This window comes from Janthinobacterium sp. EB271-G4-3-2 (genome assembly GCF_020858035.1).
Lineage (GTDB): Bacteria > Pseudomonadota > Gammaproteobacteria > Burkholderiales > Burkholderiaceae_D > Janthinobacterium > Janthinobacterium aestuarii.
Window position 1 is genome coordinate 344808 of record NZ_JACYMG010000003.1, and the last position, 57671, is coordinate 402478.

52 protein-coding genes (2 of these 52 cut by a window edge) are annotated in these 57671 nt (G+C 63.4%); 20 read left to right on the forward strand and 32 right to left on the reverse strand.

The window, feature by feature from the left end:
• From flgL to flgB, 11 genes are all read right to left on the reverse strand, one after another.
• Positions 1-694, reverse strand: partial view of a flagellar hook-associated protein FlgL gene (gene flgL, locus IGS55_RS09385; protein ID WP_230517240.1) — the 5' portion only. Its footprint begins 548 nt before the window's first position; the window shows 694 of its 1242 coding nt (coding positions 1-694); its start codon is at positions 692-694; its stop codon lies off the left edge, out of view.
• 51 nt (positions 695-745) lie between these two features.
• Positions 746-2713: a flagellar hook-associated protein FlgK gene (flgK, locus tag IGS55_RS09390; protein ID WP_230517239.1), complete on the reverse strand. Its 1968-nt coding sequence runs from the start codon at positions 2711-2713 to the stop codon at positions 746-748.
• Positions 2714-2801: 88 nt separating this feature from the next.
• Positions 2802-3728, reverse strand: a complete 927-nt coding sequence (gene flgJ / locus IGS55_RS09395; RefSeq protein WP_230517238.1) for a flagellar assembly peptidoglycan hydrolase FlgJ — start codon at positions 3726-3728, stop codon at positions 2802-2804.
• Positions 3729-3738: 10 nt separating this feature from the next.
• Entirely contained in the window at positions 3739-4854 is a 1116-nt protein-coding gene (locus tag IGS55_RS09400) for a flagellar basal body P-ring protein FlgI (protein WP_230517237.1), read from the reverse strand.
• Positions 4855-4856: 2 nt separating this feature from the next.
• Positions 4857-5507, reverse strand: a complete 651-nt coding sequence (locus tag IGS55_RS09405; RefSeq protein WP_072455384.1) for a flagellar basal body L-ring protein FlgH — start codon at positions 5505-5507, stop codon at positions 4857-4859.
• Positions 5508-5557: 50 nt separating this feature from the next.
• On the reverse strand, positions 5558-6340 hold the full coding sequence (flgG, locus tag IGS55_RS09410; RefSeq protein ID WP_034754070.1) for a flagellar basal-body rod protein FlgG: 783 nt from the start codon (positions 6338-6340) through the stop codon (positions 5558-5560).
• A 72-nt stretch (positions 6341-6412) separates the two neighbouring features.
• Complete coding sequence (locus IGS55_RS09415) at positions 6413-7156, reverse strand: flagellar basal body rod protein FlgF (RefSeq protein WP_034787153.1); 744 nt, start codon at positions 7154-7156, stop codon at positions 6413-6415.
• A gap of 75 nt (positions 7157-7231) precedes the next feature.
• Positions 7232-8779 (reverse strand): flagellar hook protein FlgE, encoded by a 1548-nt coding sequence (locus tag IGS55_RS09420; protein ID WP_034754076.1) that lies wholly within the window; start codon positions 8777-8779, stop codon positions 7232-7234.
• Between the two features lie 54 nt (positions 8780-8833).
• On the reverse strand, positions 8834-9532 hold the full coding sequence (locus IGS55_RS09425) for a flagellar hook assembly protein FlgD (protein WP_230517236.1): 699 nt from the start codon (positions 9530-9532) through the stop codon (positions 8834-8836).
• A gap of 15 nt (positions 9533-9547) precedes the next feature.
• Positions 9548-9949, reverse strand: coding sequence for a flagellar basal body rod protein FlgC (gene flgC, locus IGS55_RS09430; protein ID WP_034754081.1), 402 nt, complete (start codon positions 9947-9949; stop codon positions 9548-9550).
• A gap of 2 nt (positions 9950-9951) precedes the next feature.
• On the reverse strand, positions 9952-10404 hold the full coding sequence (flgB, locus tag IGS55_RS09435) for a flagellar basal body rod protein FlgB (protein WP_034754084.1): 453 nt from the start codon (positions 10402-10404) through the stop codon (positions 9952-9954).
• A 191-nt stretch (positions 10405-10595) separates the two neighbouring features.
• On the opposite strand from flgB, the gene flgA reads away from it, so the two are divergent.
• The 4 genes from flgA to IGS55_RS09455 all read left to right on the forward strand — a co-directional run bounded on the left by flgA (position 10596) and on the right by IGS55_RS09455 (position 13151).
• A complete protein-coding gene (gene flgA / locus IGS55_RS09440) occupies positions 10596-11291 on the forward strand; it encodes a flagellar basal body P-ring formation chaperone FlgA (protein ID WP_230517235.1) in 696 nt (231 codons plus the stop codon).
• A gap of 111 nt (positions 11292-11402) precedes the next feature.
• On the forward strand, positions 11403-11711 hold the full coding sequence (flgM, locus tag IGS55_RS09445; protein ID WP_034787161.1) for a flagellar biosynthesis anti-sigma factor FlgM: 309 nt from the start codon (positions 11403-11405) through the stop codon (positions 11709-11711).
• 8 nt (positions 11712-11719) lie between these two features.
• Entirely contained in the window at positions 11720-12187 is a 468-nt protein-coding gene (locus IGS55_RS09450) for a flagella synthesis protein FlgN (RefSeq protein WP_128142199.1), read from the forward strand.
• Between the two features lie 400 nt (positions 12188-12587).
• The gene (locus IGS55_RS09455) at positions 12588-13151 is read left to right on the forward strand and encodes an FxDxF family PEP-CTERM protein (protein WP_230517234.1); all 564 of its coding nucleotides are present in this window, start codon (positions 12588-12590) and stop codon (positions 13149-13151) included.
• Between the two features lie 114 nt (positions 13152-13265).
• Here the strand turns inward: IGS55_RS09455 and IGS55_RS09460 are convergent, their stop codons facing one another.
• From IGS55_RS09460 to IGS55_RS09515, 12 genes are all read right to left on the reverse strand, one after another.
• Complete coding sequence (locus tag IGS55_RS09460; protein WP_230517233.1) at positions 13266-14141, reverse strand: hypothetical protein; 876 nt, start codon at positions 14139-14141, stop codon at positions 13266-13268.
• A gap of 82 nt (positions 14142-14223) precedes the next feature.
• Positions 14224-14586 carry a translation initiation factor Sui1 gene (locus tag IGS55_RS09465; RefSeq protein ID WP_230517232.1) on the reverse strand — a complete coding sequence of 121 codons (363 nt, stop codon included), beginning with the start codon at positions 14584-14586 and terminating at the stop codon, positions 14224-14226.
• 105 nt (positions 14587-14691) lie between these two features.
• On the reverse strand, positions 14692-16302 hold the full coding sequence (locus tag IGS55_RS09470; RefSeq protein ID WP_230517231.1) for an S-layer protein: 1611 nt from the start codon (positions 16300-16302) through the stop codon (positions 14692-14694).
• A gap of 109 nt (positions 16303-16411) precedes the next feature.
• Positions 16412-17182, reverse strand: coding sequence for a flagellar motor protein MotD (gene motD / locus IGS55_RS09475; protein WP_230517278.1), 771 nt, complete (start codon positions 17180-17182; stop codon positions 16412-16414).
• A 5-nt stretch (positions 17183-17187) separates the two neighbouring features.
• A complete protein-coding gene (locus tag IGS55_RS09480) occupies positions 17188-17934 on the reverse strand; it encodes a flagellar motor protein (protein WP_034754098.1) in 747 nt (248 codons plus the stop codon).
• A complete protein-coding gene (locus IGS55_RS09485) occupies positions 17916-18647 on the reverse strand; it encodes an RNA polymerase sigma factor FliA (RefSeq protein WP_010400804.1) in 732 nt (243 codons plus the stop codon). The genes IGS55_RS09480 and IGS55_RS09485 overlap by 19 nt, the downstream gene beginning before the upstream one ends.
• A 45-nt stretch (positions 18648-18692) precedes the next feature.
• A complete protein-coding gene (locus IGS55_RS09490) occupies positions 18693-19556 on the reverse strand; it encodes a MinD/ParA family ATP-binding protein (RefSeq protein WP_230517230.1) in 864 nt (287 codons plus the stop codon).
• Positions 19549-20877, reverse strand: coding sequence for a flagellar biosynthesis protein FlhF (gene flhF / locus IGS55_RS09495; protein ID WP_230517229.1), 1329 nt, complete (start codon positions 20875-20877; stop codon positions 19549-19551). The genes IGS55_RS09490 and flhF overlap by 8 nt, the downstream gene beginning before the upstream one ends.
• Positions 20878-21234: 357 nt before the next feature.
• Positions 21235-23331, reverse strand: coding sequence for a flagellar biosynthesis protein FlhA (gene flhA / locus IGS55_RS09500; protein ID WP_329958136.1), 2097 nt, complete (start codon positions 23329-23331; stop codon positions 21235-21237).
• A complete protein-coding gene (gene flhB, locus IGS55_RS09505) occupies positions 23328-24521 on the reverse strand; it encodes a flagellar biosynthesis protein FlhB (protein ID WP_230517228.1) in 1194 nt (397 codons plus the stop codon). Before flhB ends, flhA begins: the two co-directional genes overlap by 4 nt.
• Before the next feature lie 259 nt (positions 24522-24780).
• On the reverse strand, positions 24781-25779 hold the full coding sequence (locus tag IGS55_RS09510; RefSeq protein WP_230517227.1) for a fumarylacetoacetate hydrolase family protein: 999 nt from the start codon (positions 25777-25779) through the stop codon (positions 24781-24783).
• Between the two features lie 88 nt (positions 25780-25867).
• Positions 25868-26578: a pseudouridine synthase gene (locus IGS55_RS09515; RefSeq protein WP_128142190.1), complete on the reverse strand. Its 711-nt coding sequence runs from the start codon at positions 26576-26578 to the stop codon at positions 25868-25870.
• A 256-nt stretch (positions 26579-26834) separates the two neighbouring features.
• Here IGS55_RS09515 and IGS55_RS09520 point away from each other — a divergent pair, with 256 nt between their 5' ends.
• A complete protein-coding gene (locus IGS55_RS09520) occupies positions 26835-27224 on the forward strand; it encodes a hypothetical protein (RefSeq protein ID WP_230517226.1) in 390 nt (129 codons plus the stop codon).
• Positions 27225-27601: 377 nt separating this feature from the next.
• On the opposite strand, the gene IGS55_RS09525 is transcribed toward IGS55_RS09520, so the two are convergent.
• The 4 genes from IGS55_RS09525 to IGS55_RS09540 all read right to left on the reverse strand — a co-directional run bounded on the left by IGS55_RS09525 (position 27602) and on the right by IGS55_RS09540 (position 30763).
• On the reverse strand, positions 27602-28603 hold the full coding sequence (locus IGS55_RS09525) for a S49 family peptidase (protein WP_230517225.1): 1002 nt from the start codon (positions 28601-28603) through the stop codon (positions 27602-27604).
• 40 nt (positions 28604-28643) lie between these two features.
• On the reverse strand, positions 28644-29021 hold the full coding sequence (locus IGS55_RS09530) for a Rieske (2Fe-2S) protein (protein ID WP_181878030.1): 378 nt from the start codon (positions 29019-29021) through the stop codon (positions 28644-28646).
• Complete coding sequence (locus IGS55_RS09535; RefSeq protein ID WP_034754241.1) at positions 29018-29677, reverse strand: HAD-IIIA family hydrolase; 660 nt, start codon at positions 29675-29677, stop codon at positions 29018-29020. Before IGS55_RS09535 ends, IGS55_RS09530 begins: the two co-directional genes overlap by 4 nt.
• Positions 29678-29767: 90 nt before the next feature.
• Entirely contained in the window at positions 29768-30763 is a 996-nt protein-coding gene (locus IGS55_RS09540; protein ID WP_034754116.1) for an RluA family pseudouridine synthase, read from the reverse strand.
• 696 nt (positions 30764-31459) lie between these two features.
• On the opposite strand from IGS55_RS09540, the gene IGS55_RS09545 reads away from it, so the two are divergent.
• The 7 genes from IGS55_RS09545 (at position 31460) to IGS55_RS09575 (ending at position 41140) form a co-directional block, all read left to right on the forward strand.
• Positions 31460-34642 (forward strand): Rne/Rng family ribonuclease, encoded by a 3183-nt coding sequence (locus IGS55_RS09545; protein ID WP_230517224.1) that lies wholly within the window; start codon positions 31460-31462, stop codon positions 34640-34642.
• A 91-nt stretch (positions 34643-34733) separates the two neighbouring features.
• On the forward strand, positions 34734-36071 hold the full coding sequence (gene chrA, locus IGS55_RS09550) for a chromate efflux transporter (protein WP_230517223.1): 1338 nt from the start codon (positions 34734-34736) through the stop codon (positions 36069-36071).
• A gap of 29 nt (positions 36072-36100) precedes the next feature.
• Positions 36101-37222, forward strand: a complete 1122-nt coding sequence (gene moaA / locus IGS55_RS09555) for a GTP 3',8-cyclase MoaA (protein ID WP_230517222.1) — start codon at positions 36101-36103, stop codon at positions 37220-37222.
• A gap of 62 nt (positions 37223-37284) precedes the next feature.
• Positions 37285-39132 carry a molybdopterin molybdotransferase MoeA gene (moeA, locus tag IGS55_RS09560; protein ID WP_230517221.1) on the forward strand — a complete coding sequence of 616 codons (1848 nt, stop codon included), beginning with the start codon at positions 37285-37287 and terminating at the stop codon, positions 39130-39132.
• Positions 39129-39308, forward strand: coding sequence for a hypothetical protein (locus tag IGS55_RS09565; RefSeq protein WP_230517220.1), 180 nt, complete (start codon positions 39129-39131; stop codon positions 39306-39308). Before moeA ends, IGS55_RS09565 begins: the two co-directional genes overlap by 4 nt.
• A 45-nt stretch (positions 39309-39353) precedes the next feature.
• Entirely contained in the window at positions 39354-39911 is a 558-nt protein-coding gene (locus IGS55_RS09570) for a hypothetical protein (protein WP_230517219.1), read from the forward strand.
• Positions 39912-40210: 299 nt separating this feature from the next.
• The gene (locus tag IGS55_RS09575) at positions 40211-41140 is read left to right on the forward strand and encodes an MHFG family PEP-CTERM protein (RefSeq protein ID WP_230517218.1); all 930 of its coding nucleotides are present in this window, start codon (positions 40211-40213) and stop codon (positions 41138-41140) included.
• A gap of 9 nt (positions 41141-41149) precedes the next feature.
• Here the strand turns inward: IGS55_RS09575 and rmuC are convergent, their stop codons facing one another.
• Positions 41150-42520, reverse strand: coding sequence for a DNA recombination protein RmuC (gene rmuC / locus IGS55_RS09580; protein ID WP_230517217.1), 1371 nt, complete (start codon positions 42518-42520; stop codon positions 41150-41152).
• A gap of 5 nt (positions 42521-42525) precedes the next feature.
• Entirely contained in the window at positions 42526-42921 is a 396-nt protein-coding gene (locus IGS55_RS09585; RefSeq protein WP_230517216.1) for a group II truncated hemoglobin, read from the reverse strand.
• Positions 42922-43052: 131 nt separating this feature from the next.
• Between IGS55_RS09585 and IGS55_RS09590 the strand changes: the two genes are divergently transcribed.
• From IGS55_RS09590 to IGS55_RS09600, 3 genes are read left to right on the forward strand one after another with little or no spacing between them, the layout of a single operon-like run.
• On the forward strand, positions 43053-44318 hold the full coding sequence (locus tag IGS55_RS09590) for an MFS transporter (RefSeq protein WP_230517215.1): 1266 nt from the start codon (positions 43053-43055) through the stop codon (positions 44316-44318).
• A 12-nt stretch (positions 44319-44330) separates the two neighbouring features.
• Complete coding sequence (locus IGS55_RS09595; protein ID WP_230517214.1) at positions 44331-44678, forward strand: GIY-YIG nuclease family protein; 348 nt, start codon at positions 44331-44333, stop codon at positions 44676-44678.
• Positions 44679-44735: 57 nt separating this feature from the next.
• Positions 44736-45203 carry a MarR family winged helix-turn-helix transcriptional regulator gene (locus tag IGS55_RS09600; RefSeq protein ID WP_230517213.1) on the forward strand — a complete coding sequence of 156 codons (468 nt, stop codon included), beginning with the start codon at positions 44736-44738 and terminating at the stop codon, positions 45201-45203.
• A gap of 3 nt (positions 45204-45206) precedes the next feature.
• Here the strand turns inward: IGS55_RS09600 and cqsA are convergent, their stop codons facing one another.
• Positions 45207-46451 carry an alpha-hydroxyketone-type quorum-sensing autoinducer synthase gene (gene cqsA, locus IGS55_RS09605; protein ID WP_230517212.1) on the reverse strand — a complete coding sequence of 415 codons (1245 nt, stop codon included), beginning with the start codon at positions 46449-46451 and terminating at the stop codon, positions 45207-45209.
• A 163-nt stretch (positions 46452-46614) separates the two neighbouring features.
• On the opposite strand from cqsA, the gene IGS55_RS09610 reads away from it, so the two are divergent.
• Entirely contained in the window at positions 46615-47934 is a 1320-nt protein-coding gene (locus tag IGS55_RS09610; protein WP_230517211.1) for a sensor histidine kinase, read from the forward strand.
• A gap of 3 nt (positions 47935-47937) precedes the next feature.
• The gene (locus IGS55_RS09615) at positions 47938-48945 is read left to right on the forward strand and encodes a response regulator (RefSeq protein WP_230517210.1); all 1008 of its coding nucleotides are present in this window, start codon (positions 47938-47940) and stop codon (positions 48943-48945) included.
• Positions 48946-48953: 8 nt separating this feature from the next.
• Here the strand turns inward: IGS55_RS09615 and IGS55_RS09620 are convergent, their stop codons facing one another.
• Positions 48954-51485, reverse strand: a complete 2532-nt coding sequence (locus IGS55_RS09620; RefSeq protein ID WP_230517209.1) for an ABC transporter permease — start codon at positions 51483-51485, stop codon at positions 48954-48956.
• Positions 51486-51521: 36 nt separating this feature from the next.
• Positions 51522-52553 (reverse strand): adenosine deaminase, encoded by a 1032-nt coding sequence (locus IGS55_RS09625; RefSeq protein WP_230517208.1) that lies wholly within the window; start codon positions 52551-52553, stop codon positions 51522-51524.
• A 578-nt stretch (positions 52554-53131) separates the two neighbouring features.
• Here IGS55_RS09625 and IGS55_RS09630 point away from each other — a divergent pair.
• The 3 genes from IGS55_RS09630 to IGS55_RS09640 all read left to right on the forward strand — a co-directional run.
• Positions 53132-55054 carry a PrkA family serine protein kinase gene (locus IGS55_RS09630; RefSeq protein WP_034754154.1) on the forward strand — a complete coding sequence of 641 codons (1923 nt, stop codon included), beginning with the start codon at positions 53132-53134 and terminating at the stop codon, positions 55052-55054.
• A gap of 72 nt (positions 55055-55126) precedes the next feature.
• Positions 55127-56395, forward strand: coding sequence for a YeaH/YhbH family protein (locus tag IGS55_RS09635; protein WP_219327646.1), 1269 nt, complete (start codon positions 55127-55129; stop codon positions 56393-56395).
• A protein-coding gene (locus tag IGS55_RS09640; RefSeq protein ID WP_046686270.1) for a SpoVR family protein crosses the window boundary here: on the forward strand, positions 56395-57671 show its 5' portion. It continues 325 nt past the right edge of the window; 1277 of the gene's 1602 nt are visible here — the first part of the coding sequence; its start codon is at positions 56395-56397; its stop codon lies off the right edge, out of view. Before IGS55_RS09635 ends, IGS55_RS09640 begins: the two co-directional genes overlap by 1 nt.

Here is a 57671-nt window from a genome sequence, read left to right on the forward strand (position 1 = left end):
TCACCTGGAAGTCGATCGAGTACTTGTGCCCCGTCAACTTGGTGGGGTCGGTGACGGTGCCGCCGGAAATGATGCCGGCGCCGCCGCGCGTAAAGTTGCCCGGATCGGCCGCCGTGGTGAACTTGCCGTTGCCCGTCAAATTGTTCTCGAACACGGCCGCGCCCGAGTCGCTGGTGGCCAGGTAGCGCGCCGAGCCCACCTGCAGCTCGCGCTGGCCCTGGTCGCCCACGTAGGTGGCGCCGCCCGGCGTCTGGCTGAACGGCTGGGTCGTCGACTTGTAGCCGGAAAACAGGTAGCCGCCCGCGTTGTCGGACGTGTTGGCGATGCCCATCAGGTCCGTCAGGCGGCCCTTCAGCTCCGTGGCCAGGCTCTGGCGGTCGATATCCTTCAATGCCGGATTACCGGCCTTCAGCACCAGTTGCTGCACGTCGGCGATCAGCGAGGCGGTGCTGCCCAGCGCCAGCTCTTCCTGCGAGAGGAAATTCTTGGCGTTCGAACGGTTCGTCACGAATTGCGTGTTGATCGATTGCGACTGCGTCACTTCCAGCGCGCGCGACGAGGCGATCGGGTCGTCGGCCGGCGTCAGGTTGCGGCGGTTCGCCGACAGCTGCATTTGCGTACGGTTCAAGGCGCCCTGCAGATTGTTCAGCTGCGAGCTGCCCTGGTCATAAATCATTCGTGTGCTGATGCGCATGATGCTGCCCTTCCAGAAAGCCGCCGCGCGCTACGTCGCGGCAAAAATTGATTAACGTCCCAGGCCGATCACCACGTCGAACAGGGTGCTGGCAATCTGCATGACCTTGCCGCACGCCTGGTAGGACTGCTGGTAACGCAGCAGGTTGGCTGCCTCTTCGTCGAGGTTGACGCCGGAGACGGCCTGCTGCTGGGTGCTAACCTGCTGCAGCAAGGCAAGACTGGCCAGGCCGCTGACCTGCACTTCGCGCGTCTTGTTGCCCACGAAGCTGACGGTTTGCGCATACGACCCCTGGAACGTGGCATTGCCGCCATCGAGGATATTCTTCGTCTGCAAGCCCGCCAGCAGCGCGGCGTTGCGGTTGTCGCCCACGCCGCCCGCATTGGGCTTGATGGTAAAGGTGTCGCCCTGCGCCGGCGCGCCCGTCATGCTGACATTGATGCCGCCAAAGCTGAAGTTGTCGCCTTCCGTATACGGGATGTTCGCCGTACCGGCCGGATACGTCGTGGTGGCCCCGTTCAAGCCCTTGACCGTCACCGCCTGGCCCGCCGGGAAACCCGTCAGCGAGGTGGTCGCCTTATCGTAGGTCAAGGTCACGGGACCCGTCAGGGCATTGCCCGGGGTCAGGTAGGCCTTGTCGACGGAGCCGGCGCTGAGCTTGCCCGAGCCCGTATTGGCCACAGTCGCCGACGTGACGATCGGCGCAGCGGCGGCGATCTTGTTGCGGTCGGTGATCAGCACGTTCAAGCCGGCCGCGCCATTCGCCGTCGGCCTGATGACGTAGTTGTCGCCCTGGGCAGCCGTGCCCGAGATCGAAAAGTCGACGCCGTCGATGGTTTGCGGCCCCGTTTGCGGATACGGATTGATGATGGTGTGCGCGCCGTCGGACTCGCGCGTCACCACATAGTTGCTGCCGTCGTATTTCAAGCTGTAATCGCTGGCCGTCAGCTTGGTCGGATCGCTGACCTTGGCCGACAGCACGGTGGTGCTGCTGGTGTTGTTGCCGCGGTCGGCGCCGATCACGGGATCGGGGATCTTGAAAAAGTCGCCGCCCATGGCGCCATTCAAATCCTGGCCCAGCTTGTGCTGGTCGTTGAAGGTGCTGGCCAGCGCGATGGCCACCTTGCCCAGCGAATTCTGGACATTGTCCAGGGTGCCGCTACGGAATTCCAGCAAGCCGCCCAGCGAGCCGCCGGTCAGGGAGTTGTCCGGCAGCACGGTCACGGTATTGCCCGTGACATAGCCCACCTCGATGCGGTTCGGGTCCGTGCGCGAAGGCGTGGCCGCCAGCTCGAAGCTGCGGTCGGCCACCACCAGGGGCTGCCCCGCGCCGATGGAAATGGTAACGGTATTGTTGGCAGCGGGCTGCACCGTCGCCTTCACGTATTTGTTCAATTCCGTGATCAGCTGGTCGCGCTGATCCAGCAGATCGTTGGGCTGGTTGCTGGCGTCGACCGACAACTGGGAAATCGATTTATTCAACTCGGCGAGCTGCTTGGCGTAGGTATTGATGACCGTCACATTCGACGTGATCTGCGAATTGACGCCGTCGCCGATCTCCGTCAGGCGCGCGCTCAGGCCCTGGAAGCGGGAAGCGAGCGAGCCCGCGCTCGACAGCAGCGCCTGGCGCGATGCGACCGACGAGGGATTGGAACTGAAATCCTGCACGCCCTTGAAGAAATCCTGCAAAGCGGGCGACAGGCCCGCCGTGGGATCGGCCAGCAAGTTATCGATCTGGCTGATCTGCGTGTAATAGGCGTCGAGTGCGCTGGTCGCGCTTTGCGCGGTGTTGACCTGGGTGGCCATGAAGCTGTCGTACTGGCGCTTGATCTGCGACACTTCCGTGCCCGTGCCAACGAAGCCATAGCCCGCATAGTTGGACTGCGAAGTCTGCTGCAGCACCACCTGGCGGTTGTAGCCGGCCACGTTGGCATTGGTGATGTTATGCCCGGTCGTCGACAGGCCCACCTGCGCTGCAAGCAAACCGCTCTTACCGATGCTGAGTAGATTCGAAGTCATGGTGTCTTATTGGTTACTGTCATGAGTATTTACGGCAGCCGCGGCGAAAACTTGAAGCGCGCGGCCTGCAAGGGAGCACGGCGGGTTGCTAACCGACCAGCGAATTCTTGATGATCTTTGTCAATTTGGCAGCGTAATTCGGGTCCGTCGCGTAGCCGGCCTTTTGCAAGCCCTGGGCGAACGTGCTGGCGTCGCCCGCGCTGGCCAGCACTTTCTCGTAGCGCTTGTTGTTGGTAATCAACTGCGCATAATCCTTGAAGCTGTCCGCATAGCTGTCATAGGCGCGGAATTTTTCCACCTTGCGCTGCGCCTTGCCATTCACATATTCCGTGGTGACGGCTTCCGTGACCTTGCCCTTCCAGTCGCCCGTGGCCTTGATGCCGAACAGGTTGTGGCTGCTGCTGCCGTCGCGGCTGATGATTTCACGCTTGCCCCAGCCCGTTTCCAGCGCCGCCTGGCCCAGCATGAACTTGGCCGGGATGCCGGTGGCGCGGCTCGCTTCTTCCGCATGCACGCCGAGCTTTTCCTGGAAGGCGCGCACGTGCGGCGCCTGCGTGGCGTTGGCCTTGTCGCTCAGGGTCTTGCCGGTACCGGTGGCGCTGGCTGCGCCCTCGGTGAGGGCGCCCTGCTGCTGGCGGAACGCGGCCAGCGCCTGCGCCATGCTCGACGAGCGCGGCGACGGCGCTTCGGCGCCATCGGCGGCCAGCGCCTGGTTCGACGACGACAGCTGGCGGATCAGCACGTCCGCCAGGCCCGTGCCGCGCTTGGCCAGGTTCTGGCTCGTCTGCTGGTCCAGCATCGAGGTGTACATCTTGCTTTGCTGGCTATCCATGATGCCGTCCTGCGGCGTCGCTTCGCGCATGCTTTTCATCATCATATTGATGAACATGGCTTCGAATTGCGTGGCCGCCTCTTTCAGGGCGGCGGGGTCCTTCGCCTTGGCGGACTGGCGCAAGCCATCCATGCCCTTGACGTCGTAGGCGGCGGTATTGCTGAGGTCGGTTTGGCTGATCATGGCGTATCCATCAAATGATTTCAAGTTCGGCGCGCAGCGAACCGGCCGCCTTCATCGCCTGCAGGATGGCCAGCAAGTCTTGCGGCGAGGCGCCGATGGCGTTCAGGGCTTTCACCACCTCGGACAGCGAGGCGCCGCCCTTGACCAGCATGACCTTGCCCGGTTCCTTCTTGATATCGATCTGCGCCGTCTGCGTGACCACCGTGCGCCCGCCCGACAAGGGAGCCGGCTGGCTCACTTGCGGCTCGACATTGATGGTGACGGACAGGTTGCCGTGCGAAATGGCGCACGTTTCCAGGGTCACGGACTGGTTCATCACGACGGAACCGGTACGCGCATTCATGATGACCTTGGCCGCCAGGCGCGCCGGATTGACTTCGATGCTTTCCAGCTGGCCCAGGAAGGACACGCGCTGGTCGCTGCCGCCCGGCGACTGCACCTGGATCACGCGGCCATCGAGCGCGGCGGCCGTGCCGGCGCCGTAGCGGCTGTTGATGGCATCGACCACGCGGCTGGCGGTGGCGAAATCGGTGGCGTTCAATTCCAGGCGTATCGTGTTGTTGGCGCCCAGCGCCGAAGGCACGGTGCGCTCGACGGTCGCGCCGCCCGAGATGCGTCCCACGCTCAGGTGATTGATGACAACGGAGCTGCCGGCCGCCTGCGCGCCCACGCCGCCCACCAGCACGTTCCCCTGCGCCATGCCGTACACCTGGCCATCGGCGCCCTTCAATGGGGTCATCAATAAAGTGCCGCCGCGCAAGCTTTTCGCATTGCCCATCGACGATACCGTCACGTCGAGCAGCTGGCCCGGCTGGGCAAACGCGGGCAAGGCCGTCGTCACCATCACGGCGGCCACGTTTTTCAGCTGCAAACTGGTGCCTTGCGGCAAGTTGATGCCTTGCTGCTGCAGCATCGCCGCCACGCTCTGGATGGTAAATGGAGTTTGCGTGGTCTGGTCGCCGCTGCCGTCAAGGCCGACGACGAGACCATAGCCCATCAGCTGATTCTGGCGCACGCCGGCGATGCTGGCCAGGTCCTTGATACGCTCGGCCTGCGCCACGGGCGCCAGCAGGGAAGCGGCCAGGCCGCAGATGACTAAAAAGCGGGGGAAAGTAAACGTGACCATGATCAGAACGGCAGCAGGCTGAGGAAGAAGCGCGACGCCATCGACGCCATTTCAGCACGGTCGATCTGGCTGTTGGTGCGGTATTCGACACGCGCGTCGGCCACCTGGGTCGATGGCACGACGTTGCCCGTGCCGATGGTGTCCGGATTGACCATGCCCGAGAAGCGGATGAATTCCGTGCCCTTGTTCATCGCGATCTGTTTTTCGCCGGCGACGATCAGATTGCCGTTCGGCAGCACTTCAATCACCGTCACACCGATCACGCCGGAAAACGTGTTGCTGGCGGACTGGTTGTCGCCATCGGCAAATTTCGTCGCGCCATTCGCCGAGACGGTGCCGCCCAGGCGGCCCTGCAGCATGCCCGGCGTGCTGAAGCCCACGCTGCCCGACTTGTTGCCGGAACTGGCGCCCGCCTTGACGGCATTCGTGCGCTCGGTGATGGCGATCGTCATGGTATCGCCCACGTGGCGCGCGCGGCGGTCTTCGAAGGCGGGACGGTAGGTCGACGGCTGGTAGATGGAGCCATTGTTGACGACCACGGGTTCCGGCATCGGCGCGCGCGTGGTGGTCGGATATTGCACGATGGACGTGGGCGTGATGGCGCAGCCGGACAGCAGGACTGCGGACAACAAAGCGATGATGGGGTATTGCATGGCGAACCTCCGCTGCCATCCGGCGGCGGATGGCATGACGACTATGAAAATTAAAGTTGCGACAATTTCTGCAGCATTTGATCGGATGTGGTGATGGCCTTGCTGTTGATCTCGTAGGCGCGCTGCGTCTGGATCATGTTGACCATTTCCTCGGCCACGTTGACGTTCGACGTCTCGATATAGCCCTGCATCAGCACGCCGGCGCCGTTGGTGCCCGGGGTATTGGTTTGCGCCACGCCCGAGGCGCCCGTTTCCATGTACAGGTTCTCGCCCTTCGATTCCAGGCCGGCCGGATTGACGAAGGTGGTCAGTTGCAGCGAGCCGATCTGCGATGGCGCCACGGTGTCGGGCAAGGTGACGGAAACGGTGCCGTCGCGCGCCACGGTCAGGCTCAGCGCATTGGTCGGCACGGTGATGGCGGGCTGGATGACGAAACCTTCGGAAGTGACGAGCTGGCCATTGGCGTCTGTCTGGAACGAGCCGTCGCGCGTGTAGGCGGTGGCGCCGTCCGGCATCAGCACCTGGAAAAAGCCCGTGCCGTTGACCATCACGTCGCGCGAATTGCCCGATGCCTGGGGATTGCCCTGCGTATGGATGCGTTCGGTAGCCACGGTGCGTACGCCCGTGCCGATCTGCAAACCCGATGGCAGCTGGGTCTGCTGCGACGATTGCGCGCCCGGCTGGCGCACATTTTGATACAGCAAGTCTTCAAACACGGCGCGCGACTTCTTGAAGCCCGTGGTGCTGACGTTGGCCAGGTTATTGGCGATCACGTCCATCTGCGTCTGCTGCGCTTCCAGGCCGGTTTTGGCAATCCAAAGGGAACGAATCATGATTTTTCTCCAATAACAGCGCCAGTCAGCTCTGTAGACTATTTCTATGTGACCATTATGCGGTGGCCCCCATCAATTCAAAGCGAGGATCTGGGTGGCTTTCGCCGCGTTATTCTCGGCATTCTTCAACAAGCTCATTTGCGTTTCGAACTGGCGCGCCAGGGCAATCATGCTGACCATGGAGTCGACGGGGCTGACATTGCTGCCCTCGAGCGCGCCGGTGGTCAGCTTGACGGCCTGGTCGGCCTGCGCCACCGTGCCATCCTTCAGGCGGAACAGGCCGTCGTCGCCGCGCACCAGTTGCTGCTCGGGCGGGTTGACCAGCTTGATGCGCCCCAGCACCGTCGACGGCCCGGGCGGCACGTCCGTGGAAATCGTGCCCACCGTACCGTCGCTGGCAATGGCCACCGTCACGCCGGGCGGAATGGCCATGGGCCCCGTATCGCCCTGCACCATCAGGCCCGACTGCGTTTGCAGCATGCCGTTTTCATTGAGCTTCAAGGCGCCGTTGCGCGTGTAGGCTTCGGAACCGTCGGCCGACTGCACCGCGATCCAGCCGCCGTTTTCCACGGCCACGTCGAGCGCGCGGCCCGTGTGCTGCATGGGACCTTGCGTGAAATCGGAACCGACCGTCGAATCGACGACAAAGGCGCGCGTCGGCATCATGCCGTCGGCCACCACGGGCACGGCGCGGAACGAGTCGAGCTGGGCACGGAAACCCGTGCTGGTAGCGTTCGCCAGGTTATTCGCCGTGGTCGCCTGCTTGTCGAGGATATGCTTGGCGCCCGAGCCGGCGGTGTAGATGAGACGGTCCATTTTTTATTTCTCCTGTTGCCTTCAACCCAAGGCAGAAAGCTGGGGTCAGACCCGGCGGGTCTGACCCCGGTACTATTAACGCAGGTTGACGAGGGTCTGCAGGACCGAGTCCTGCGTCTTGATGGTCTGCGCATTCGCCTGGTAGGCGCGCTGGGCCGTGATCATGTTGACCAGTTCCGCCGTCAAGTCCACGTTCGACACTTCCACGGCCGAGGCGCGCAAGTCGCCCAGGTTGCCCGAGCTCGGCTCGCCCGTCATGGGGCTGCCCGAGGTCGAGCTTTCCGCCCAGGCATTGTTACCCAGCGGTTCGAGGCCATTCGGATTGGAAAAGTTGGTCAGCACCACCTGGCCCAGGTCGCGCGTCTTGCCATTGTTGTACTGGCCCTGGATCACGCCATCGGAACCCACGACGAAACGGCTCAGCTGGCCGGCAGCGTAGCCATCGGCCACGGTGCGCTTTTCGCTGGTGGACGAGCTGAGCTGGGTGGAATTGGTGAAGTCGACCTTGATCGCCAGGTTCGCGTTCGCGCCCGTGGCGGGGAAGACGGGCAGATTCACCGTCACCGGCAAGGTTTGCGGCGGCGTCAGGCCCAGCATGGCGGCCTTGTCCAGGCTGCCGACGCTGTTGAACACCAGCGAAGCCGACTTCACGGCGGGCACCTCCGTCACCGAGGAGATATTGGTATCGATCTGGTCTGGCGTCAGGCTGGAATTGACACCATTGGGCACGGCGCTGCCAAACGTGGCGCTGATGGCGGCCAGCTGGGCGGGGCTGGCGCCGGCCGCCGCGGCGGCGGTGCGCACGGCGGCGCCGGCCGCGTTGCCGTAGGCGACGGCGGCGGCCGTGATATTGGCCGGTACCAGCGGCACGGCCGTGACGGCGGCCTGGTAGGCGGCGCGCGCAGCCAGCGAGGCGGCATCGGTCTGCGCCGCGGACGCCACTTTCGCGCTGGTGATTTCCTTGCCGTCAGTGGCCGTGTAGACATCCCACGTATTGGTGCCCGTCTTGACGTAGAAATTGGACATGGTGTGCGCATTGCCCAGCGAATCGAAGACGGGCACGGGGAATTGCTTGGTCCACGATTTTTGCTCGCCCACGCTGAACGGCACCACGGTCGGCATGGCCGAGTTGGAATCGAGGTTGACCTGGGTATCGACCTTGGTGGTCGCCTGCGGCGCCATGTCGGACGGGTCGATCTGCAGCGGCACGGTGGCGCCGGCCAGGATCTTGCCGTTCGCATCGGCCGGATAGCCGGTCAGCTGGGCTTTCTGCGCATTGATGATGAAGCCGCTTTTGTCGACCTGGAACTGGCCGTTGCGCGAATACTGGATGGCGCCGTTCACGCTGGTGCGGAAGAAACCGCCGCCATTGATGGCGATGTCGAGCGGATTGGACGAGCTCTCCAGGTTACCCTGGTTGAACAGCTGCGCCACTTGCGACACGGATACGCCGATACCGGGCTGGTTGCCGCCAACGCCATACAGCGAGTTGGCATAGATGTCGGCGAACTGCGCCTGCGATTGCTTGAAACCCACGGTGGCCGAGTTGGCGATATTGTTGCCGATGACGTCCAGCGATTTGGCGGCGCCATTCAAGCCGCTCAGGCCTTGTTGGAAAGACATTGTGTTCTCCTGGTAGAAATTAGGGGTAGAGGGTCTACGCTACAAATGAGCGGCTTACAAAATCTGCTTCACATCGGCCATGGTGATACTGCCCACGCCTGGCACGTTCAATTTCACGCCGCCCGCGCCCGTCGACACGCTGGCGACCGAGCCGAACATCAGCGCCGCCGCGTCGGTCAGCTTGGCGCCGCCCCGCTTGGCTTCCACCGAGAAGGTGTAGGCGCCGTCAGGCAGCACGATGTTCTTGCCGTCCTTGTCGAGCTCGGCCGTGGAGCCGTTCCAGCCCAGCGGCAAGGTACCGGCGTCCTGCGGGCCCAGGTCGATGGAATGGACTTCCTTGCCGGTACTGTTGTAGATGATGACCTTGACGCTGTCGGCCGGCGTCGCCAGGTCCACGCCCAGCAGGGCCGCGCTCTTGCTCAAGGTGATGTTCTTGCCTGCCGTCAACACGCCGTGGCCGATGATATTGGCCGCCTGCATGGATTCGGCTTGCTGGTAGCTGGTCTTGAGCGTTTCCAGGGTGGTATTGAGCTTGTTGACGCCCGTCACCGTGGACAGCTGGGCCAGCTGGCTGGTCAGCTGCGCATTGTCCAGCGGGTTCATCGGATCCTGGTTTTGCAGCTGGGTCACCAGCAGGGTGAGGAATTTGTTCGTTTCTTCCTCGACGCTGCCTTTCGCGGCCGTGTTCTTCTTCGGATTCATTGTCGCCATCAGGTCGGTGACGGTGGCGGTGCTGGTATCGATGGTTGCCATAATGGTCAGTCAGCCTTATTGGCCGATGGTGAGGGTTTTCAGGAGCAGCGACTTGGCCGCGTTCATGGTTTCCACGTTGGTCTGGTACGAACGCGAAGCCGACAGCATGTTGACCATCTCGTCGACCGTATTCACGTTGGGCATGGTGACGTAGCCCTTCTCGTCGGCCAGCGGGTTCTTCGGGTCGTAGACCAGCTTCATCGGCGACGGGTCTTCGATCACCTTCTGCACCTTGACGGCCGTGGCGCCGTTGGCCATGGGCACGGCTTCGAACACGACCTGCTTGGCGCGGTAGGCTTCGCCCGTGGCGCTGGTGGCGCTGTCGGCATTGGCCAGGTTGCTGGCCACCGTGTTCAGGCGCTGCGCCTGGGCGCTCATGGCCGAACCGGAAACATTGAAGATATTAAATAGCGACATGATTATTGTCCTCCCTGGATGGCCGTCAGCATGCCCTTGATCTGCGAGTTGAGGAACGTCACGGCCGCCTCGTAGCGGATGGCGTTGTCGGCAAAGGCATTGCGCTCGAGGTCCATGTCGACCGTATTGCCATCGACGGCACCCTGGGCAGGCGCGCGGTACAGCAGCGGCGTGCCGTCGGCCAGGGTCTCGACCTTGCCGCCACCGGCCGCGCCCGCAGCCGCGGCCACGCCCTTGCCCGGCATATGCTGCGGCGCCGTGCCCTTCAGGGCCGGCGGCACGCCATCCTTGCGCGCCATCGCGCCCTTCAGGGCGGCGGCGAAATCGACATCGCGCGCCTTGTAGTTGGGCGTGTCGGCATTGGCGATATTCGAGGCGAGCAATTCCTGGCGCGTCGAGCGCAGGCTCAGCGCCGTCTCGTTGAAGCGCATGTAATCGTCGAGTTTCCCTATCATGTCAGGCTCCGGAAAGATCTGCCACTGGCGCCCGAGATGGCGGAAGGATGGCGGTATAGTAATGACAGGAAACATAGTACGGTGCTCACCAGCAAGACCATCGCCGGATCAGACCGTACTTTTACCCCCTAATCGTCGCTTCGAACGGGGCGGCGCGCACTATCATGGCAGTATTCCAGAGGCCTATCACCATGAAAACACCGCTTGCTCTCCTCTTCGCTCTCGCCGCTCTGCCCCTGCTGGCGCAGGCGCAAAACGCCGGCCGGCAGACGCCGGAAGCGCTGCGCAACAGCGTGGAACAGTTCCTGCAAGTGCAAAGCAATGGCTTGCCGGGCAAGGTGACGGTCACCGTCGGCGCCGTCGATCCGCGCCTGAACCTGGCCGCCTGCCCCGCGCCGCAAGCGTTCATGGCGCCGGGCGCCCGCGCCTGGGGCAAGACCACCGTCGGCGTGCGCTGCACGGCGCCCTCCAGCTGGACTATCTATCTGCAGGCGAACGTGGCCGTCGTCGGCGACTACGTGGCCAGCGCCGTGCCGCTGGCGCAAGGACAAGCCATCGACGCCAGCCAGCTGGTGACGATGCAGGGCGATCTGGCCGCATTGCCGGCAGGTATCGCCACGGACATGGCCCAGGTGGTGGGCGCCAGCACGAATATTTCCTTGCCGCCAGGCACACCGATGCGCCTCGACACCCTGCGCCGCAAGCCGGTGGTGATGCAGGGCCAGCTGGTACGTGTCGTTTCCAGTGGCAACGGTTTCCAAGTAGCATCAGATGGACGCGCCATCGGCAGCGCCGGCGATGGCCAGACGGTGCAGGTGCGCACGCAGAGCGGCCAGCAGATCAGCGGCGTGGCGCGCGCGGGCGGCTTGGTGGAGGTCGCCTTTTAAACCCGGATGGACAGCGATATTGTGGTCTGGCGCACTAAAGTTTCGGAAGAAGGTGCCGATAATGACACATATCCCGGAGTTTTTTGACTTCGACCAGACGAGGATCACGCTGTGAAAATTACCGATAACACCATTAAAAGCAATCCCGGCCTGCCGGTGGCGCCCGCGAGTACCTCCGGCGCCCGGAATGCCGAGAAAGCCCAGGCAACACCGACAACGTCGGACAATGTACGCCTGTCGCCGCAAGGACAGGCATTAGCGGCCAGTGCGACTGCCGGCAGCGGCGCCGTGTTCGACACGAAAAAAGTCGAACGCATCAAGCTGGCGATCGCCGACGGCCAGTTCCAGGTCAACTCTGAAAAAGTGGCGGACGGTCTCCTCGACACAGTCAAGGACTTGCTGCACTCACGAAATAGATAGGTTCCCTCATGCAATCAGTGACTCCGTTTTCCAGCCTGCGCGACGAGCAACAGCTCATGACCACATTGCTGGCATTGATGAAAGAAGAACAGCGGCATCTGGTTGCGGCTGACATCGATGCGATCACGGAGCTCACGGTGCGCAAGACGGCACTCGTAGGACAATTGAGCCAATTGGCGGCGCAACGCCACCAGGCGCTGGCGGCAGCAGGTTTTACAGCCGCCGAAGCGGGCATGGAAGACTGGCTGGTCGGCGCCAGCGAAGCCGAGGCGGCGCCCCTGTGGAAAGCCCTGCTCGAGACGACGCGCGAAGCGAAGGAACAGAACCGGCTGAACAGCCTGCTGGTCAACAAGCACATGCTGCACACGCAAGGCGCCCTGAACGCCATGCGCCCCACGGCCCAAAGCGGCAATTTCTACGGCCCCAGCGGTCAACCGATGACGAACCCGGCCAGCCGGCGCGTCGTGATCGGCTAAGCGTCTTCCCGTTTCACCCCAGCAAGAAGCCATTGCTGCACGCCTGACGCCGTCTCAAGCAGCGGCACCCATACGACCGCCATCGAAAACATCATCGCCGTGCCGCTCCCTCCAGGGAGACTGCGGCGGTGCCAGCGCGTCCGCATTCCCTCCACAACAGCGCACGCAGAAACAACACAACGCCTTTTCGACGCCGCACGTTTGAGCATGCTCAAACTTGAGACAGGTGATGACTATATGCTAATTCCTGGCGTACGCCGTACATCTCCAGGTGGGACTTTCCTCGCCGACACGAACATCGTTCCCGCAGGCATAGCTGATCCATTTCACGCCCCAGCCTGCGCTTTTGCGCTGCGCCATGACGCACACCACCTCAATCGCAAGTACATAGGAGCATGATATGAACTCTCTCTCAGTAAGCAAGGCTGGCGCGGCGCTGCTGCTCGGCTGCACCCTGCTGGCACCGGTCGCGCAGGCCGAAACGCAATCCGTGTTCTACAACCACCTCGTATCGACCGCCGTGGTGGCCACGCCGCTGCTGGCGCAAGACACCTTGTTCGTCGACACCTTCACGACGGAGCACGGCTCGCTGCTGCAAACGACCACGTTTACGGTCGGCGCCGGCGTGCAATCGTTCACGGGCAACGCGGCTTGGCTGGTCACGGGCGCCAACGATTTCGGTCCCCGCCTGACTGGCGTCAACATTGACTTGTTCGACTCCAGCAATAACCTGGTGCAATCGGATACCTTCACCGGCGTGCTGGGTTCGTTTGCCCATTCGACTTTCGACGGCCTGCTGGGACCAGGCACCTACACCCTGGTGGCAAGCGGCACCGGCGTGCGTGATTCCGTGCTGGACATTTCCATCACCACGGCCGTGCCGGAACCGGAAACCTATGGCATGCTGCTGGCGGGACTGGGCCTGATCGGGTATAGCATACGGCGCCGCAAAACGGCTGCCTGACCGGCATCGGGCGCCTGCAAGCGCTGCCGTCGCCGGCAGACACGCGGCAGGCGCGGTGGTTCCATGCACGGACTGGCTTATGCACGGGCCAGATGCCGGGGCTGGTCTACGCACTCAACCGTGCGCGGGCCGGCCCGTATGCTGGCGGAATTTCGCGGCGATGCCATTCGCCTTGGTGAGGGCGGCGGCCTGCTGCTCGGGCGTCAGCTCGTTACGCAGCCAGTGCCAGTATTCATCCTGGTAAGGATTCGTCGTGCCTGGCGTGAGGATGTCGTCGTAGACCATGCGCAGGGCCAGCAGGTAGCCATACGCTTGCGGCGCGTCCTTCCGCACCACGTCGCCATCGCGCAGGTAAGCCATCATCAGGGTCGACACGCTGGTCAGTTCCGCCGCGTCCGCCTGTGCCGTCAGCTGGGCGATCGCTTGCCGCTTCCAGGCCTGCACCAACGGATCGTCGGGACGGTTGCGCAGCGCGCTGCGGTCACCGAACGGGCCTTCCGACAGGAACAGGGTAGCCGCGCCCGGCACGCCGCCTTGCGCGGCAGTGGCCAAGTAGCCGAGGCGATCCTCGCGCTGGCGCTGCGTCATGCCCGCGCACAACTGCTGCTGGGCGGCTTTTTCTTCCGCCGTCATCTCGCGTCCCAACTCGAATTCCATGCCCGGCAAGCGGCTTTCGCGCTGGAAGACGATGCAGTCGTCGATCAGGTTATAGGCCGCATACGCGTCTTCCGGCTTGCCGCTGGAACTCAGGCGTTCGAGCCGCTGCGCCAGGGACACGACAACGGGCGCGGCATCGGCGGCCGGGGTGGCATCGATATTCAAATACGATGCCAGGCTGCGCCCCGGCGGCGCGCTGGCGGCGGCAGTGGCGGCAGTGGCGGCAGTGGCGGCAGCGTCCGGTGCGCCGCCGTCGGGCGCGGGCCAGTATACGACCGCCAGCACCGCCGCGATGGCAGCGGCGATGGCGACGCCGGTCAGTTTGTTATTCATAGGAGGTGGCGCATAAAAGGAAATGCACGTTACCACAGGCGCGCGGCAGCGGGCCGCACGCCTCCGCAGGCACGCGCCCCGGCTAGCCGCCGGCCTTTTTCGGCTGGTGGCCCAGCCTGGCCAGCGCGGCAACGATGGTGTCGACATGGTCGCCCTGCACTTCGATCACGCCATCCTTGACCGTACCGCCCGAGCCGCACTGCGTGCGCAGCTGCTTGCCCAGCAGGGCCAGCGCGATGGCGTCCAGCGCCAAGCCCTTCACGACGGTGACGCTCTTGCCGCCGCGGCCCTTGGTCTGGCGCGAGACGCGCACCACGCCATCGCCAGCGGGCGCCGCCTTCGCTTGTGCCTTGCACGCGCATTGCGCCAGCGGCTGGCGGCAGGCGGGACACATGCGGCCCGTTTCGGTGGAATAGACGAGACCGCCCTGGGAGCTGCTTTTCATGATGGAAAAAATAAAAGAAAGAAGGCCGCGATTGTACCAAGCGGGAACGGGTGCTGGATCAAGCGGGATCCCGCACCGTCCGGCGACGCGCGGCCGACTACGCTATTAACGCAAAGTAACGAACACAGGATTCGAATAGAACCACAGGCTGCGGTAATTGCGGTCGTTGATGTCATTGAAACGCTGGGTACTGTCCGTCGTGCCCGTGCGCTGGTCGGCCAGCGGTTCGCCACCCAGCGTCAGGCCGGCAACATCGGTCCCCAGATTGGTGCCGCGCAGACGGAAATACTGGTTCTTCGCCGCTGTGGTCCGGTAGCTCACGCTGTAGTAACCGTCAGCCCCGAGTTTCCAATCCGCGCTGGTGAAGCGCTTGAGTACCCGCGTGCTGGCATTGCTGGCAACGTTGTAGGCTGGCGTGCCTGCCGCCGCCTTCGCGCCGACATCGCCGACGATCAGGTCGACATGATCGACAACGGGCTTGACGCTGGCGGCCAAGCCGCTGTCGACAGGCTTTTCGTAGTTGTTTTTGGCCGGGCTCTTGAAGCGGATGGTAATGGTGACGGTGTCGCCGTTACCGACTTTCAGCTCCCCGCCCATCTCCTTGCGGTCATCCTTGCTGGCCAGGTTGAAGTCCAGCGCGTTGATCAGGTCGCCATAGGTGGAAAACATCTTGCCCGAACGTAAGCCCGCCAGCAAGTCCTTCGCCAGCGGCGCGCCCTGCGCACCGTTGAACACATAGTTCTTCGCATACTCGCCCGGGAAATAGCCGCTGCTGTTGCCGCCGACGATCTTGAAGTGGGTATCCGAATCCGTCAGGTTCCAGATGCGGCGCCCCTCGCCGAGCAGCGCATCCCATGGTCCGCCCAGCTTGGCCACCACGTAGTCGACGCCCCCATATACGCGCAGCAACGCATTGTCGTCCGTATAGGCTGCCGTGTAGCCGCCGCGGTCCGGCTCCATCTGGTTGCCGACCATGCCTTCGATGGCGAACATGATGTTGGGAGCCGCATCGTTAAAGGCGCGCAAGTCGGCGATGCTGTAACTGCCCTTGTTGCGCGACGGATGGTTGATGACGGCGTAGCTGGTCTCGGGATAATTCTGCTTGAGCCAGTTGATGGCTTGCAAGGCATCGGCAGCCGTCTTGTTGTAGCGGGTATCGCCGTATTTTGCTTTCCATGCAACTACATCGGCAGCGTCGAACATGGCCGCGTCGCGCGTGGTGAACAGGTATTCGAACTCTTTCATGCCCCGGGTGCTGGCGCTGAGCTTGTCCACGCCCTCGAACAGGCCGATGCCGACGTGATCGTGGGTCGGCATGTCCCACTCGAAGCCGGAAAAGATCAGTTTGTCGGCGTAGGTGCCACCCGCCTGCAGCGCCTGCACGCGTGGCACCTCGTAACGCTCGGCGCCGATGGACATGGGAATGGGCGTCGCCAGCGGCGCGCCCAGTGCATCGCGCGTGGAGACGCGCAAATGGTTGGACAGCGCCATCCAGTCGAGGCCATACGTGGTAAAGGCCTTGGCCAGCACCTTGTCCAAGGTCTGGCTGACGTCGGCGTCGGCCGATTGCGTGGTATGGGTGTGCAGGTCGCCGGCGATCCAGCGGCCGGCGGGAAGCGGTGGCGCGCTGCCGCCCGGGTTGCTGTCGCCGCCGCACGCGGCGACACTCAACACGATGGCGATGGCCGAAGCAGGCAACGTTCTGGAATAAGACATGGGATGGACCTGGAAGCTGAAAAGAAGGGCGACAGCCTAGCATTCCAGTATGACCAGCGAATGACATGCCCGATGCCCTGCCGGGCTGGCGCCGGCGCGACAGCCCGTCCTAGCTGGCCGGCGGCGCCGTCGGCACTTCCGTCACCGTTTCCGGGATGCCCGAGAGGATCGTCACGGCGACCCGGCGGTTGCGCGCGCGCCCTTCCGCCGTTTCGTTGGGTGCCACGGGGATGTTGTCAGCGTGGCCGACGGCCGTCAGGCGCGACGCCTTGACGCCGCTGGCGATGAACAGGCGCACCACGGCGCTGGCGCGCGCGGCCGACAATTCCCAGTTCGAGGCAAAGGTCGAATTGCTGATCGGCTGCACGTCCGTATGCCCTTCCACCTGCACGTCGTGCGTATCGTCCTTGAGCAGCACGGCGACGGCGCGCAGGGCCTGGTCCGACTCCACCGTCAGGCGCGCCGCGCCCGGGTCGAACAGCACGCTGGCATTGATTTCCACGCTCACGCCGCGGCTCGTCTGCGTGACCCGCACCTTGCCTTCCTTGACCAGCGGCGCCAGGGTCGACGTCAAGTCCTGCGCCAGGCGCGTCATGTGTTCGCGCTCGCGGCGGATGGCTTCCGTGCGGCGTTTCAGGGCGGGGTTCGGCAAAGGAATGGCTTGCGGCGCTTCCATGATGATGGGCGGCGCGCCCTTTTCCAGGCTGAAGGCCTGGCCGATGGCGTTCTGGAAGACGCGGTATTTACCCTCGTTGACCTGCGAAATGGCGTACATCACGACAAAGAAGGCGAACAGCAGGGTGATGAAGTCGGCGTACGAGATCAGCCAGCGGTCCTGGTTGTCCGGTTCCTCGTCATACTTCCTGCGCGCGCGCCGCATCATGGTCAGTGCTCGTGCAGCAGGCTGGACACGCGCTCTTCGATGATGCGCGTATGGTCGCCCGTGGCGATGTCGTACAGCACGGCGGCCGTGATTTCGTACTGCAGCACGCGGCGCGAGACGATGGCCTTGAGTTTATTCGCCACCGGCAGGAACAGCAGGTTGGCCAGGCCCACGCCGTAGATGGTGGAGACGAAGGCCACGGCGATGCCGCTGCCTAATTTACTTGGATCGGTGAGGTTTTCCATCACGTGTATCAGGCCCAGCACGGCGCCCAGGATGCCGATGGTGGGCGAATAGCCGGCCGCCGACTCCCATACCTTGACGGCCTGGCGCTCGGCCATTTCGTAGGCGGAGATTTCCACGTCGAGCAGCTGGCGCAGCTTGTCGGGCGCGATGCCGTCGACAATCATCCGCAAGCCCTTGGCGTTGAAGCGGTCGGCCGTGTTTTCCATCAGGCGCTCGAGTGCCAGCGGGCCGTCGCGGCGCGCCGTCAAACTCCATTGCCCGATATCGCGCGCCAGCGCGGCGCGCGTATCGGCTGGCGGCAGGAAGACCCAGCGCAGCATTTCCAGACCGCGCACGAAAGTGCGCAGCCGCGTTTGCAGCAGCACGGCGCCGAAGGTGCCGATGACCACGATGGCAAAGGCGGCCGGCTGCAGCAGGGAGGCCATCTTGCCGCCTTCCAGTGCCTGGCCGACCAACAGGCCCGCCAGCGCCAGCGCCAGCCCGATTACGCTGGACCAGTCCACGCCTGCTCCCTCAAGGTTGCGCGCAGGCGCGCGACGGCCTGGGTATGCAGCTGCGAGACGCGCGATTCGGATACGCCCATCACCGCGCCGATCTCCTTCAGGTTCAGCTCTTCTTCGTAATACAGGCCCATGAGTATTTTCTCGCGTGGTGGCAGCGCGTCGATGGCATCGATCACGGATTGCCGGAAATCGGTATCGAGCAGGGAACGCAAGGGGTCGCTGTCCTCGTCCACGCAATGGCGGTCGAGGAAGCTGTCATTGCCGTCCGGGTCATGAAAGTCTTCGTAGTACACGAGCTGGTGGCCGCCGCCGTCGCCCAGCATTTCCTGGTAGTCGGCCAGCGACATCTTGAGCAGTTTCGCCACTTCCGACTCCGTCGGCGGATGGCCGAGGCGCTGCTGCAAGGTGCTCATCGCCTCTTCGATCTTGCGCATGTTCTGGCGCATGCTGCGCGGCAGCCAGTCGCTGGTGCGCAATTCGTCGAGCATGGCGCCGCGGATGCGCAGCACGGCATACGTCTCGAACTGCGCGCCATGCGTTTCTTCATAGCGGCTAATGGCATCGAGCAGGCCGATCATGCCGGCCTGGATCAGGTCATCGACCTCGACCGAAGGCGGCAATTTCGCCTTCATATGGTGCGCCAGACGCTTTACCAGCGGAATGTGCTCCGTCAGCAAATAGTCCTTGTTCGATTTCCCTTTGACCGTGTACATAGGCTGCTTATTGTTTTCTCATCTTATCTGGTGCTACCGTTGGCTTCAGGCGCTGAACTGGTGCGGGCTCCCCGTCTGGTACAAGGTGCCGCCGAGCACCGGCGCCGCCGAACGGGCCAGCCGCTCGGCCAGTCCGCGAAACGCCACCGAGGCGCCGGCCAGCGGAAACGCATCGACCACGCTGCGGCCCAGGCGCGCCGCGCGGTGCAGATACTCATCGGCAGGCACCGAGCCCATCGACGTCAGCTTCACGGCCAGGTAACGGCTCGCCGCCTGTGCCATATTATCGTATACCACTTTTGCCTCGGATTCGGAAGCGCCGGTGACGAGAATGCCGAAGGGACGGCGTCCCAGTTCCTGGCTCAGGCGCTTGATCAGGCAGTACGCCGCCTTGATCGAGGTGGCGCTGGTCGACACTTGCACGACGATATCGGACGACGCCATCAAGGGCACGGGGAAGCAGGCGCCCTCGTCTGCCACGACGCCGTCGACCAGCACGATGCCGCTCCGGCGCGCCAGCACCTCGAACGTCTTGCCCAGGCGGCGCAGCTCGTCCTCGCCCGCATAGTCCATGCTGTCCATCAAGTGGTTGCGCGCACCCAGGCTGGCCACGCCGAAGCCTTGCGGCACCTGGTGGATGACCTGGTTCAAGCCGCACTGCTGGCGCGCCACGTCGCGCAGGCTGGCGCCGTGCGCCAGTCCCAGGCGCGCAGCGACGCCATCGCCGCCGCCGCTGGCGTCGAGCAGCAGCACGTCATTGCCGCCGTAAACAAGCGAAGCGCCCAGGTTGACCAGCATGGCGCCCTTGTCGTCCTGCGGCGTGGCCGACAGGAACGTCATGACGCGCGGCTGCGGGCCGGCCAGCATGCGGCGCAGGCCTTCGGCCTGGTCGAAATCGAAATTAGCCAAGGCGCACCCCGCGCGCTTCATTGTTGCGGGCGGCCGCCTGCGCCATCAGCAGCGGCAGTTCGGCATCGGAAAACTGCGTGGCCGCCGCATCGCGCTTGAGCTTGAAGGCGCGATCGATCAGGTAGCCGCGGTCGGCCAGGTATAGGTCTTCCGGCACGCGCTGGCCGTTCGACACATAGAACAGGTTCAGCTTCTGGCGGATCACCACGTCGAGCACGTTGCCGATCGAGGCCGCTTCATCGAGCTTGGTCATGATGCAGCCGGCCAGGCCGCTGCCCTGATAGGCGCGCACCACTTCGTTGAGGGTTTCCTGGGTTGCCGTGGAATTGAGGCACAGCAGGCGTTTCACGTCGGCGCCGGCGCCCGACAGCATGGCCACCTGCTCCGTCACCATCTGGTCGCGCTGGCTCACGCCCACCGTATCGATCAGCACCGTGTGCTTGTTCTTCAATTCTTTCAGCGCGATGCGCAAGTCCGCTTCATCCTTCACGGAATGCACCATCACGCCGAGGATCTTGCCGTAGATGCGCAGCTGTTCGTGCGCGCCGATACGGTAGGCGTCCGTGGTGATCAGGGCCAGCTTTTCCGGGCCGTGGCGCATCACGCAGCGGGCCGCCAGCTTGGCCGTGCTGGTGGTCTTGCCGACACCGGTCGGGCCCACCAGGGCGAACACGCCGCCCTGCTCGAGCATGGCGTCTTCATTGGCCACCGTGTTCAGGTTGCGGCTGAGGACAGTCTTGATCCAGCGCATGCTTTGCGCACCGTCGAGGCCGGCGGGAAGCTTGTCGATCAGGTAGCGCGCCAGGCTGGCGGAAAAGCCGGCGGCCAGCATTTCGCGCAGCACGACGGCTTTTTGCGGCTCGCGCTGCTGCGTCGACCCCCACGAAATTTCCGCCAGCTGAGTTTCCATCATGCCGCGCATGGCGCGGATTTCATTCATCATGCCGCTCATCTCGGCGGCGGCATTTTCTTTGACGTGCGCCAGCGCGCTGGCCATCATCTGCTGCATGCGGGCCATGTCCACTGGCTCGGAAGCAGCCTGGCGCGGTGCGGCAGGACGTGGCGCGGCCGGGCGCTGGGCCGGAGCGGCCGGACGCTGCGGCGTGGCGAACTGGGTCTGCAACTGGGGACGGGGCTGAGCCATTTCGGACGCTGCCGGCGGCGAGGCGAGCGAAGCGGCATCGTCATTGGCCAGCGCGAGGATTTCCACCACGCCATCGGCCTGGCGGTTCGACAGGATCACGGCGTCGGGGCCCAGCGCTTCGCGCACCTTGCGCAGCGCATCGCGCGACGAGGCGCCCGTAAATTTCTTCACATTCATGACCGGCCTCCCAAGACGGGGGTGGCGCAATATTGGCTGAACTGTGTGACCATCATCGACTCCTGTTGCTTGAGTGCTGTCTTCCACATGGACACAGATCACTCGGACAGTTTCCATTATTAGCGATGCTTGGAGGAAATGATCGAAGGAACAGGACGGGAAAGTACCCGTTATTCAGTTTGCCGGGAGGAAATTGATGTTTATTTGACCAAAAGCAAGGGCTGGGGTCAGCCCCCCCCCCCCACTAACGCTAACGACATCTGGGGTCAGACGGGGACGCCGAGTCCCCCTCGCACGTTGGCGATGACCTTCATGTTGGCGGTGTTGAGGGTCTGACCCCGGCATTAACTATGCCCACTACTGCGCACCCACCAGCGCCGTGACGCGGATCGTCTTGGTTTCCGGCACTTCCGCATGCGACAGCACTTTGAGTTGCGGCAAGGCGCGGCGCAGGAAGCGCGACAGCAGGGCGCGCAGCGGCGCCGGCACCAGCAGCACCGGCGTCAGGCCCAGCGCTTCCTGCTGCTGGGCAGCCAGGCCCGCCTGGTGGGCGATGGTGTCGGCCAGGCCCGGCTCGATGCCGGCGCCGTCACCGCCATTGCCCATCGCCTGCATCAGCAGGCGCTCCAGGCGGCTGTCGAGCGTCATCACGGACAGCTCGGCCGCACCGGGGAACAGTTGCTGCACGATGGCGCGGCCCAGGGACACGCGCACCAGCGCCGTCAGCTCATTCGGGTCTTGCGTGCTGACCGTGTACTCGGCCAAGGTTTCGATGATGGTGCGCATGTCGCGGATGTGCACACCCTCGGCCAGCAGGTTCTGCAGCACTTTTTGCAGGGCCGACAGCGACAGCATCTTCGGCACCAGGTCTTCCACCAGGCGCGGCGCATCCTTGCCCAGGTGGTCGAGCAGCGACTGCACTTCCGCGCGGCCCAGCAGCTCGGACGCATGCGAGGTGATCAGATGATTCAAGTGCGTGGCCACCACGGTGCCCGCATCGACGACCGTGTAGCCCATCGATTGCGCCTGGTCGCGCAGGCTGGCGTCGATCCACGTGGCGGGCAGGCCGAACGCGGGGTCGCTCGTGGCCAGGCCCGGCAAGGTGCCGCTGGCCATGCCGGGATTGATGGCCAGGAACTGGCCGTTGAACGCTTCGCCCACGCCCACTTCCACGCCCTTCAAGGTGATGCGGTAGGCGGACGGCTTCAATTCCAGATTGTCGCGGATATGCACGGGCGGCGCCAGGAAACCCACTTCCTGGGCAAATTTCTTGCGGATGCCCTTGATGCGCTTGAGCAATTCGCCGCCCTGCGTCTTGTCGACCAGGGGAATCAAGCGGTAGCCGACTTCCAGGCCCAGGGTGTCGACGGGCATGATGTCTTGCCAGCTGGCTTCTTCCTGCTCGGGCGCCACCGTGGCTGGCGGCGCTTCGGCCGGCTTTTCGGCCGCTTCTCTTTCCTGCGTGCGCTTCTTGCTGATCAAATAGGCGGAACCGGCCAGCAGCGCGGCCAGCAGCAGGAAAACCATGTTCGGCATGCCGGGGATCAGGCCCATGCCGCCGATGATGCCGGCGGTAATGTACAGCACTTGCGGTTTGGCAAACAGCTGGCCCACCAGCTGGGTGCCGATGTCCTGTTCGCTGGCCACGCGCGAGACGACGATACCGGCCGCCGTGGAAATGATCAGCGAAGGAATCTGCGCCACCAGGCCGTCACCGATGGCCAGCAAGGTGTAGTTCTTGAGCGCGTCGGCAAAACCCATGTCATGCTGCAGCAAGCCCACCAGCAAGCCGCCGACGATATTGATGACGGTCACCAAGATGCCGGCGATGGCGTCGCCGCGCACGTATTTGCTGGCACCGTCCATGGCGCCATAGAATTCCGCTTCCTGCGCCACTTCCGTGCGGCGGCGGCGCGCTTCGTCTTCGCCGATCAGGCCGGCGTTCAGGTCGGCGTCGATGGCCATCTGTTTACCAGGCATGGCATCCAGCGCGAAGCGGGCGCCCACCTCGGCGATACGGCCCGCGCCCTTGGTCACGACGGTAAAGTTGATGATCGTCAAAATAATGAAGACCACGATACCGACCGTGTAGTTGCCGCCGATCAGGAAGTGACCGAACGCCTCAATCACCTTGCCGGCCGCGTCGGCGCCCGTATGGCCTTCCGTCAGCACCACGCGCGTGGACGCCACGTTCAGCGACAGGCGCAGCATGGTCGACACGAGCAGGATGGTCGGGAACGCCATGAAGTCGAGCGGCTTGACCGTGTACAGCGCCGTCAGCAGCACGATGATCGATAGCGCGATATTGAAGCTGAAAAAGATGTCGAGGATGAAGGCGGGCAGCGGCAGCACCATCATCGCCAGCAGCATGATGATGATGATCGGCGCGGCGAGGCCCTTGCTGGCGTTGCCTTTCAATCCGCTGAGCCAGGCTGGCATGGTCAGGCCGTTCATGGTGTGCTTCCTTTATTCTTGTCTGCCGCGTCTGCCGCGGGTCTGGTCTGCGACGCGGGGTCGAGAGGGTCGAGCTCGGGCGGCACATCGAGTTTTTTCGGCTTGTCGGGGCGCTCGCCATGGCCGCTGCCGTAACTGCGCAGCTGGAACACATAGGCCAGCACTTCGGCCACGGCGCCATACAGCGCCTCGGGAATCTCGTCGCCGATGTCCGTGTGCTTGTACAGCGCGCGCGCCAGGGCCGGCGCTTCCAGGATGGCGACCTTGTGTTCTCCGGCCAGTTCGCGGATCTTCGCCGCCACCTCATCGATGCCCTTGGCCACCACCTGCGGCGCGCCGCGCGAATTCTCGCCATACTTCAATGCCACCGCGTAATGGGTAGGATTGGTTACCACCACGTCGGCCGTCGGCACGTCGGCCATCATGCGGCGGCGCGACATTTCATGCTGCATCTGGCGGATCTTCGCCTTGATCTGCGGATTGCCGTCCGACTCCTTCGCCTCTTGCTTGACTTCCTGCAAGGACATTTTCATCTTGTTGGCGTAGTGCCACATCTGGTACGGACCGTCGATGGCGGCGATCAGGCCGAGCGCGCCGACGATCAGCAAAAAGGCCGTGATCAGCAAGCTGATCAGATGGGCCGAACCGGCGCGCAGCGATTCCACCGACAGGCCCAGCACGGCGTCCTTTTGATGCTGCATCACCATCCAGGCGACGACGCCGACGACGAGAGTCTTGGCGATGGCCTTGAGCAACTCCACCAGCGCATTCTTCGAAAACATATTGCCCAGGCCGCGAATCGGGTTGAGCTTGCCAAAATTGGGGGTAAACGCCTTGGAGCTGAACAGCCAGCCGCCCACCAGCACGGGCGAGGCCAGGGCGACGAGCATGATGGCCGCGGCGTACGGCAGGCAGGTCAGCAAGACCGAGCCCACGTCGTAGCCGATGCGCAACATCATCGCGTCGGGATTGAGTATCTGCTCCCGGTCCAGGGTCAGCCCGGAAACCATGACGGCCGTCAGCCGCCGCACGATGGCGTCGCCGGCAAACCACAGGCAGCAGCCGGACGCCATCAACACCGTAAACGTGGCCACTTCACGCGATCGCGGAACGTCGCCTTCCTCACGCGCCTGCTCGAGGCGCTTCGGTGACGCGGCTTCGGTCTTTTCTGCGTCGCTGTCTTCCGACATCAATCAACTCCGGTGAAGTCCTGCGGCCTGGCTAGGCGCAATACGGACTGGGCATGGAGCATTATCGGTTCAATCAACACAACGCCATCAAGGGAAAAGGGGGGCAATTGCCCTCCTTTTCCCTTGCCTATACTAAAGGCGCCGCAGGCGCCCATTTCAGAGGGGACCGAAAAATGGTCAGGACAAGGCGCAGCCCCGAAGACAGTACGAATGGCACGGCGAGGGGCTGCAACGCAGTCATGGGCATTTTCTCGGGTCACTAACGATTTTTTCGCGCCTCGGCCTGCTTCACCGTCTGTTCGATGGCGCCAAACAAGGATTTACCGTCGTCGCCCAGCATTTCCAGTCGAACAACATCGCCGAACAGCAGATACGGCGTACTGGCGACGCCATCGGCGATCATCTCCTGGTTACGTCGCTCAACGATGCTGGAAAACCCCTTCTTGACTTCCTTGTTGGCGACGCCGCCCGCGCTGACCACGCTGCCGGCGCGCGCGTTGCGCGTCTGGCACAGGTGCGCCAGCAGTTGCGGATAATTGAAGGCCATGTCGGCGCCTGCGTGGGGCTGGCCCGTCAACTTGCCGTTCAGGCTGCAGCGCAAGGCGTAATGCACCTTGCCGCCGCGCCAGGCGTCGCCCAGCTCGTCGGGCGTGATGGCGACAGGCGAGCAAGCCATGGCCGGCTTCGCCTGCAGGAAGCCGTAGCCGCCGGCTTGCTCGTCGGACGCCAGGTTGCGCAGCGTGATGTCGTTGACCAGCATCAACAGCTTGATGTTCAGGTGCGCCTGGTCCGGCGTCGAGCCCATGGCTACGTCGTCCGTGATGGCGGCGATGCCTGCCTCGTAATCGATGCCCCACTGCTCGTGCGCCAGGGTGATGGCATCGTGGGCGCCGAGGAAATCGTCGCTGGCGCCCTGGTACATCCTTGGAGCATCGCGCAGATTGGCGGGCGCTTCAAGTCCCGCCGCCTTGCAGGCCCGCTCGATCTGCTGCAGGTAGGACGCGCCCGCCACGCGCAGGCTGCTGCGCGGCAAGGGCGCCATGCAGTTAGCCGGGTCGAACTCGAAGGCGCGATGGCCGCGGCCGCTATTGATGGTCTGGTACAGCAAGTCCAGCTGGGGCGCGATGAAGCTCCAGTCGTCGAGCGCCTTTTGCAGGGTCGAGGCGATGCCATCGGCCAGGTGGGCCGTTTTCAGGTCGCGCGAGACGACAGCCAGCTGGCCATCGCGCGTGCCATCGTTCAGGGTAGCTAATTTCATGTGCGGAAAACTTCGTCAAAAGCAGGCAATAGGAGGCTAAAGACGCCAAAAAGCCGGGATATCCCCGGCTTTGACGATCAGAAGAGATTTACGCCAGCAGCGCCAGTTGCTCTGGAGTGAGATAGCACCACTCTCCTTCGGCAATACCCAGCGATTCCAGGGTCAGGCTGCCGATGGCGGAACGGTGCAGCGCGCTGCAATGGTTGCCGGCGGCAGCCAGCATGCGCTTGACCTGGTGGTATTTGCCTTGCTCGAGCACAATTTCCAGCTGGTGCTCTCCGCGCTTGACGCAGACGAGGGCTGCCAGCGGAGCCGGCTCATCGTGCAATTGCACGCCGGCCAATAACAGGGCCACCAGTTCATCCGTCACGGGCTCCTGCGTGGTGGCCTGGTAAATCTTGGGAACGTGGCGCTTCGGCGACGATTGTGCATGGATAAACGGCCCATCGTCGGACATCAACAGCATGCCGGTCGTATCGTGATCGAGCCGGCCGACGGGCTGGACTTCGCGCCAGGTGAACTGTTCCGGCAGCAGGGTCAGCACGCCAGGGTGATGGCTGGGCTTGCGCGAGCATTCGAAGTTGGCGGGCTTGTTCAGCGCCAGGTACAGATGCGCGCGGTAGACCCACTCTTCTTCGAACACGTGCAGCACCAGGCCTTCGGTCTCGACGGTGGTGCGGTAATTGGTCTGGGTGACGCCATCGATGACGACATCGCCATCTTCGATGAGGGAACGACAATATTTACGGGTGCCAAAACCCTGCGATTGCAGGATGCGGTCTAGGGATAATTTACTCATGGGCGTGACTTTACCAGAAGCGGCTGGCAGCGTGAAGCGGCCGCGCGCGCGGCCTGCGCAAGGCCGCCGAGGGCGCACCAGCCTTGCGCATGCACAGATGAGCTGAAGTACAAGGTGAGATTTCGATATAAATGGCCAATTCCTTTGAGCAATATCAAGCGCTCGGAATATCGCATTGATAGACTGAAACTTCGTTAGGAATCCGCCTAACGAGCTTTAGGAATAATAACCAAGCAACGACACACAAGGACATTGTATGAAGCATACCGATACCATCGCCTTACAAGGCAGCATCGCCGACATGCGCCTGCGCATCGCTACGGAACAGGCGGCCATGCACAAGGTCAGACTCGGCGTGGCGCGCTGGAGCAGCGCCCTGGCGCCGCAGGATGAGGACGCAACATCATCACCAGCGAGCCAGACGCATTGGCATGCCGAAGCGCAATGCCATTTCATGTGCTGGCTGGAACTGGGCGGTTTTGCCCACCCGGATGCGGATGCGGTCGCGGAAACCGGCAACGTGACGGCGCCCGTCATGGTGGACACAGCGCCCGAGATCAGTTCCGGCGCCAACGCCAGTGCCGGCGCAGCGCCGGCCCGGCAGGCAGACGCCCTGCCCGCGCACTGCAACGGCTGCGTCGTCTGAGCGCGCCCCATCCAACCGGCCATGCCCTGCCCTCGCATGCCTGCCTTGCCAGCACGCCCAACTCCAACATCGAACCACACTTGCCCATTCGGCACGAACGACGCACAAAAGGAAACGGCGGCATTGCGCCGCCGTTCCCAAGCCCCATCGGGACTTTAGTGAGGAATGTAAATTCACTCAAAACCACATCTGCGATGCGGCGAGTAGTTCCAGGACCTGCCAATCAAGTTAGTACTGACAACATAGTTGATATATCGCCCCTCCTTGAAAAGAACTACGGTTTCACTATAGCCCAAGCAGCCCCATTTTCAAGCCAATTTACCACCTTATTGAAAATCATTCTCGATTGGCTTGCTTGCCAGCCAAGAGTGATGTCCTCAGCGCAACGCCGGTTGTGACTGCTGCACGGCCGCCTTCATCGCGCCCGCGCCCATGGCGGCGCCAAACTTTTTGAGCACCCGTTCCGGCAAGCCTTCATGCTGCGTATAGTCGACGATGTCTTCCGCCTTGACGACGTCGCGCGCCACGCTGTCGACCGTGCCGAAATCGTCGGCCAGACCCATTTCCACGGCTTTCGCTCCCGTCCAGTACAAGCCGGAGAAGGTATCGGCCGTTTCTTTCAGGCGCTTGCCCCGCCCCGCCCGCACCACTTCGATGAATTGCTGGTGGATTTCATTGAGCATGCCTTGCGCATATGCCTTGTGCTTGTCCGTCAGGGGGCTGAACGGGTCCATGAAACCCTTGTTCTCGCCCGCCGTCAGCAAACGGCGCTCGACGCCGACCTTTTCCATCACGCCCGTAAAGCCGAAGCCATCCATCAGCACGCCGATGGAGCCGACCACGCTGGCCTTGTTGACGTAGATGCGGTCGGCGGCGGCCGCGATGTAATAGCCGCCCGAAGCGCACATTTCATCGACCACCACATATAAAGGCTTGTCCGGATAGCCCTTGCGCAGGCGCTGCATCTCGTCGACGATCATGCCGGCCTGCACGGGGCTGCCGCCCGGACTATTAATATGCAGCACCACGGCCACGGAGCCGGCATCGGAAAACGCCTTGTCCAGCGCGGGGATGACGACGGCGGCCGAGCCGCTGCCTTCGGACTCGATGGCGCCATTGATGTCGATCAGGGCCGTGTGGCGGCCCAGGGTTTCGCTGTCGTCGGCCGTGTTGTAGTCATAAAACACCCACAGGGCGAACAGCACGATCAGCAGGCCGAAGATCTTGAAAAAGATGCTCCAGCGGCGGTGCGCGCGTTGCTCTTGCAAAGTGGCAAATACCAGCTTTTCCAGCACGTCGCGCTCCCAGTTCCCCGCAGGGACGCCGTGGCTGGCGGCTGGCGCGCTGCTGTCCAGCTTGTCATTCGTGTTATCGCTCATGATTCACTTTGTTTAAATTGCAATAAGGCCTGCCCCGGCCTCAGGCCGGCAGCGGCTGTACATACTCGTCGGGTTGCCAGTACAGCTGGCCATCGCGCTCGGCCACGGCGATCGGACGCAAACGTCCGCCCTTGCAGGGACCGCCCGCGCACAAGCCGCTTTCCGGCACATAGATGGCGCCATGCGTCGAACACATCAGGTACAAGCCGCTGGACTCGAAAAACTCGCCTTCGGCCCAGTCCAGTTCAATCGGCACGTGGGCACAGCGGTTCAGGTAGCCATACGCCTTGCCGCCATGGCGCACGACAAAGCCCGTGGTCGCTTCGCCACCGGCCGAAACGGGAAAGCGCACGCCCTTGCCGCCATCGGCCACGGCGTCGGCCGCACAAATCAACACTTCCGCAACATCAGTCATCATGCGTGCTCGCTCAGCCATTGATGCAGGTCGGCCACCGTGGCGGCCGAATACAGTGGATTGCAGGCTTGCAACTGCGCCACCGGATGCGCTCCATACTCTACGGCAATACCCGCCGCGCCGGCATTGCTTGCCATCAATAAATCATGGCTGGTGTCGCCAATCATCACGGTACGCCGCATATCCTGCCCCAGTTCGCGCGTCAGTTCCTGTAGCATGGCCGGATGGGGCTTGGAAAACGTTTCATCGGCGCAGCGCGTCGCATCGAACAGGGACAGCAGCTTGACGGCATTCAAGGAGCGGTTCAGGCCGACACGGCTCTTGCCCGTGGCGACGGCGAGAAAGTACGCTTGCTGCGACAGTTCCTGCAGCATCTCGTGTACGCCGGGAAACAGGGTCAGCTCATGGTCGCGCGACAGATAGTGATAGCGGTAGCGCTCGGCCATGCGCGCATGGTATTTCGGCTCCACGTCCGGCATCACCAGCTGCATGGCTTCCTGCAAGCCCAGGCCGATCACGTGCGAAGCGAGCAACTCGGTGGGAATGGGCAAGCCAAGGTCTTTGGCCGATGCCTGGATGCACTTGACGATGGTCGAGGTACTGTCTATCAGGGTACCGTCCCAATCGAAGACGATCAGATCAAATTGCTTTCTTGCCATGTTTCCCGACAGCATAGCCGCCGGCTCCTTGAGAATGAATGATGGCGACTGACTACCTTGTGAGTAGTGTCGCGCGCACGCGCTGCATACTTATCGTGCGGCAACGGCCAATGGTTTGCCCAAGCTTACCAAGAAACGCTCGCATTCGGCAGCCAGCGGCGCGTTCAGGGTCATCGTCTTGCCCGTTTCCGGATGCGTAAACGTGATCTGGTGCGCATGCAGGAACATGCGTTTCAGGGCGCCGCGCGTGCTGTCGGCCTTCAACAGGGCACGGTTGAGGGCAAAGTCGCCATATTTATCGTCGCCGGCGATGGGGAAACCGGACGAGGACAGGTGCACGCGGATCTGGTGCGTGCGTCCCGTCTTCAATTCCGCCTCCAGCAAGGCGAAGTTGTGATATTTATGCAACAGTGAAAACACCGTGTGCGACGCCAGGCCATCGGCCTGCACGGCCACCCGGCGCTCGCCTTCGGCCGTCGTATATTTATGCAGCGGCAACTTGATATGCTGGCGCGCATTCTTCCAGTCGCCGGCCACCAGCACCAGGTAGCGCTTGTCGGTGACGCCGTCGCGCATCTGCTCGTGCAGATTGGTCAGCGCCGTGCGTTTCTTTGCCAGCAACAGCAGGCCGGACGTGTCGCGGTCCAGGCGGTGCACCAGTTCCAAAAACTTGGCGTCGGGGCGCGAAGCGCGCAATTGCTCGATCACGCCGAACGACACGCCCGAGCCGCCATGCACGGCCACGCCGGCCGGCTTGTCGATGACGAGCAGCTGCGCATCTTCGAAGATGATCTTGAATTCGGCGGCTGGCGCGCCCGTAGGGGCCTTTTCGGCCACGCGCACGGGTGGAATGCGCACCACGTCGCCGGCGGCGAGACGGTACAACTGATCGATACGGCCTTTATTGACCCGCACTTCTCCCGATCGCAAGATCCGGTAGATGTGGCTTTTAGGCACTCCCTTGCACACTCTTAATAAGTAGTTGTCGATGCGCTGGCCTGCTTCTTCCTCGGCGATCGTTACGAATTGGGCTTGCGGCTGAACCGGGGGTGTTGAAGGGGGAACAACATCATTTTGACTCTTCATTTACTATGTCTTCCCAGAAATCTCTCTAAGTCCTTCATTTTGAATATATAATTGTTTTTGCTGCGGCCCTGGCTGCTGCGAGTGTAAGAATAAAAGCACATTTTACACAGGGGCGTCTCCACCGGCCTCGCCAAATTGCAAATTCGGTGGAAAAAAATGTATATGCACCATCCCTGCGCGAATCAAGGTTGCACCGTAGTTGTAATCGGATAACGCGTGGAGATGCTGAAGTGAGTGTGGGATTATAAGGATAAGTACCCGTTAGCGCGACTTATCGAGTCGGGCTCGCGGGTTGATGAAGTTGATAACGCTTGCCGTTTTCGCCAAACCCCGTATGTGGCCAAATACTGAGGGTTGTCGATGATAGGCTGAGGCCAAGCCTCGCCATCGCGATCCCTGTAATGAGCCGGCTAACGATTTTGGCTCTGAATTTGCTGACCACTTGCATTCTCTGCCCCCGATGCAGTTCATTCTCATCCGGGCTGTTTCAGATGAGTTGCAAGTGTCCTGTGCACTCGGCATGACGATCGACCTCACCGCGCCTGTTGCGGCCGTAACGTATACCTCGTACGCGTTGTTGCTCCGCACGCCTGGGCATTTCCCCCGCCAGCACTCCCGTTCTCGCATATATCCCTGTACTTCGCCGCTTCCCCGGAAGCGGCTTTGAGATGGCCTACGGGTCGCGGAGTTATAAAAATGAAACGCATGTTGTTTAATGCCACGCAGCAAGAAGAACTGCGCGTAGCGATTGTCGACGGACAAAAACTGATCGACATCGATATCGAGACAGCCGGGCGCGAACAGCGCAAATCCAACATCTACAAGGGCGTGATCACGCGCATCGAGCCATCGCTCGAAGCGTGCTTCGTCAGCTATGGCGAAGACCGCCACGGCTTCCTGCCTTTCAAGGAAGTTGCCCGCACGTATTTCCGCGAAGGCGTCGACGTGCGTAACGCTTCCGTCAAGGAAGCGCTGCGCGAAGGCCAGGAAATCATGGTGCAAGTGGAGAAGGAAGAGCGCGGCAACAAGGGCGCCGCCCTGACCTCGTTCGTCTCGCTGGCCGGCCGCTACCTGGTCCTGATGCCGAACAACCCGCGTGGCGGTGGCGTATCGCGCCGCGTGGAAGGTGAAGAGCGCCAGGAATTGCGCGAAACCATGGATAAACTGGACTTGCCAGCTGGCATGTCCGTGATTGCCCGCACGGCAGGCATCGGCCGCAACGTCGATGAACTGCAGTGGGATTTGAATTACCTGATGCAACTGTGGCGCGCCATCGAAGGCGCCGGCAAGTCGGCCAACGGCGCTTTCCTGATCTACCAGGAATCGTCGCTCGTCATCCGCGCCATCCGCGACTACTTCCAGCCCGACATCGGCGAGATCCTGATCGACACCGACGAGATCTACGACCAGGCGCACCAGTTCATGAGCCACGTGATGCCCGACATGGTGCACCGCGTAAAACGCTACAGCGACGACGTGCCGCTGTTCTCGCGCTTCCAGATCGAACACCAGATCGAAACGGCGTACAGCCGCACCGTGCCGCTGCCATCGGGCGGCGCCATCGTGATCGACCATACCGAAGCGCTGGTCTCCGTCGACGTCAACTCGGCCCGCGCCACGCGCGGCTCGGACATCGAGACGACCGCCTTCAACACCAACTGCGAAGCGGCCGAAGAAGTGGCCCGCCAGCTGCGTTTGCGCGACTTGGGCGGCTTGATCGTCATCGACTTCATCGACATGGAAGTGGCGAAAAATCAGCGCGAAGTGGAACAGCGTCTGAAAGATGCGCTGCACCATGACCGTGCCCGTGTACAAATGGGCAAGATCTCGCGCTTCGGCCTGATGGAACTGTCGCGCCAGCGCCTGCGTCCTTCGCTGTCCGAAGGCTCGCACGTGACGTGCCCGCGCTGCTCCGGCACCGGCCACATCCGCGATACGGAATCGTCCGCCCTGCAGGTGCTGCGCATCATCCAGGAAGAGGCGATGAAGGAAAACTCGGCCACCATCCACGTGCAAGTGCCCGTGGACGTGGGCGCCTTCCTGCTCAACGAAAAGCGCGGCGAAGTACTGAAAATCGAGAACCGCCACCGCATCGCCGTGATTCTGATCCCGAACAAGCATCTGGAAACGCCGCATTACAAGCTGGAACGCATCAAGCACGACGACCCGCGTCTGGAAGACAGCCAGGCCAGCTACAACCTGGCGGAAAGCGCTGAAACCGACATGGCGTACAGCAAGCGCCAGAAGGAAGAAGCCAAGCCGCGCCAGGAAGCCGTCGTCAAGACGATCACGCCTGACCAGCCGGCACCGCTGGTCGAGCGCAAGCCCGTCGAAGCGAAACCGGCTCCAGTGGCCGCGCCTGCCGCACCACAGGGCCTGATCGCCAAGATCATCAGCTTCTTCACCGGCGCCCCGGCACCGGTGGCGCCCGCGCCCGCTCCTGTCGCACCAGCCAAGCCGGCCGGCGCCGACCGTGGCGACCGCAACAGCCGTGGCCCGCGTGGCCGTGGCCGCAACGGCAAGCCTGGCCGCGAAGAACGCGAACCAGGCCAGGGCCGTCCAGCCCAGGACGATGCAGCGAAAGAAGCGGAAGCACTGGAAAAAGCGGCCCGTCCGCCACGTCCACCGCGTCCGCCACGCGAACCGCGTGAAGCGCGCGAGAACGGCGATACGGCGGCAGCACCGCGCGAACGCGGCGAACGCCCTGAACGCGCCGAGCGTCCGGAACGCGCGGAACGTCCTGAGCGCGCCGAGCGTCCGCCACGCCAGCCACGCGAAGCGCGCGAACCACGCGCCGACAAGGCTGTTGTTGCTGAAGTGAAAGCTGAAGAGCTGGCACTGGTTGGCGCCACCGCCAGCGCAGTGAATGTCGTCGTGCCGTCAAACGGTCCTGAATCCGACGCCGCACCGGCGAATCTGCTGAAAGCGCCGGCGAATGCCGGTCCTGAAGGCGAAGAGACGGAAAACGACGTGGAAGGCGAAGAACCGCGCCGCCGCCGTCGTCGTGGTGGCCGCAACCGCAACCGCCGCGACCGCGAAACGGGCGAGCTGATCGAATCGGCAAACGGTGACAACGAAGGCCAGGACGCACCAGTGATCAGCTTTACGGTCGCTCCGGCGCCGGAAGCTGCCGCTGATGCCGCTGATGCCGCTCCAGTCGCCGTCGTGGCCGCCGCCGCTGTCGTCGCCATTGCCGCACCAGTGGAAGCCGCATTGGATGCCGCTCCTGCCGTCGTGGCTGAAGTCGTGGAAGTGGTCGAAGTGGTCGAAGTGGTGGAAGTGGCCAAGGCTGAGGAAGCCGCACCAGCGGCTGAAGTGATCGTGCCGCCGGCCCCTGTGGAAGCCGTCGTTGCTGCAGCGCAAGCTGAACCAGCCGCTGCCGAACCAGCACCAGCTGCCGAGTACAGCTTTGCCGAGAAAGCGCAAGCTGCACCGGCGCCAGCGCCTGCTCCAGCGGAAGTCATCGCCGAAGCGGCCCCAGTCGTGGAAACGGCAGCTGCCGTGGAAACCGTCGCCGTGGCTGAAGAAGTTCCAGCAGCAGCGCCAGTCGCCGAAGCGGCGCCAGCCGTGGTGGAAGCTGCCCCGGTGGTAGCCGAAGCGGCTCCCGCTCCAGCTCCCGTCCCTGCTCCGGCACCAGCACCAGCACCAGCGCCTGTCGCTGCTCCCGCTCCTGCTCCTGCTCCTGCCGCACCGCTGGACTTGAGCGCGGTGCTCGGTTCGGCCGGCCTGACCCTGGCTGCCACCGATCCGGAAAAACTGCGCCTGGCGCAGGAAGCGGCCGCGAAGGCAGTCGCTCCGGTCCGCAAGCCACGCGAACGCAAGCCATTGCCGCCGCAATCGGATGAGCCGTTGATCCAGGTCAACACGCAACGTCCATAAGCGTGCCGGGTTCGCCCAGCCGCCAATGATGAAAGGGGGAGCTCAGGCTTCCCCTTTTTTATGTCCACTTTTTTGCTGCCCTCCACCCGCCATGCACGAGAACGCCAATCTGCCTCCCGCCCCCGTCAGCCTGCGCAGCGCCTTCCGGTACTGGCTCAAGCTGGGCTGCGTCAGCTTTGGCGGCCCCGCCGGGCAAATCGCCATGATGCATGCGGAACTGGTGGAAAAGCGGCGCTGGATTTCCGAGCAGCGCTTCCTGCACGCTCTCAATTACTGCATGCTGCTGCCGGGGCCGGAAGCGACCCAGCTGGCCATCTACATCGGCTGGCTGATGCACCGCACGCGCGGCGCCCTCGTGGCGGGCCTGCTGTTTTTGCTGCCCTCGCTGCTGGTGCTGATCGCCCTGTCCTGGCTGTACATGGCGTATGGCCACGTGGGCGCCATCGCCGGCGTCCTGTACGGCATCAAGCCGGCCGTCGTCGCCATCGTGCTGGCGGCCGCGTGGCGCCTGGGCCGGCGCACCTTGCGCAGCCCCGCCCTGATCGCCATCGCGGCGGCCGCATTTGTCGCCATCGCCGCGCTACAGCTGCCATTTCCACTGATCGTGCTCAGCGCCGCCCTGCTGGGCATGGCGGGCGGGCGCTGGCTGCCGGGCCACTTTCATGCCAACGGCGCGTCGCATGGCGGCGCGGCCCGCTACGGCGCCGCCCTGATCGATGACGACACGCCGACGCCGGACCACGCGCGCTTCCGCTGGCCGCGCCTGCTTGGCACGGCCGCCGTGGGCCTGGCGCTGGCCTTCTTCGTCTGGCTGGGCCTGGCGCTGGCGGGTGGGGCGGACCAGCCGCTGGCGCAGATGGGCGTGTTTTTCAGCAAGGCGGCCCTGCTCACGTTCGGCGGCGCGTATGCCGTGCTGCCCTACCTGGTGCAGGGCGCCGCCGACCACTACCACTGGATCACGAGCGCGCAAATGATGGATGGCCTGGCGCTGGGCGAAACGACGCCCGGCCCGCTGATCATGATCGTCGCCTTCATCGGTTTTGTCGGCGGCTGGAGCCATGCCGTAACGGGTGAGCAGCTGTGGCTGGCGGGCGTGTGCGGCGCGCTCGTCGCCAGCTGGTTTACTTTCCTGCCCTCGTTCATCTTCATCCTGGCCGGCGCCCCCCTCGTGGAAGCGTCGCGCGGCAATCTGCGCCTGAGCGCGCCCCTGACGGCCATCTCGGCTGCCGTGGTGGGCGTCATCGCCAGCCTGGCCCTGTTCTTTGGCCGCCATGTCTTCTGGCAAACAAACCCGCTGCCGCACTGGGACTGGGTAGCGATTGCCATCGCGCTGGCGGCCGGCGTGGCGCTGATCAAGTACCAAGTGGGCACCATCAAATTGCTGCTCGCCTGTGCCATCTTCGGCCTCGTGCTATCGTATCTGCCTTGACCGATTTTACGTAAGTGGCATGACCTTTCATGGCTGACAAGATTATCTACCTCGCCGAAGCCCGCAATGGGGCACCGGCGATCCCCGCGACGCTGGAAAATCCCAGCGGCAGCGTGGCCGACAGCCTGGGCCGGTCCCTGCACGACTTGCGCATCTCGATTACCGACCGCTGCAATTTCCGTTGCGTGTATTGCATGCCAAAAGACGTGTTCGACAAGAACCACGTGTATCTGCCGCATACGGATTTGCTGTCGTTCGAGGAAATCACGCGCATCGCGCGCCTGTTCGTTGAACACGGCGTGGAAAAGATCCGCCTGACGGGCGGCGAGCCGCTGCTGCGCAAGAATATCGAAAAGCTCATCGCCATGCTGGCCGCCCTGCGCACGCCGTCGGGACAGCCGCTGGACCTGACCCTGACGACCAACGGTTCCTTGCTGGCCAGAAAAGCGCAAGCCTTGAAGGATGCGGGCCTGAACCGCGTGACCGTATCGCTCGACTCGCTCGACGACGCCACCTTCAAGCGCATGAACGACGTCGATTTCGCCGTCGCCGACGTGCTGCACGGCATTGATGCGGCGCACGCCGCCGGCCTGGGGCCCATCAAGATCAACATGGTCGTCAAGGCCGGCATGAACGAACAGGAAATCGTGCCCATGGCGCGCCACTTCAAGGGCACGCCGTACATCCTGCGTTTCATCGAATACATGGACGTGGGCGCGTCGAATGGCTGGAACTTGCAGGAAGTCATCCCGTCCGCCGAAGTCGTGCGCCGCATCGCCTTACACATGCCCTTGCTGCCCATTAACCCGAACTACACGGGCGAGACGGCGGCGCGCTGGCGCTATGCCGATGGCGGCGGCGAGATCGGCCTCATTTCCAGCGTCACGCAAGCGTTCTGCGCCGACTGCAGCCGCGCCCGCCTCTCGACCGAGGGCAAGCTGTACACGTGCCTGTTCGCCAGCAGCGGCCACGACTTGCGCAGCCTGCTGCGCGGCGGCCGCAGCGACGCGGAAATATCCTCGGCCGTGGCGCAGCTGTGGCGCGGCCGCGGCGACCGCTATTCGCAATTGCGCACCAGCCAGACGGATTTGACGGGCGGCACACTTGAGCACGGTAAAAAGAAAGTGGAAATGTCGTACATCGGCGGCTGAATCCGGCGCGGCGCCCGCCCCGCGCTGCTACCATGGCGCATGCACCAATTTCCCTACCTGACATGATCAACAAACACGACATTACCGGCCTGATCCTGGCCGGCGGCCTCGGCACGCGCATGGGCCAGCGCGACAAGGGCATGCTGTGCCTGCATGGACAGCCCCTGGCCCGCCACGTGCTGCAGCGCCTGGCGCCGCAAGTGGGCCAGCTGGCCATCAGTGTCCACGCGGATGCCGGCGATTACGCGCGCTTCGGCCTGCCCGTGTGGCCCGACGCGCTGCCGGGCCAGCTGGGTCCCCTGGCCGGCCTGCACAGCGGCATGCGGCACGCCGGCACGCCCTACCTGCTCACCGTGCCGTGCGATTCGCCCCTGCTGCCGCCCGATCTGGCAGCGCGCCTGGCGGCCGGTTTGACGCAGGACAATGCCGACCTGGCCATCGCCGTCACCGAAGAGCTTGATCCGGCGACGGGATCGACGGTGCGCCGCCCCCATCCCGTCTTTTGCCTGGTGAAAACATCGGCCCTGCCCCAGTTAGACTCGTATCTGCGCGGCGGCGAGCGCCGCATGCGTACCTGGCATGGCCCATTGAGACTGGCCGAAGTGCTTTTCGAGAACAATGGCGCATTCGGCAACATCAATACCCCGGACGAGCTGGCCGCCCTGCAGGCGCAGGGATTGAGCGTGCCGATGGCGCAAGCCATCCTGGCCGACACCGCCGCCCCCGTCGCCGAGATCGAGGAACTGCCGCTGCCGCAAGCGTTCGAGCGCATCCTGGCGGCCGACATCATTTCGCCCATCAGCGTGCCCGCGCACGACAATTCCGCCATGGATGGCTATGCGCTGCACGGCGGCGACCTCGGTGGCGACACGCCAGTGACTTTGGCCGTGGTCGACACCATCCTGGCCGGGCGTCCCGGTACGGTCAAAGTTGAGCGCGGGCAATGCGCGCGCATCATGACGGGCGCCGTCATGCCCGACGGCTGCGACAGCGTGGTGCCGCAGGAACTCGTGCTGCAAGCCAATGAAACCAGCATCACCATGGCGCCGGACTGCATCCGCCCCGGCGACAACCGCCGTTTCAAGGGCGAAGACTTGATGCAGGGCCAGCCTGCGCTGCTGCAGGGCAAACTACTCGGACCGGCCGAACTGGGGCTGCTGGCCTCGCTGGGCATCGCCACGGTGCCCGTGCGCCGGCGCCTGCGCGTGGCCTTCTTTTCCACGGGCGACGAATTGCGCTCGATCGGCGAGCGGCTCGACGCGGGCTGCATTTACGACAGCAACCGCTACACCCTGCTGGGCATGCTGACCCGTTTGGGCTGCGAAGTGCTCGACATGGGCATCGTCAAGGACAATCCGCAAGCGCTGGAAGCGGCCCTGCGCGGCGCCTGCGCCAAGGCCGACGTCATCGTCACCTCGGGCGGCGTGTCCAGCGGCGCGGCCGATTTTACGCGCGAGATCCTCGCCCGCCTCGGTGACGTGGCCTTCTGGCAAATCAACATGCGCCCGGGCCGCCCCATGGCCTTTGGCCGGATTGCCAGCGAGGGCGACACGGCCTTGCTGCTGGGTCTGCCCGGCAACCCCGTGGCCGTGATGGCGGCGTTTTATTTCCTCGCCCGCCCCACCCTGCTGCGCCTGATGGGCGCCGATGCGGACACATCCACCCCGCCGCTGCTGCAGGTGGCGGCGCAAGCGCCCATCCGCAAGAAACGGGGCCGCACGGAATACCAGCGCGGCATCGTCGAACGCGACGCCGATGGGCGCCAGCACGTGCGCGTGACGGGTGCGCAAGGCTCGGGCATCCTGCGTTCGATGACGCAAGCCAATTGCATGATCGTGCTGCATGAAGCGCAAGGCCACGTGGCGGCCGGCGACCTCGTCGATATTGTGCTGTTCCATGGGCTGATATGAAGCTGATACTGGTAATGGCCCTGCTGCAGGGCATGACGGCATATGCAGGCGAAGTCCGCAGCAATGGCTACGCGGCGCGCTTCGACGAGCGCATCGAAACGGCGCCAGGCGACTTGCACGGCGAAACCGCGGGCGGCATCCGCCTTGTGCGCACCAGCGACCAGGCGCTCATGTGACAGGAAAACACGCCCTTGCGCCCCGGCTGCGGCAACGTTGCGGCCGTGACCGCCATCAATGATCGCTACATGGCCCTGTGCGGCCACCTGGGCGGGCGCCATTACACGCAGAAGATCATCTTCACGCAAGGCAACTCACTCTCCATGGCCAGCATCGACCAGTACGATTCGCCCAGTCCCGTGCGCGTGGAGCCCAACGGATCGCTGGCCATCGACGTCCTGCGACGCGACCTCTTCCCTGGCGAACTGACGGGTCCGCATTACTTCCACACTGTGTACCGCTTGCGCCACGATGACGCCACGTTCGGCTTCGTCCCCAGCTTTGATGGCGATGCAGCCGAGCGCTACTGGCTGCACTACCGGGTCACGCGCCAGGCGGCGCCTGCGGCTGAGGTGCTGCCAGAACTGCTGGCGTCGCTGCTGGCGGCCCAGTCCGGCAAGCAATCCATCTGCGCGGAACTGGACACGCTGGCCGCAGATTTGCAGCAAGGGCGACAGTACGATGCGCAAGGCGCGCGCACCTTGATGCGCCGGTGGCTGCACAAGCTGCCCGCCATCGGCTACCCCGCTTTCGATACGCAAGCCTGTCCAGGCCGCATCTAGCACGCATTCCTGGCCTCACCGCCGCCTGCCGGCGGCGCCCCCGTCCAAGCTCCACCTCATTCCCACCGGCCCGCCCTGCGCGGGCCGTTTGCATTTCCCCATTGCAATCAATTCCCCTGTGCGGCAGACGTTTCCCCATCGAGATAAAAATATCAATCATTTCCCATTAAAACAAATCAATAAACACAACACTAATTGTAATAATTTTATTTATTAGTTGATATTGAAGTTTCTTCGGTGATAACATTCAAACTCATGCAAAAAGTTCAATTTTGATATTGTTTTCACGAGGAACAACAATGAGACACAGCTCATGGATCGCGGGAGCCAGCTTGCTGGGTACGGCCTGCCTGCTTGCCACCTTGTCCCTGGCGCCCATGCCCGCCTACGCGAAAGGCATCGCGCGCGCCGATGTGCTCGATAACTGCAACTGGAATCGTCCCGGCGTCGACCCGTTCATGGGTGACGTGGTGGCGGCCGTGGACCGCTATACGGATATCGCGCCGCCCGTGCGCGAACAATTGAAGGAGCGCATGCGTGCGCGCCAGTACGATGAGATCGTGGTGATCAGCCGCGACGCCATCCGCGGCAAGGGCAATTACAACGCGCGCATCAGCGACATGCATTTCGGCCCTGGCCGCGTCTGCCGCAATGTCACGCGTGCGGGCTGGAACGAGCAGATGCAGGAACGGGGACTCGTGTATTGCGTGCAAGGCCAGTGCATCCTGGTGCCGACGATTTGCCGCAACGTCAGCCGTATCACGCAGGCGCCCGCATCGGCGCCGCCAGCGGCCGGCGCGGCTCCCGGTGGTGCCGCTCCCGGCGGTGCGGCACCCGTTGCCGCCGCGCCCGCTGCCCCGGAAGCGGCAGGCGTGCCCCTGATCGACAATCCCGACGCCTTGCGCGGCGGTTCCTTCACGGGCGGCGCCATGCCGCCCGAGGTGGCCAGCATTCCTTTCCTGCCCTTCGATTATGTACGTACCGCCGGCGGCATCACGCCGCCTGCCGGCATGGGCGGCGGCGGCGGTGGCGGCGGTGGCGGCGGCCTGCCGCCGGACCGGGGCAGCAGCATCATCGTGCCGCCCACCGTGATCATCCCTAGCTTGCCACCGACGGTGCCGACCGTCTTGCCGGCCGTGCCGGAACCGCAAACCTGGGGCATGCTGCTGGCGGGACTGGCGCTGATCGGCTACAGCGCGCTGCGCCGCCGCACCACGCGGGCGGCCTGAGGCGGCGCGCTACTCGCCGTCGCCGGCGTCCGCCTTACCCAGCAGCAAGGCGGCCGCCTCGCCCGGCAATGCTTCCACGGATTTCAATTTGCGCGCCATCTGCCGGCTGCGCACTTCCGCGCTTTCGATGTTTTTCGCCGCCTTTTCCAGGGTCAGCCGGGTTTGCGACAGCACCTCGCCGAACTTGCCGAATTCCGTCTTCACGGCGCCCAGCACTTGCCACACTTCGGACGAGCGCTTTTCCAGCGCCAGGGTGCGGAAACCCATCTGCAGACTGTTGAGCAAGGCCGTCAGGGTGGATGGCCCGGCGATGCTGACCCGGTGCACGCGCTGCAATTCGTCGGCCAGTCCCGGGCGGCGCAGCACTTCCGCATACAGCCCCTCGGTAGGCAGGAACAGGATGGCAAAGTCGGTGGTCAGCGGCGGCGCCAGGTATTTCTCGGCGATGGTTTTCGCTTCGCCCCGCACGGCCCGCTCCAGTTCGCGTCCGGCCAGGGCCACGCCGTCCGCATCGGCCCGCTCGGCCGCCTCGACCAGGCGCTCGTATTGTTCCTTGGGAAATTTCGCGTCAATCGGCATCCACACGGGCGGCCCGCCGTCGACCATGCCCGGCAGTTTCAGGGCGAATTCCACGCGCGCGCCGCTGCCCGGCAAGGTTTCCACGTTTTTCGCGTACTGGTCGACAGTGAGTACCTGCTCCAGCAGCATTTCCAGCTGCACTTCGCCCCAGGTCCCGCGCGTCTTGACGTTGGTAAGCACCCGCTTCAAATCGCCCACGCCCAGCGCCAGCTGCTGCATCTCGCCGAGACCCTGGTGAACTTTTTCCAGCCGTTCCGACACTTGCTGGAACGACGCACTGAGGCGCGTTTCCAGGGTGGCGTGCAGTTTCTCGTCGACCGTCTTGCGCATCTCTTCCAGGCGCGCGCCATTGTCGGCCTGCAAATCGCGGATCTTGTTCTCGAGCGTGGCACGCACTTCCAGCATGCGCTGCGCATTCGATTCCGTCAGCTGCGCCAGAGTTTGATTGGTACTCTCGGCGAAGCGCGCCAGGCTTTGCGCCTGTTCTTCGCGCCCGACCTTGCCCTGCGCCTGCATCTGCGTGCGCAGGCTGTCGAGCTGTTGCAGGGTCGCCGCCTGGAATTGCGCCAGGCCCGCCGCCAGGTCTTGCCGCGTGGCTTGCGCCGACGCCTGCAGCTGCAGCCGCACTTCGCGCTCGACCCGGTCGATGCGTTCCAGGCTTTGCTGCTGGTGCTGCTGCACCAGGGCCAGGGTGGTGGCGCCGTCGCCGGCCGCGCCGCGCGGGCGCAGCAAGATCAATAGCAACAAGACGATGGCGACGATGGCGGCGCCCAGCAGGCTGTAAAACTCGATTGGGCTCATGGGTGTCAGTCAGGTTTGTTGCGCATCCAGTCGGCCGTCTGATAGAACGATTCCATCAGGCGCACGCGCAAGGCTTCTTCGATGCCTGTGTCTTCCATGGCCCAGGCCATGGCGCGCAGCCACTGGTCGCGCTCGCTGGTGCCGATGGCGTACGGCAAATGACGGGCGCGCAGGCGCGGGTGGCCGAATTTCTCGATATACAAATCCGGTCCGCCCATCCAGCCCGTGAGGAAGAAATACAGCTTGTCGCGCGAGCCATCCGTCGACGGCGGATGCATGACGCGGATGCCGGCGAACTCGGGCTCGAGTTCCATCAAGTCATAAAAACGGTCGACCATTTCGCGCAGCACGGGGGCGCCGCCGATGGTCTCGTACAGGGTGGGGGCAGTGGTATCAGTCATGGCCGCCATGATAGCGCAAGCGCTGGCGGCCCATGCGGCGCCAGCGCCCTCTGCCGCAATAAATGGCAATATACTTGACTAATCAAGCTTTTATCAAATACTATGCAATTTTAAACCCGAGACAAAACAGCATGTCAACCACCACCCAACCTCGTTTGCTACGCAATACCAATTTCCGCTGGCTGCTCGGTGGCGGCCTCGTATCCATGCTCGGTGACCAGTTCAGCATGCTGGCCCTGCCCTGGCTGGTGCTGAGCCTGACAAACGATAGCCTGAGCCTGGGCATCGCCGTGGCCCTGATGGGCGCGCCGCGCGCCGTGCTGATTTTGCTGGGCGGCACCATCGCCGACCGTTATTCGCCCCGGCACGTGCTGCTGCTGAGTAAATATGCGAACGCCGCCATCCTGCTGGCACTGTCCGGCCTGTTGATGCTGGACCAGGCCAGTGTGGCGCTCGCGTATGCGGCCGCGCTGGCGCTGGGCATCGCCTCCGCCTTCGGCATTCCCGCCGGCACCGCCATCCTGCCGCAAGCCGTGCCGCCGCAGGCGCTGCAGACGGCCAACAGCCTGCAGATGGGCGCGCGCCAGTTGTCCTTGCTGGCCGGCCCGCTGCTGGCGGCGCTCGTGCTCGGCGCCCACGATGGCGGGCAGCACACCTCCATGGCGGCGCTGGCCGCCGCCTTCGCCATCGATGCGCTGACGTTTCTGTTCTCGGCCTGGACCTTGCGGCAAGTCACCTTGCGGCCACAGGCCGCCGCCGCGGCGCAGGGCATGTGGCGCGACATGGCGGCCGGCCTGTCCATGGTGTGGCGCGACCTGCCCTTGCGCAGCTGCTATGCCTACTGGGCCGTGGTGGCCTTCTTCGTCATGGGTCCGCTGCAAGTGGCCCTGCCCGTGCTGGCCGGCGAACGCCTGCACGGCGCCCCGGCGCTCGGTTTGCTGATGGGCGCGCACGGCGCGGGTACCCTGGCCGGCATGCTGGCATTCAGCCTGGGCGGCGCCTGGCTGCGCCGCCGCTTCGGCGCCACCCTGCTGGCCGTCGATGCCATCGTCGCCATCCTGCTGATGGCGCTGGGGCAAATCGATACAGCCTGGCAAGGCGCGGCCTTGCTGGCCGTCACGGGATTGCTGGGCGGCTACGTGCAGGTGGCCATCTTTACCTGGATACAGCGGCGCGTGGCGCCCGCCATGCTGGGCCGGGCGATGGCGCTGTTCATGGGTATCTTCCTGGGGTTGGCGCCGCTGTCGGCGGCGGCCACGGGCGCGCTGCTGCGCCACCTGCGCGTGGGCGAACTGTTCTGCGCCGGCGGCGCCCTGCTGCTGGCCGCCGCCATCGCCGCCGCCCTGCTCACCGATATTGCCCGCATCGCAAGCACCGACCACGTCACCCAAGCTTGAGGAAGTCTCACCATGGATAAAACACAGCAAGCTGCCTTGAAAGCAGCTTACCGGCAACAAGCGCCCGCGCTGGGCATCATCGCGCTGCGCCACCTGCCCAGCGGTCGCACCCTGCTCGAACGCAGCCGCAACGCGCCCGGCGCGCTGAACCGCCACCGCTTCGAACTCGCGCTGGGCTCGCACCGCAATGCGCGCCTGCAGACGGACTGGCGGCGCGATGGCGAGGCGGCTTTTCGCTTCGACATCATCGACACCGTCAAGCCATCGGCCGATCCCGGTTTCGATGCGGACGCAGAACTGGACGCCCTGCTGGCGCTGCACCAGGCGCAACTGCAGGAGCAGGGGCAATCGCGCTATTGAGCGGCCATGCTTTACACTTGCGCACTCACGCACTGCGCAGCAAATGAAAAGGACGCCATGACCGATCACACTTCACCGCCGCCGGACGGCGGCAGCGCGCTGGACTTTTGCCTGCGCCTGGCACGCGCCCAGGCCATGCTCGTGCGCCGCTTCGACAGCACCTTGGGCAATCTGCATGGCTTGAGCTTTGGCGATTATCAATTGCTGTACCACTTGCAGCGCGCGCCCGGCGGACGCCTGCGCCGCATCGACCTGGCCGAGCGCCTGGCGCTGACGGCGTCCGGCATCACGCGCTCGCTGATGCCGCTGGAAAAAATCGGTCTGGTGGCGCGCCAGGCCGATGCGCGCGATGCCCGCGTCGGCTACGCCGCCATCACGGCCGCGGGACTGGCATTGCTGGCGCACGCGAATACGACGGCGCACGCGCTGGGCCAGGAATTGCTGGGCAATGCCAGCGCGGAACAACTGGCGCCCCTGTCCCGGCTATTGAACGGCATCGCGGGCAACCAGCCCGGCCAAGTCTGAGGTCTACACCAGCGCCAGCTTGCGCAGGCGCCGCGTCGATGGCCAGCGCGCCATGCCCGTCTCGTCGCGGATGGCGGCGCAGGCGTCCAGCACCCTGGCGCACTCGTCCTCGCGCAAGCCCGCATTCAGGGTCAGGCGCACCAACGAGCGGTTTTTCGGCGTGGCCGGCGCGCAGAACACGGCGCCGTAGATGCCGTGCCGCTCCAGCGCCTTGCGCAGGATCAGGGTATCGGGTTCGCTGCCCGCTTCCAGCGCGATGATCTGCTCGGTGCCGTCGCTGACGTTGTAGCCCAGGTCCATCAGCCCCTGGCGCAACTGCACGCTGTGGCGGTGCAGCGCGGCGCGGCGGCCATCGGCGGCGCGGATGAAGTCGAGCGCCGCGTCGAACCACGCCAGCTCGTGCTCGAGCAGGCAGGAACTGAAGATGGCGGGCCGCGAAGCGGACAAAAAATATCCCTTGAAACGGGCCGAACAGGTAATCAGCCCGGCCCGGCCCGCAAACGCCTTGGCCAGCGACGCCGTGCGGAAATGCACGCGCTCGGCCAGGCCCAGCTCCACCACCAGCCCCGCGCCCTGCGGGCCGTGCGTACCCAGCGAGTGCGACTCGTCGACGATCAGCATGCTGCCGCTGCGCTCGGCGATTTCCACCATCTCCAGCAATGGCGCCACGCTGCCATTCGTGCTGTACAGCGCGTCGACGATGATGATGCCGGGGCCATGCTTGTCGAGCTGGCGCTGCAGGTGGGCGCCATCGTTGTGCAGAAAAGCAACAGGCACGGCTTGCGCCGATTGCACGCCCTCCCATAGCGAAGCATGGGCCTGCATGTCGAGGTACACGGGGATGCCGGGCCCGGCCAGGCTTTGCAGCAAGCCCACGTTGGCGGCCCAGCCCGATTGCGCCAGCACGCACGCTTCGCTGCCCAGATAGTCCGCGAATTTTTGTTCCAGGCGGTGCTGGCGGCTGCCTTCCTGCAGGAAGACGGACGACATCAGCATGGCGCCGCCGCCCTGCAAGACGCGCGCCTGGGCCGCCAGCAGCGCCGCCTCGCCGGCGATGTTCAGGTAATCATTACCTGCCAGCATGACCGCACTGGCCGGCATGGCCTGCCATTCATGCAAATGCTGGCCGCCAAGCAGCTTCTCGATACGCTCGACGTAATGTTCATCCATGCGCGCGCGCACAAAGGCGGGCATCCGTTGTTCGGCGTGGACGTCGCGGGACGACAGAGGGGAAATGGCGTTTAACATAGGAACTCCTGATTGGTTGCGGGGGAACTACCGCGTCCAACATGCGCGAGCCATCGGGCAAGAGTTTGATACAACTCAACAGTTATGCTGATATCCTGCTGATACAGAGGGAACCCGCCGATCATGTTGCATTGACACGCTTCAACAAACACGCCCCCTTACCATGATGCATGCGCAGTCCCCTTCCGGAAAACGATGGCAAGGCAAGCTGCTCCAGCCTTTCCTGCATTTCCACGACGCCATCGAACACACGCCTGTGCGGCGCGCCCAGGTGCGTACGCTGGCGCTCATCGGAGCGCTGGGCATGCCCCTGTACTACGCGCTGTGGCATTATTTCTTTCCGCAGGAATACGAATCGCCGCTGCTGCGCATCATCGCCGCGCTGCTGTTCCTGCCCGCGCTATGGCCCGACCGCTTCAGCAATACCTGGTTCAGCGTCTACCTGTTCCTGGGGCTGACCTTCGAACTGCCGTTTTTCTTCACGTACATGTTCCTGATGAACCATGCCTCGACCATGTGGGCGCATTCGCTGCTGGTGGCGCTGGTCGTGCTGTTTCACTTCGATACGCGCATCGCCATACTGGCCTACCTGAACGGCACCCTGCTGGCCTGCCTGGCGTTTGCCGTGGCCGGCGATCCCGCCTTCCTGCTCAGCGGCAGCGTCTTGCAGCAATTGCCCGTGCACTGGTTCACGATTGCCGTGCTGTCCGTGGTCAAGGTGGGACGCAACGTGGGCGCGCAAGAGAAACTGGCCGGGCTGGCGGCTGGCCTGGGCAGCGTGGCGCACGAATTGCGCACGCCGCTCGTCAGCGTCGAGGCGAACGTGCGCGGGCTGCAGCGCGGGCTACAGCAAAACATGCAAGACCAGCCACCGGACGCGGCCAGCCTGGAAGCGCTGGCACGCATCCAGTTCGAAGTGCGCCATATGCACCACATGATCGATCTGTTCCTGCTCAGCGCCAGCGCCGTCAACCGCAAGCTCGAAGCGAACGAAGCGGTGGCCATGCACGACAGCGTGGCGGCCGTGCTGCGCCGCTATCCGTTTACCAGCACGGCCCAGCGCGACATCGTCAAGGTCGACGTGCGTGCCGATTTCACGTTTCCCGGCCAGTCGGAGCTGTGCGTGGTGATCCTGCTGAACCTGCTGCGCAATGCCTTGAAAAGCATCCACCGCGCGGGCAAGGGCCGCGTGCGCATCATCATCGATGGCGCCCATCCCGTGCCGCGCCTGCTGTTCATCGACACGGGCTGCGGCATCGCCGCCAGCCGCCTGCCGCTGATCTTCGACCGCTTCTATTCGTATCCCTCGCACAACGGCAGCGGCATCGGCCTGGCCCTGTGCCGGCAAATCATGCAAGCCTGGCAAGCGCGCATCCGCTGCGTCGCGCGCGAAGGCGCCTACGCCATCTTCGTGCTGGAATTTCCCCAGCCCCTGCCCGTGCCCACGCACAACCGTTTTCCATCCATCCACCGCGCGAGGTGACGCATGCAACTACCCGTCTACACCCATCCGACCCTGACCGTACTGATCGACGACAGCGATTCCTTCCTGAAAAGCCTGGCGTTCCAGCTCGATCCCGGCCTGGCGCGCAAGACTTTCCACGACACCAGCAGCGCCCTGCAATGGCTGCGCCAGAGCGCGCAACCGGGCGAAACGCCGCTGCACGCGAACTTCGACACGCAAAACCTGCCGCCCGACCAGTACAACGTGGCGCTCGACATCGAACGCATCTGGCGCATCAGCGGCCAGGCGCAGCGCTTTGCCGTGCCCTCCGTGCTGGTGGTCGATTATTCGATGCCGCAGATGAATGGCCTGGAATTTTGCCAGGCCGTGCGCGACCTGCCGTGCAAGAAGATATTATTTACAGGGGCGGCCGATGAAAAAGTGGCCGTGACGGCCTTCAACCGGGGCTTGATCGACCGCTACATCAAGAAAAGCGACGACGATGCGCTCGACATACTGGAACAGGAAATCCGTGCCCTGCAGCGCGAATTCTTCCTGCAACAAACGGACACCGTGCGCGACTTGCTGATGTTGCACGACTACAGTTTCCTGCAAGACGAGGCGCTGGCCGCCGTCGTGCACGAGCTGTGCCAGCGCCATGGCTTTGTCGAATACTATATTTTTCCCAATCCCAGCGGCATCCTGTTTTTCACGCGCGACGGCCACGCCAAGCTGATGATCATCGAGACGGAACGCAGCCTGCACACGCAATACGAAATGGCGCGCGACAACGACGCGCCCGAATCCTTGCTGCTGGCGCTGCTGGAAATGCGCGTGATTCCCTACTTTTCCGACGCCGACAGCGACGGCATGTACGCGGCGCAGATCGGCGAGAACTGGTTCCGCTACTGCGCCGCGCCCACCATCTGCCTGGGCAGCGTGACGTATTTCTGGGCCCTGTTCGACGTGCCGGCGCACCAGCTGGGGCAACCGGTCATGTCCTATGCGCAGTTTTTGCGCGCGGGTGCGGGCGACAGCGTCAGCGCGTAGTTGGCAAATTAGCCCTCACGCAGGGTTTGCAGCGGCGGATGTTTGAGCACGTTGCGCAAGCCCAGCCAGCCGCCGGCGATCGCGCACAAGGCGCCGGCCAGCAGGCCGAACGCCCACACGCCGGGCGCGAAGCTCCAGGCGAATTTGAACTGGTACGTGGCCAGGGCCCAGCCCATGGCGGCCGCGCCCGATGCCGCCAGCAAACCGGCCAGCGCGCCGACGAGCGAAAACTCGATCAGCTGCGCCTGCGCCAGCTGGCGCCGCGTGGCGCCCAAGGCGCGCAGCAAGCCCGCTTCGCGCGTGCGCTCGTCCTGCGAACCCATCAGGGCGGCATACAGCACCAGCAAACCCGACGCCAAAGTGAAGGCGAAGAGGAATTCGACGGCCGTGACCACCTGGTCCAGCACGCCCTGAATTTGTTTCAGCACGCCGCCCACGTCGACCACCGTCAGGTTCGGGTAGTCGCGCAGCAGAGCATTCCCCAGGTCCGCCTGCGCGGCCGGCAAGTGGAAGGCCGTGATCCACGTCTGCGGCGTGTCCGCCATGGCGGCCGGATTGATGATGACAAAGAAATTGACGCGCATCGACCCCCATTCCAGCTTGCGCAAACTCGTGATCGCCGCTTCGACGGGCTGGCCGGCGATGTCGAAGCGCAGCCTGTCGCCCAGTTTCAGTTTCAGGGTCTTGGCGATGCCCTCCTCCACCGACGCTTCGGCTGGCGCGCCGGGCGTATTGGCGAACCACTTGCCGGCCACCAGTTTGTTTTCTTCCTGCATGGTGGCCATCGTCGACAAGTTGAATTCGCGGTCCGCCAGGCCCTTGGCGCGGTCATCCTCGTAGGTGGTTTCCGTGATCGCGTTGCCGTTCACGGCCACCAGGCGCCCGCGTATCATCGGATACAAGGGCGCGTTGGCCACGCCCGCTTGCGCCAGGCGCGCGGCGATCGGCTCTTTCTGTTCGGGCAGGATATTGATCATGAAGCGGTTCGGCGCGTCCGGCGGCGTGGCGTTGCGCCAGGCCACCATCAAGTCGCCGCGCACCACCGTCAGCAGCAGCAAGGCCATCAAGCCCAGGGCCAGCGACACCACCTGGATGACGGTGGCGCCCGGGCGGCGCTGCAAGGACGTGACGGCAAAGCGCCAGCCCTGATGGTTGAAAACGCCGCGCAGGGTTTTCAGCGACTTGATGCCCAGCCAGCCGGCCAGGCCGAACAGGGCGAAGCCGCCGAGGAAGCCGGCCGCCGTCAGCAGCGCCAGTTTCACGTCGCCCGCCTGCCACAACAGCAGCACGACGAAGGCGGCGATGCCCAGGCCATACGTGGCCACGGCCAGCGCCTGCGGCGGCTCCTGCTCGCGGCGGATCACGCGGTTGTGCGGGACATTGCGCAACTGCAAAATCGGCGGCAGGGCAAAACCCAGCAACAGCAGCATGCCGGTGGCCACGCCTTGCAGCGCGGGCAGCATGGAAACGGGCGGCAAGTCGTTCTGCACCAGTTTTCCCAACAGCTCCAGCAGCACCAGATGACCGCCGAAGCCGACGGCAACGCCGACGACGCTGCCGGCCAGGCCGACGAGCAGGAATTCGATCACGTACATGGCCGTGACCTGGTTTTGCGTCAAGCCCAGGCAGCGCAGCATGGCGCAGGCGTCCAGGTGGCGCAGCATGAAGCGGCGCGCGGCCATGGCCACGGCGACGGCCGCCAGCATGGCCGACAGCAAGCCGACGAGGGACAGGAAACGGTCGGCGCGGTCCAGGGTCGACTGCATCTGCGGACTGCCCGATTCCAGCGACTCGATGCGCACGCCCTTGATGGCCTGCGTCTTGATCTGGCTTTCCAGCCAGGCTTGATACTGCGCAAGCTCGGCGGCCTTGGCCGGTGGCGCCGACAGCAGCAGCCGGTACGACACGCGCGAGCCATTCTGCACCAGCGCCGTGGCGGCCAAGTCGCCGAGGGGCAGCATGACTCTCGGGGCGAAGTTCAAAAAGGACGCGCCGCGGTCCGGTTCACTGGCGATCAGTTGCGTGACCGTAAATGCCTTGTCGCCCAAGGTCAATGTGTCGCCCAGCTTCGCATTCAGGCTGGACAGAATCGCCGCATCGACCCACAGGGTGCCGGGCGCCGGCACCTGGTCCGTGGGCCGTCCGACGGCGTCCTGCGCTTCGCTCAGTGTGGTCGTGATTTTCAGCTTGCCCCGCTGCGGGTAGCCGGGCGAGACGGCCTTGATGGACGCCAGCTGCGACAGCGACCGCTCGCCCTCGCCCGCCTGCGCCATGCTGGGAAAGGTCACCGTATCGGCCAGGATAAAGCCGCGCTTGAGCGCTTCGGCGCGCCACGCCGCATTGACGGGCTGGTCGGCGTTGATGACGAGGTCGGCCCCCAGCAGCTGGTGCGCGTCGCGGTTCAAGCCCGCGCGCAGGCGGTCGACGAAAAAGCCGACGGCCGACAGGGCCGCCACGGCGACGATCAGCGCGACGAGCAGGAAACGCAGTTGCCCGGCGCGCCAGTCGCGGCCGGTCATTTTCAGGGAAAGGCGGAACATGGGCGGCGGGTCTTTATGCGAGTCGGTTGTGATGCGTTATTGCGCGATGCCGTGGGCGGCCGCGTGCCGGGCGAAATACGCATCGACGGTGGCGAGGAAGGCGTCTTTCTGCGCTTGCGGCAGGAAGGCGGCGATGAAACCGTTGCGCGCCAGGCGATGCGCGTGCGACAGGCCCAGTGGCAAGGCGTCGAAGATGGCGTCGAAATTGTCGTTCATGTAGCCGCCGAAATACGCGGGATCGTCCGAGTTCACCGTCACCAGCAGGCCGGCGTCGAGCAGTTGCACCAGGTTATGGTCATGCATCTGGTCGAACACGCGCAGCTTGGTGTTCGACAAGGGGCAGACGGTCAGCGCGATCTGCTCGCGCGCCAAACGGGCCGTCAGTTCCGCGTCTTCCAGGCAGCGCACGCCATGGTCGATGCGTTCGACCTGCAAGTCGTCGAGCGCCGTGCGGATGTAGGCCGGCGGACCTTCCTCGCCCGCGTGGGCCACCAGGTGCAGGCCCAGCTCGCGGCAACGGGCGAACACGCGCGAGAATTTCTCGGGCGGGTTGCCCACTTCCGACGAGTCGAGGCCGATGCCGATGAATTTGTCGCGGTGCGGCAAGGCGTCCTCCAGGGTCTCGAACGCTTCTTCCTCGCTCAGGTGGCGCAGGAAGCACAGGATCAGGGCCGCGCTGACGGGGCTGTCCTGGCAGGCGCGGTGGATGCCGTTGATCACGTCGGCCATGGCCACGCCGCGCGCCGTGTGGGTTTGCGGATCGAAGAAGATTTCCGTGTGCAAGACCTTATCGGCTTCGGCGCGCCGCAGGTAGGCTTGCGTCATGTCGTAGAAATCCTGCTCTTTCAAGAGCACGCTTGCGCCAGCGTAATAAATATCGAGAAAAGATTGTAAATCCGTAAAAGCATAGGCGCTGCGCAAGTGTTCCACGGATTCATAGCCAAGCGGCACGCCATTGCGCGCTGCCAGTGCGAAAATCAGTTCCGGCTCCAGCGAGCCTTCGATATGGATATGCAGTTCGGCCTTCGGCATGCCGCGGACGATCGCGCGCAATTGGGGGTTCATCATGGGTGTTCCTTATAGGGCGACGATAAAAATGCTGGCTCGCGCACGCGCACGCGCGGCGCGCAGGGCCATCAGACATGCAGGCATCTTAGCGCAAGATGGCCGGCCTCACCGGCGAGCGGCCGCCATGGCGCCAGCTGCGGCAGCGCGACGGCCGGCATCGGCACGCGCTGGCGAATTGTCGTATGATGGTTTAAAAGGTCTATAAAGGTTCATTGAAATCGAGGAAAAATTTGATGATTTATCCAATTAAATCAACAATTTACAAACAAGTATTAAGGATATACTGACATATCTTTTGACTTCCTGATCCTTTAGAGCAATAATTAATTTCATGGGGTAAAGTAAGTGCAACAAGCGCTATCAACAGTGAAAAAATAAGCCGGCTGGCCACGTCAGCACACGGCATCAAGCGCCAGTTTTTTGGTCCGGGCAATCCGGACTCGCAAAGACAGCCGGGCTTGAAACAACAATAAAAATCGGTACGGGGTACAGAAAAAATTCAGACGGCAAGCCCAGGCGAGTGCCAGGCGGGCGGCCATGGTGACTGGCAGTTCAGGTTTACATTAAAGGACATTGACATGACCATTTTTGATAACTATGCAGCACGCTACGAGCGCACCCGCGAAGAGGAAATGTCGCTCACCGAATACCTGGCCCTGTGCAAGAAGGACAAGCTGACGTATGCCAGCGCGCCCGAACGCATGCTGGCCGCCATCGGCGAGCCGCAGCTGGTCGACACGCGCAACGACACGCGCTTGTCGCGCATCTTCGCCAACAAGGTGATCAAGATCTATCCCGCCTTCCGCGAGTTCTACGGCACCGAGGAAGTGATCGAGCAAGTCGTCTCGTATTTCCGCCACGCGGCGCAAGGCCTGGAAGAACGCAAGCAGATCCTGTACTTGCTGGGGCCTGTGGGCGGCGGCAAGTCGTCCATCGCGGAAAAACTCAAGTCGCTGATGGAACACGTGCCCTTCTATTGCCTGAAAGGCTCGCCCGTCAACGAATCGCCACTGGGCCTGTTCAACGAGGAAGAGGACGGCACCATCCTGGAAGAGGATTACGGCATCCCGCGCCGCTACCTGCGCAACATCCCCAGCCCGTGGGCCGTGAAGCGCCTGCATGAATACAATGGCGATATCAACCAGTTCCGCGTCGTCAAGCGCTATCCGTCCGTGCTGAAACAGATCGCCATCTCGAAAACGGAGCCGGGCGACGAGAACAACCAGGATATTTCCTCGCTGGTGGGCAAGGTCGACATCCGCAAGCTGGAAGACTATGCCCAGGACGACCCGGACGCCTACAGCTATTCGGGCGGCCTGTGCCTGGCCAACCAGGGCTTGATGGAATTCGTGGAAATGTTCAAGGCCCCGATCAAGGTCTTGCACCCCTTGCTGACGGCCACGCAGGAAGGCAACTACAAGGGCACGGAAGGTTTCGGCGCGATTCCGTTCGACGGCATCATCCTCGCGCACTCGAACGAGTCGGAATGGAAGACGTTCAAGAACAACCGCAACAACGAGGCGTTTCTTGACCGTATCTATATAGTCAAGGTGCCGTACTGCCTGCGCGTGTCCGATGAAATCAAGATCTACGACAAGCTGGTGGCCAATTCCTCGCTCGTCAAGGCCCCGTGCGCGCCCGGCACCCTCCGCATGATGGCGCAGTTCGCCATCCTGTCGCGCCTGAAGGATCCGGAAAACTCGAGCATCTTTTCGAAGATGCTCGTCTACGATGGCGAAAACCTCAAGGATACGGACCCGAAAGCCAAGTCCATGCACGAATACGTCGATTACGCGGGCGTGGACGAAGGCATGAACGGCCTGTCGACGCGCTTTGCCTTCAAGATCCTGTCAAAGGTGTTCAACTTTGACAATTCCGAAGTGGCCGCCAATCCCGTGCATCTATTATATGTACTGGAACAGCAGGTCGAGCGCGAGCAGTTCGCGCCGGAACTCGAGCAGCGCTACTTCTCGTATATTAAAGAGCACCTGGCGCAGCGCTATGTGGAATTCATCGGCAAGGAGATCCAGACGGCTTACCTGGAAAGCTATTCGGAATACGGGCAGAATATTTTCGACCGCTACGTGACGTTTGCCGATTTCTGGATACAGGACCAGGAATACCGCGATCCGGACACGGGCGAAAGCTTTGACCGCGAATCGCTGAACAATGAACTGGAAAAGATCGAGAAGCCGGCGGGCATTTCCAATCCGAAGGATTTCCGCAACGAAATCGTGAACTTCGGCTTGCGCGCACGGGCCTCGAACGGCGGCAAGAATCCCGCCTGGACCAGTTATGAAAAGTTCCGCACCGTGATTGAAAAGAAAATGTTTTCGAATACGGAGGAATTGCTGCCCGTGATTTCCTTCAATGCCAAGGCCAGCGCCGACGATGCCAACAAGCACGCCGACTTCGTGGCCCGCATGGTGGAAAAAGGCTATACGGCCAAGCAGGTACGCCTGTTATGCGAATGGTACTTGCGCGTACGCAAGTCGTCATAGCGCGGACAGCGGAGGCGCGTTCCCGCCTGACGACCGGCGGGACGCGCAAGACGAGAGGCAAGGAGGCACCCTTTGACATACCTTATCGACAGGCGCTTGCAAAGCAAGAATAAATCCGCCGTCAACCGCGAGCGTTTCCTGCGGCGTTACAAGGGCCAGATCAAGGATGCCGTGGGGCGCGCCATCAAGGGGCGCTCGATCACGGACGTCGAGAATGGCGAGAAGGTCAGCATCCCCGTCAAGGACGTGGGCGAACCGTCGTTTGGCCACGCGCATGGCGGCGTATGGGAAGTGGTCAATCCCGGCAACAAGGAATACCTGAAAGGCGACCAGATCGCCCGGCCGAAAGGCGGCGGTGGCGGCGGGCGGGGCAAGGCGGGCAATAGCGACGAGACGACGGAAGACGATTTCATCTTTGAATTGTCGCGCGAAGAATTCATGAATTATTTCTTCGAAGACCTGGAATTGCCGCACATGGTAAAAACCCAGCTGACGGCCACGACCGAATTCAAGAACCAGCGCGCCGGCTACAATATGTCGGGCACGCCATCGAACATCCACGTGCTGCGCTCCTTGCGCGGCGCGCTGGGCCGGCGTATCGCCGTCGGCGGCGGCGCCCGCAAGCAGCTGGCGCAGGCCGAGGAAGACCTGGCGACACTGCTGCACGAAGGGGCGCCCGACAGCGACCCACTCGTCACGGAACTGCGCCGCCTGATCCACCACCTGCACACGCGCCTGCTGGCCATTCCCTTCATCGACCCGTTCGACTTGCGCTACAGCAACCGCATCAAGGTACCCAAACCGATGACGCAAGCCGTTATGTTCTGCATCATGGACGTCTCCGGCTCCATGGACGAGTCGCGCAAGGACACGGCCAAGCGCTTCTTCATCCTCTTGTATCTGTTCCTCAAGCGCGTCTACGACAAGATCGAGGTGGTCTTCATCCGCCACCATACGGCGGCGGCCGAAGTGGACGAGCATGAATTCTTCAATTCGCGCGAGTCGGGCGGCACCGTCGTGTCGTCCGCGCTGCACTTGCTCAACACCATCATCGACGAGCGCTATGGCGCCGGACAATGGAACAGCTATGTAGCGCAGGCATCCGACGGCGACAACTGGGACAACGATTCCATGCTGTGCCGCCAGTTGCTGATCAATACCATCATGCCCAAGGTGCAGTACTACACCTATGTCGAGATCACCGATGGCCCGCAGCAAAACCTGTGGGAGCAATATGCGGGCGTGCTCGACCATCACGCCCATTTCGCCATGCAAAAGATCGTCACGCCGGCCGATATCTACCCGGTCTTCCGCGAACTGTTCAAGAAACAGGTGAAATGATGAGTGCAGCCTTTGACCGCGCCAGCAATACTCCGGGCGAACCGTTCGTGCGCCTGCGCCACCCGAACGCCCTGCCCGAGCAGTCGGAATGGACGTTCGAGCTGATCGAGCAAATCCACGAGGAAATCCGCCGCGTCGCGAAACAGTTTGGGCTCGACACCTATCCGAACCAGCTGGAAATCATCACGGCCGAACAGATGATGGATGCCTACACCTCGGTGGGCATGCCCGTCTCGTACAACCATTGGTCGTTCGGCAAGCACTTTCTGTCCACCGAGAAAAGCTACAAGCGGGGCCAGATGGGCCTGGCCTACGAGATCGTCATCAACTCGAACCCGTGCATCGCCTATTTAATGGAGGAAAACAGCCTGACCATGCAGTCGCTGGTGATCGCGCATGCGGCCTACGGCCACAACTCCTTCTTCAAAGGCAATTACCTGTTCCGCGCCTGGACGGATGCGGACGCCATCATCGACTATATGGTGTTTGCCAAGAATTACATCGCCGAATGCGAACAGCGCCATGGCGTCGATGCCGTGGAATTGCTGCTCGATTCGTGCCACGCCATCCAGAACTATGGCGTGGACCGCTACAAGCGCCCGGCGAAACTGTCGATGGCGAAGGAATATGCGCGCCAGAAAGAGCGCGAAGCCTATGTGCAGTCGCAGATCAACCAGCTGTGGCGCACCCTGCCCCGGCGCGACGAAGACGAGGATGAGGACGACCAGCGCAAGGCCGCCCCCCGCTTTCCGCCCGAACCCGAGGAAAACCTGCTGTACTTCATCGAGAAGTACGCCCCGCTGCTGGAGCCGTGGCAGCGCGAGATGGTGCGCATCGTGCGCAAGATTTCCCAGTATTTTTATCCGCAGCGCCAAACCCAGGTCATGAACGAAGGCTGGGCCACCTTCTGGCACTACACGATATTGAACCAGCTGTACGACGAAGGCGTGGTGGGCGACGGCTTCATGATGGAGTTTCTCAAAAGCCATACCAACGTCGTCTACCAGCCCCCCATCGACAGCCCGTATTACAGCGGCATCAACCCGTATGCGCTGGGTTTTGCCATGATGAGCGACATCCGCCGCATCTGCGAGCACCCGACGGACGAAGACCGCGCCTGGTTTCCCGACATGGCAGGCAGCGACTGGCGCAAGAGCCTGGACTTTGCCATGCGCAATTTCAAGGATGAAAGCTTCATCGCCCAGTATCTGTCGCCGCGGCTGATCCGCGAATTCCATTTCTTTGCCGTGCTCGACGACGACAAGAATGAAAAGCT

Coding starts and splice junctions, on each gene's coding strand:
- flgK (WP_230517239.1), bottom strand. CDS start 2,713: ATGACTTCGAATCTACTCAGCATCGGTAAGAGCGGTTTGCTTGCAGCG.
- flgJ (WP_230517238.1), bottom strand. CDS start 3,728: ATGATCAGCCAAACCGACCTCAGCAATACCGCCGCCTACGACGTCAAG.
- IGS55_RS09400 (WP_230517237.1), bottom strand. CDS start 4,854: ATGGTCACGTTTACTTTCCCCCGCTTTTTAGTCATCTGCGGCCTGGCC.
- IGS55_RS09405 (WP_072455384.1), bottom strand. CDS start 5,507: ATGCAATACCCCATCATCGCTTTGTTGTCCGCAGTCCTGCTGTCCGGC.
- flgG (WP_034754070.1), bottom strand. CDS start 6,340: ATGATTCGTTCCCTTTGGATTGCCAAAACCGGCCTGGAAGCGCAGCAG.
- IGS55_RS09415 (WP_034787153.1), bottom strand. CDS start 7,156: ATGGACCGTCTCATCTACACCGCCGGCTCGGGCGCCAAGCATATCCTC.
- IGS55_RS09420 (WP_034754076.1), bottom strand. CDS start 8,779: ATGTCTTTCCAACAAGGCCTGAGCGGCTTGAATGGCGCCGCCAAATCG.
- IGS55_RS09425 (WP_230517236.1), bottom strand. CDS start 9,532: ATGGCAACCATCGATACCAGCACCGCCACCGTCACCGACCTGATGGCG.
- flgC (WP_034754081.1), bottom strand. CDS start 9,949: ATGTCGCTATTTAATATCTTCAATGTTTCCGGTTCGGCCATGAGCGCC.
- flgB (WP_034754084.1), bottom strand. CDS start 10,404: ATGATAGGGAAACTCGACGATTACATGCGCTTCAACGAGACGGCGCTG.
- flgA (WP_230517235.1), top strand. CDS start 10,596: ATGAAAACACCGCTTGCTCTCCTCTTCGCTCTCGCCGCTCTGCCCCTG.
- IGS55_RS09450 (WP_128142199.1), top strand. CDS start 11,720: ATGCAATCAGTGACTCCGTTTTCCAGCCTGCGCGACGAGCAACAGCTC.
- IGS55_RS09455 (WP_230517234.1), top strand. CDS start 12,588: ATGAACTCTCTCTCAGTAAGCAAGGCTGGCGCGGCGCTGCTGCTCGGC.
- IGS55_RS09460 (WP_230517233.1), bottom strand. CDS start 14,141: ATGAATAACAAACTGACCGGCGTCGCCATCGCCGCTGCCATCGCGGCG.
- IGS55_RS09465 (WP_230517232.1), bottom strand. CDS start 14,586: ATGAAAAGCAGCTCCCAGGGCGGTCTCGTCTATTCCACCGAAACGGGC.
- IGS55_RS09470 (WP_230517231.1), bottom strand. CDS start 16,302: ATGTCTTATTCCAGAACGTTGCCTGCTTCGGCCATCGCCATCGTGTTG.
- motD (WP_230517278.1), bottom strand. CDS start 17,182: ATGCGGCGCGCGCGCAGGAAGTATGACGAGGAACCGGACAACCAGGAC.
- IGS55_RS09485 (WP_010400804.1), bottom strand. CDS start 18,647: ATGTACACGGTCAAAGGGAAATCGAACAAGGACTATTTGCTGACGGAG.
- flhF (WP_230517229.1), bottom strand. CDS start 20,877: ATGAATGTGAAGAAATTTACGGGCGCCTCGTCGCGCGATGCGCTGCGC.
- flhA (WP_329958136.1), bottom strand. CDS start 23,331: ATGAACGGCCTGACCATGCCAGCCTGGCTCAGCGGATTGAAAGGCAAC.
- flhB (WP_230517228.1), bottom strand. CDS start 24,521: ATGTCGGAAGACAGCGACGCAGAAAAGACCGAAGCCGCGTCACCGAAG.
- IGS55_RS09510 (WP_230517227.1), bottom strand. CDS start 25,779: ATGAAATTAGCTACCCTGAACGATGGCACGCGCGATGGCCAGCTGGCT.
- IGS55_RS09515 (WP_128142190.1), bottom strand. CDS start 26,578: ATGAGTAAATTATCCCTAGACCGCATCCTGCAATCGCAGGGTTTTGGC.
- IGS55_RS09520 (WP_230517226.1), top strand. CDS start 26,835: ATGAAGCATACCGATACCATCGCCTTACAAGGCAGCATCGCCGACATG.
- IGS55_RS09525 (WP_230517225.1), bottom strand. CDS start 28,603: ATGAGCGATAACACGAATGACAAGCTGGACAGCAGCGCGCCAGCCGCC.
- IGS55_RS09530 (WP_181878030.1), bottom strand. CDS start 29,021: ATGATGACTGATGTTGCGGAAGTGTTGATTTGTGCGGCCGACGCCGTG.
- IGS55_RS09535 (WP_034754241.1), bottom strand. CDS start 29,677: ATGGCAAGAAAGCAATTTGATCTGATCGTCTTCGATTGGGACGGTACC.
- IGS55_RS09540 (WP_034754116.1), bottom strand. CDS start 30,763: ATGAAGAGTCAAAATGATGTTGTTCCCCCTTCAACACCCCCGGTTCAG.
- IGS55_RS09545 (WP_230517224.1), top strand. CDS start 31,460: ATGAAACGCATGTTGTTTAATGCCACGCAGCAAGAAGAACTGCGCGTA.
- chrA (WP_230517223.1), top strand. CDS start 34,734: ATGCACGAGAACGCCAATCTGCCTCCCGCCCCCGTCAGCCTGCGCAGC.
- moaA (WP_230517222.1), top strand. CDS start 36,101: ATGGCTGACAAGATTATCTACCTCGCCGAAGCCCGCAATGGGGCACCG.
- moeA (WP_230517221.1), top strand. CDS start 37,285: ATGATCAACAAACACGACATTACCGGCCTGATCCTGGCCGGCGGCCTC.
- IGS55_RS09565 (WP_230517220.1), top strand. CDS start 39,129: ATGAAGCTGATACTGGTAATGGCCCTGCTGCAGGGCATGACGGCATAT.
- IGS55_RS09575 (WP_230517218.1), top strand. CDS start 40,211: ATGAGACACAGCTCATGGATCGCGGGAGCCAGCTTGCTGGGTACGGCC.
- rmuC (WP_230517217.1), bottom strand. CDS start 42,520: ATGAGCCCAATCGAGTTTTACAGCCTGCTGGGCGCCGCCATCGTCGCC.
- IGS55_RS09585 (WP_230517216.1), bottom strand. CDS start 42,921: ATGACTGATACCACTGCCCCCACCCTGTACGAGACCATCGGCGGCGCC.
- IGS55_RS09590 (WP_230517215.1), top strand. CDS start 43,053: ATGTCAACCACCACCCAACCTCGTTTGCTACGCAATACCAATTTCCGC.
- IGS55_RS09595 (WP_230517214.1), top strand. CDS start 44,331: ATGGATAAAACACAGCAAGCTGCCTTGAAAGCAGCTTACCGGCAACAA.
- IGS55_RS09600 (WP_230517213.1), top strand. CDS start 44,736: ATGACCGATCACACTTCACCGCCGCCGGACGGCGGCAGCGCGCTGGAC.
- cqsA (WP_230517212.1), bottom strand. CDS start 46,451: ATGTTAAACGCCATTTCCCCTCTGTCGTCCCGCGACGTCCACGCCGAA.
- IGS55_RS09610 (WP_230517211.1), top strand. CDS start 46,615: ATGATGCATGCGCAGTCCCCTTCCGGAAAACGATGGCAAGGCAAGCTG.
- IGS55_RS09615 (WP_230517210.1), top strand. CDS start 47,938: ATGCAACTACCCGTCTACACCCATCCGACCCTGACCGTACTGATCGAC.
- IGS55_RS09620 (WP_230517209.1), bottom strand. CDS start 51,485: ATGTTCCGCCTTTCCCTGAAAATGACCGGCCGCGACTGGCGCGCCGGG.
- IGS55_RS09625 (WP_230517208.1), bottom strand. CDS start 52,553: ATGATGAACCCCCAATTGCGCGCGATCGTCCGCGGCATGCCGAAGGCC.
- IGS55_RS09630 (WP_034754154.1), top strand. CDS start 53,132: ATGACCATTTTTGATAACTATGCAGCACGCTACGAGCGCACCCGCGAA.